At 71.3% G+C, this 55,470-nt stretch carries 53 protein-coding genes and 2 pseudogenes (1 of these 55 only partly in view); 23 read left to right on the top strand and 32 right to left on the bottom strand.

The annotated features are described in order from the left end of the window. Window positions 1-940 precede the first annotated feature (940 nt). The gene (locus tag AB0N81_RS26340) at window positions 941-2,500 is read left to right on the top strand and encodes an alpha/beta hydrolase (RefSeq protein ID WP_365362442.1); all 1,560 of its coding nucleotides are present in this window, start codon (window positions 941-943) and stop codon (window positions 2,498-2,500) included. A gap of 16 nt (window positions 2,501-2,516) precedes the next feature. Here AB0N81_RS26340 and AB0N81_RS26345 read toward each other — a convergent pair whose 3' ends face one another. Then, window positions 2,517-3,431, bottom strand: coding sequence for a helix-turn-helix transcriptional regulator (locus AB0N81_RS26345; protein ID WP_365362443.1), 915 nt, complete (start codon window positions 3,429-3,431; stop codon window positions 2,517-2,519). A gap of 272 nt (window positions 3,432-3,703) precedes the next feature. Here AB0N81_RS26345 and AB0N81_RS26350 point away from each other — a divergent pair, with 272 nt between their 5' ends. After that, window positions 3,704-5,110: an MFS transporter gene (locus AB0N81_RS26350; protein WP_365362445.1), complete on the top strand. Its 1,407-nt coding sequence runs from the start codon at window positions 3,704-3,706 to the stop codon at window positions 5,108-5,110. Between the two features lie 319 nt (window positions 5,111-5,429). After that, on the top strand, window positions 5,430-5,891 hold the full coding sequence (locus AB0N81_RS26355) for a hypothetical protein (RefSeq protein ID WP_365362447.1): 462 nt from the start codon (window positions 5,430-5,432) through the stop codon (window positions 5,889-5,891). On the opposite strand, the gene AB0N81_RS26360 is transcribed toward AB0N81_RS26355, so the two are convergent. Genes AB0N81_RS26360 through AB0N81_RS26370 form a run of 3 tightly spaced genes read right to left on the bottom strand, consistent with a single transcriptional unit; the run spans window position 5,870 to window position 7,924 of the window. Beyond that, window positions 5,870-6,757, bottom strand: a complete 888-nt coding sequence (locus AB0N81_RS26360; protein ID WP_365362449.1) for an aminoglycoside phosphotransferase family protein — start codon at window positions 6,755-6,757, stop codon at window positions 5,870-5,872. The two genes, AB0N81_RS26355 and AB0N81_RS26360, sit on opposite strands and share 22 nt — an antisense overlap. Before the next feature lies 1 nt (window position 6,758). Next, complete coding sequence (locus AB0N81_RS26365; protein WP_365362451.1) at window positions 6,759-7,061, bottom strand: DUF397 domain-containing protein; 303 nt, start codon at window positions 7,059-7,061, stop codon at window positions 6,759-6,761. Next, on the bottom strand, window positions 7,058-7,924 hold the full coding sequence (locus AB0N81_RS26370; protein WP_365362452.1) for a helix-turn-helix transcriptional regulator: 867 nt from the start codon (window positions 7,922-7,924) through the stop codon (window positions 7,058-7,060). The genes AB0N81_RS26365 and AB0N81_RS26370 overlap by 4 nt, the downstream gene beginning before the upstream one ends. Before the next feature lie 138 nt (window positions 7,925-8,062). Between AB0N81_RS26370 and AB0N81_RS26375 the strand changes: the two genes are divergently transcribed. After that, window positions 8,063-8,512 carry an ATP-binding protein gene (locus tag AB0N81_RS26375; RefSeq protein WP_365362454.1) on the top strand — a complete coding sequence of 150 codons (450 nt, stop codon included), beginning with the start codon at window positions 8,063-8,065 and terminating at the stop codon, window positions 8,510-8,512. On the opposite strand, the gene AB0N81_RS26380 is transcribed toward AB0N81_RS26375, so the two are convergent. The 3 genes from AB0N81_RS26380 to AB0N81_RS26390 form a co-directional block, all read right to left on the bottom strand. Further along, a complete protein-coding gene (locus AB0N81_RS26380) occupies window positions 8,499-9,506 on the bottom strand; it encodes a molybdopterin-dependent oxidoreductase (RefSeq protein ID WP_365362456.1) in 1,008 nt (335 codons plus the stop codon). The genes AB0N81_RS26375 and AB0N81_RS26380 overlap by 14 nt on opposite strands. Beyond that, on the bottom strand, window positions 9,503-9,646 hold the full coding sequence (locus AB0N81_RS26385; protein WP_365362458.1) for a hypothetical protein: 144 nt from the start codon (window positions 9,644-9,646) through the stop codon (window positions 9,503-9,505). Before AB0N81_RS26385 ends, AB0N81_RS26380 begins: the two co-directional genes overlap by 4 nt. Before the next feature lie 149 nt (window positions 9,647-9,795). Beyond that, the gene (locus AB0N81_RS26390) at window positions 9,796-11,025 is read right to left on the bottom strand and encodes a lipase family protein (RefSeq protein ID WP_365362460.1); all 1,230 of its coding nucleotides are present in this window, start codon (window positions 11,023-11,025) and stop codon (window positions 9,796-9,798) included. Window positions 11,026-11,212: 187 nt separating this feature from the next. Between AB0N81_RS26390 and AB0N81_RS26395 the strand changes: the two genes are divergently transcribed. Further along, complete coding sequence (locus AB0N81_RS26395; RefSeq protein ID WP_365362462.1) at window positions 11,213-11,710, top strand: hypothetical protein; 498 nt, start codon at window positions 11,213-11,215, stop codon at window positions 11,708-11,710. A gap of 92 nt (window positions 11,711-11,802) precedes the next feature. Then, a complete protein-coding gene (locus AB0N81_RS26400; protein WP_365362464.1) occupies window positions 11,803-14,964 on the top strand; it encodes a tetratricopeptide repeat protein in 3,162 nt (1,053 codons plus the stop codon). A gap of 68 nt (window positions 14,965-15,032) precedes the next feature. On the opposite strand, the pseudogene AB0N81_RS26405 reads toward AB0N81_RS26400, so the two are convergent. Next, window positions 15,033-16,019, bottom strand: a pseudogene (locus tag AB0N81_RS26405) (AraC family transcriptional regulator); the annotation flags it as partial. A gap of 127 nt (window positions 16,020-16,146) precedes the next feature. Between AB0N81_RS26405 and AB0N81_RS26410 the strand changes: the two are divergent. Further along, entirely contained in the window at window positions 16,147-18,099 is a 1,953-nt protein-coding gene (locus AB0N81_RS26410) for a long-chain fatty acid--CoA ligase (RefSeq protein WP_365362466.1), read from the top strand. Here the strand turns inward: AB0N81_RS26410 and AB0N81_RS26415 are convergent. Both AB0N81_RS26415 and AB0N81_RS26420 read right to left on the bottom strand, forming a co-directional pair. Beyond that, window positions 18,065-18,379 carry an AzlD domain-containing protein gene (locus AB0N81_RS26415; RefSeq protein ID WP_365362468.1) on the bottom strand — a complete coding sequence of 105 codons (315 nt, stop codon included), beginning with the start codon at window positions 18,377-18,379 and terminating at the stop codon, window positions 18,065-18,067. The two genes, AB0N81_RS26410 and AB0N81_RS26415, sit on opposite strands and share 35 nt — an antisense overlap. Next, window positions 18,376-19,182, bottom strand: a complete 807-nt coding sequence (locus AB0N81_RS26420) for an AzlC family ABC transporter permease (RefSeq protein WP_365362470.1) — start codon at window positions 19,180-19,182, stop codon at window positions 18,376-18,378. Before AB0N81_RS26420 ends, AB0N81_RS26415 begins: the two co-directional genes overlap by 4 nt. A gap of 95 nt (window positions 19,183-19,277) precedes the next feature. Here AB0N81_RS26420 and AB0N81_RS26425 point away from each other — a divergent pair, with 95 nt between their 5' ends. Continuing rightward, window positions 19,278-19,838, top strand: a complete 561-nt coding sequence (locus AB0N81_RS26425; RefSeq protein WP_365362472.1) for an XRE family transcriptional regulator — start codon at window positions 19,278-19,280, stop codon at window positions 19,836-19,838. Window positions 19,839-21,137: 1,299 nt separating this feature from the next. Here AB0N81_RS26425 and AB0N81_RS26430 read toward each other — a convergent pair. Beyond that, the gene (locus AB0N81_RS26430) at window positions 21,138-21,341 is read right to left on the bottom strand and encodes a cold-shock protein (RefSeq protein WP_006138897.1); all 204 of its coding nucleotides are present in this window, start codon (window positions 21,339-21,341) and stop codon (window positions 21,138-21,140) included. Between the two features lie 356 nt (window positions 21,342-21,697). Between AB0N81_RS26430 and AB0N81_RS26435 the strand changes: the two genes are divergently transcribed. Continuing rightward, window positions 21,698-22,534: a menaquinone biosynthesis protein gene (locus AB0N81_RS26435; RefSeq protein ID WP_365362771.1), complete on the top strand. Its 837-nt coding sequence runs from the start codon at window positions 21,698-21,700 to the stop codon at window positions 22,532-22,534. A gap of 235 nt (window positions 22,535-22,769) precedes the next feature. Further along, window positions 22,770-24,551: pseudogene (locus AB0N81_RS26440) on the top strand (serine/threonine-protein kinase); the annotation flags it as partial. On the opposite strand, the gene AB0N81_RS26445 reads toward AB0N81_RS26440, so the two are convergent. Together AB0N81_RS26445 and AB0N81_RS26450 are read right to left on the bottom strand one after the other, a co-directional pair. After that, entirely contained in the window at window positions 24,523-25,212 is a 690-nt protein-coding gene (locus AB0N81_RS26445; RefSeq protein WP_365362474.1) for a hypothetical protein, read from the bottom strand. The pseudogene AB0N81_RS26440 and the gene AB0N81_RS26445 overlap by 29 nt on opposite strands. A 19-nt stretch (window positions 25,213-25,231) precedes the next feature. Continuing rightward, window positions 25,232-29,998 (bottom strand): FtsK/SpoIIIE domain-containing protein, encoded by a 4,767-nt coding sequence (locus AB0N81_RS26450; protein ID WP_365362476.1) that lies wholly within the window; start codon window positions 29,996-29,998, stop codon window positions 25,232-25,234. Window positions 29,999-30,266: 268 nt separating this feature from the next. Between AB0N81_RS26450 and AB0N81_RS26455 the strand changes: the two genes are divergently transcribed. Continuing rightward, on the top strand, window positions 30,267-30,566 hold the full coding sequence (locus AB0N81_RS26455; RefSeq protein ID WP_365362478.1) for a WXG100 family type VII secretion target: 300 nt from the start codon (window positions 30,267-30,269) through the stop codon (window positions 30,564-30,566). 144 nt (window positions 30,567-30,710) lie between these two features. Here AB0N81_RS26455 and AB0N81_RS26460 read toward each other — a convergent pair whose 3' ends face one another. From AB0N81_RS26460 to AB0N81_RS26530, 15 genes are all read right to left on the bottom strand, one after another. After that, complete coding sequence (locus AB0N81_RS26460; protein WP_365362480.1) at window positions 30,711-31,391, bottom strand: hypothetical protein; 681 nt, start codon at window positions 31,389-31,391, stop codon at window positions 30,711-30,713. 356 nt (window positions 31,392-31,747) lie between these two features. Then, on the bottom strand, window positions 31,748-32,833 hold the full coding sequence (locus tag AB0N81_RS26465; RefSeq protein WP_365362482.1) for a hypothetical protein: 1,086 nt from the start codon (window positions 32,831-32,833) through the stop codon (window positions 31,748-31,750). Further along, window positions 32,830-33,504: a hypothetical protein gene (locus AB0N81_RS26470; protein ID WP_365362484.1), complete on the bottom strand. Its 675-nt coding sequence runs from the start codon at window positions 33,502-33,504 to the stop codon at window positions 32,830-32,832. Before AB0N81_RS26470 ends, AB0N81_RS26465 begins: the two co-directional genes overlap by 4 nt. 140 nt (window positions 33,505-33,644) lie before the next feature. After that, window positions 33,645-34,658 carry a hypothetical protein gene (locus AB0N81_RS26475; RefSeq protein ID WP_365362486.1) on the bottom strand — a complete coding sequence of 338 codons (1,014 nt, stop codon included), beginning with the start codon at window positions 34,656-34,658 and terminating at the stop codon, window positions 33,645-33,647. Further along, window positions 34,655-35,299 carry a hypothetical protein gene (locus AB0N81_RS26480; protein ID WP_365362488.1) on the bottom strand — a complete coding sequence of 215 codons (645 nt, stop codon included), beginning with the start codon at window positions 35,297-35,299 and terminating at the stop codon, window positions 34,655-34,657. The genes AB0N81_RS26475 and AB0N81_RS26480 overlap by 4 nt, the downstream gene beginning before the upstream one ends. 266 nt (window positions 35,300-35,565) lie before the next feature. After that, window positions 35,566-36,183 carry a hypothetical protein gene (locus AB0N81_RS26485; RefSeq protein WP_365362490.1) on the bottom strand — a complete coding sequence of 206 codons (618 nt, stop codon included), beginning with the start codon at window positions 36,181-36,183 and terminating at the stop codon, window positions 35,566-35,568. Then, a complete protein-coding gene (locus AB0N81_RS26490; protein ID WP_365362492.1) occupies window positions 36,180-36,845 on the bottom strand; it encodes a hypothetical protein in 666 nt (221 codons plus the stop codon). The genes AB0N81_RS26485 and AB0N81_RS26490 overlap by 4 nt, the downstream gene beginning before the upstream one ends. Continuing rightward, on the bottom strand, window positions 36,835-37,368 hold the full coding sequence (locus AB0N81_RS26495; RefSeq protein WP_365362494.1) for a hypothetical protein: 534 nt from the start codon (window positions 37,366-37,368) through the stop codon (window positions 36,835-36,837). Before AB0N81_RS26495 ends, AB0N81_RS26490 begins: the two co-directional genes overlap by 11 nt. Window positions 37,369-37,394: 26 nt before the next feature. Then, window positions 37,395-38,759 carry a putative T7SS-secreted protein gene (locus AB0N81_RS26500; RefSeq protein WP_365362496.1) on the bottom strand — a complete coding sequence of 455 codons (1,365 nt, stop codon included), beginning with the start codon at window positions 38,757-38,759 and terminating at the stop codon, window positions 37,395-37,397. 81 nt (window positions 38,760-38,840) lie between these two features. Next, the gene (locus AB0N81_RS26505) at window positions 38,841-39,137 is read right to left on the bottom strand and encodes a hypothetical protein (RefSeq protein ID WP_365362498.1); all 297 of its coding nucleotides are present in this window, start codon (window positions 39,135-39,137) and stop codon (window positions 38,841-38,843) included. A gap of 534 nt (window positions 39,138-39,671) precedes the next feature. Further along, window positions 39,672-40,433 (bottom strand): hypothetical protein, encoded by a 762-nt coding sequence (locus AB0N81_RS26510; protein WP_365362500.1) that lies wholly within the window; start codon window positions 40,431-40,433, stop codon window positions 39,672-39,674. A 137-nt stretch (window positions 40,434-40,570) separates the two neighbouring features. Beyond that, window positions 40,571-41,464, bottom strand: a complete 894-nt coding sequence (locus AB0N81_RS26515) for a hypothetical protein (RefSeq protein WP_365362502.1) — start codon at window positions 41,462-41,464, stop codon at window positions 40,571-40,573. Next, window positions 41,464-42,228 (bottom strand): hypothetical protein, encoded by a 765-nt coding sequence (locus AB0N81_RS26520; protein WP_365362504.1) that lies wholly within the window; start codon window positions 42,226-42,228, stop codon window positions 41,464-41,466. Before AB0N81_RS26520 ends, AB0N81_RS26515 begins: the two co-directional genes overlap by 1 nt. Window positions 42,229-42,239: 11 nt before the next feature. Then, window positions 42,240-43,427: an enoyl-CoA hydratase/isomerase family protein gene (locus AB0N81_RS26525; protein WP_365362506.1), complete on the bottom strand. Its 1,188-nt coding sequence runs from the start codon at window positions 43,425-43,427 to the stop codon at window positions 42,240-42,242. A gap of 1 nt (window position 43,428) precedes the next feature. Continuing rightward, window positions 43,429-43,719 carry a hypothetical protein gene (locus tag AB0N81_RS26530; protein ID WP_365362508.1) on the bottom strand — a complete coding sequence of 97 codons (291 nt, stop codon included), beginning with the start codon at window positions 43,717-43,719 and terminating at the stop codon, window positions 43,429-43,431. Between the two features lie 220 nt (window positions 43,720-43,939). Here AB0N81_RS26530 and AB0N81_RS26535 point away from each other — a divergent pair, with 220 nt between their 5' ends. The 3 genes from AB0N81_RS26535 to AB0N81_RS26545 all read left to right on the top strand — a co-directional run bounded on the left by AB0N81_RS26535 (window position 43,940) and on the right by AB0N81_RS26545 (window position 45,527). Beyond that, entirely contained in the window at window positions 43,940-44,494 is a 555-nt protein-coding gene (locus AB0N81_RS26535; protein WP_365362510.1) for a DinB family protein, read from the top strand. Window positions 44,495-44,575: 81 nt separating this feature from the next. Next, window positions 44,576-45,238: a hypothetical protein gene (locus tag AB0N81_RS26540; protein WP_365362512.1), complete on the top strand. Its 663-nt coding sequence runs from the start codon at window positions 44,576-44,578 to the stop codon at window positions 45,236-45,238. Further along, on the top strand, window positions 45,225-45,527 hold the full coding sequence (locus tag AB0N81_RS26545; RefSeq protein WP_365362514.1) for a hypothetical protein: 303 nt from the start codon (window positions 45,225-45,227) through the stop codon (window positions 45,525-45,527). Before AB0N81_RS26540 ends, AB0N81_RS26545 begins: the two co-directional genes overlap by 14 nt. Window positions 45,528-45,584: 57 nt before the next feature. Here AB0N81_RS26545 and AB0N81_RS26550 read toward each other — a convergent pair whose 3' ends face one another. Together AB0N81_RS26550 and AB0N81_RS26555 are read right to left on the bottom strand one after the other, a co-directional pair. Then, window positions 45,585-46,490, bottom strand: coding sequence for a serine protease (locus tag AB0N81_RS26550; RefSeq protein WP_365362516.1), 906 nt, complete (start codon window positions 46,488-46,490; stop codon window positions 45,585-45,587). A gap of 197 nt (window positions 46,491-46,687) precedes the next feature. After that, window positions 46,688-47,644, bottom strand: coding sequence for a hypothetical protein (locus AB0N81_RS26555; protein WP_365362518.1), 957 nt, complete (start codon window positions 47,642-47,644; stop codon window positions 46,688-46,690). A gap of 495 nt (window positions 47,645-48,139) precedes the next feature. On the opposite strand from AB0N81_RS26555, the gene AB0N81_RS26560 reads away from it, so the two are divergent. The 9 genes from AB0N81_RS26560 to AB0N81_RS26600 all read left to right on the top strand — a co-directional run bounded on the left by AB0N81_RS26560 (window position 48,140) and on the right by AB0N81_RS26600 (window position 54,739). Then, a complete protein-coding gene (locus tag AB0N81_RS26560) occupies window positions 48,140-48,874 on the top strand; it encodes a hypothetical protein (protein ID WP_365362520.1) in 735 nt (244 codons plus the stop codon). Between the two features lie 17 nt (window positions 48,875-48,891). After that, on the top strand, window positions 48,892-49,728 hold the full coding sequence (locus AB0N81_RS26565; RefSeq protein WP_365362522.1) for a hypothetical protein: 837 nt from the start codon (window positions 48,892-48,894) through the stop codon (window positions 49,726-49,728). Then, window positions 49,725-51,035 carry an ATPase, T2SS/T4P/T4SS family gene (locus tag AB0N81_RS26570; RefSeq protein WP_365362524.1) on the top strand — a complete coding sequence of 437 codons (1,311 nt, stop codon included), beginning with the start codon at window positions 49,725-49,727 and terminating at the stop codon, window positions 51,033-51,035. The genes AB0N81_RS26565 and AB0N81_RS26570 overlap by 4 nt, the downstream gene beginning before the upstream one ends. A 7-nt stretch (window positions 51,036-51,042) precedes the next feature. Next, a complete protein-coding gene (locus AB0N81_RS26575) occupies window positions 51,043-52,107 on the top strand; it encodes a type II secretion system F family protein (RefSeq protein ID WP_365362526.1) in 1,065 nt (354 codons plus the stop codon). Next, window positions 52,104-53,033 (top strand): type II secretion system F family protein, encoded by a 930-nt coding sequence (locus AB0N81_RS26580; RefSeq protein WP_365362528.1) that lies wholly within the window; start codon window positions 52,104-52,106, stop codon window positions 53,031-53,033. Before AB0N81_RS26575 ends, AB0N81_RS26580 begins: the two co-directional genes overlap by 4 nt. Window positions 53,034-53,098: 65 nt before the next feature. After that, window positions 53,099-53,344, top strand: a complete 246-nt coding sequence (locus AB0N81_RS26585; protein ID WP_365362530.1) for a hypothetical protein — start codon at window positions 53,099-53,101, stop codon at window positions 53,342-53,344. Window positions 53,345-53,463: 119 nt separating this feature from the next. Then, on the top strand, window positions 53,464-53,841 hold the full coding sequence (locus tag AB0N81_RS26590) for a TadE family protein (RefSeq protein ID WP_223828450.1): 378 nt from the start codon (window positions 53,464-53,466) through the stop codon (window positions 53,839-53,841). Further along, on the top strand, window positions 53,841-54,278 hold the full coding sequence (locus tag AB0N81_RS26595; RefSeq protein WP_365362532.1) for a TadE/TadG family type IV pilus assembly protein: 438 nt from the start codon (window positions 53,841-53,843) through the stop codon (window positions 54,276-54,278). The genes AB0N81_RS26590 and AB0N81_RS26595 overlap by 1 nt, the downstream gene beginning before the upstream one ends. Next, complete coding sequence (locus tag AB0N81_RS26600; RefSeq protein WP_365362534.1) at window positions 54,275-54,739, top strand: pilus assembly protein TadG-related protein; 465 nt, start codon at window positions 54,275-54,277, stop codon at window positions 54,737-54,739. The genes AB0N81_RS26595 and AB0N81_RS26600 overlap by 4 nt, the downstream gene beginning before the upstream one ends. Window positions 54,740-54,749: 10 nt before the next feature. On the opposite strand, the gene AB0N81_RS26605 is transcribed toward AB0N81_RS26600, so the two are convergent. Continuing rightward, window positions 54,750-55,115, bottom strand: coding sequence for a hypothetical protein (locus tag AB0N81_RS26605; RefSeq protein WP_365362536.1), 366 nt, complete (start codon window positions 55,113-55,115; stop codon window positions 54,750-54,752). 15 nt (window positions 55,116-55,130) lie between these two features. Further along, window positions 55,131-55,470 carry the 3' portion of a hypothetical protein gene (locus tag AB0N81_RS26610; protein WP_365362538.1) on the bottom strand. The gene runs 173 nt beyond the window's last position, so only the last 340 of its 513 coding nucleotides appear in the window; its start codon lies beyond the right edge, outside the window — the gene reads right to left on this strand; its stop codon occupies window positions 55,131-55,133.

Below are 55,470 nucleotides of genomic sequence, written 5' to 3' on the forward strand. Positions count from 1 at the left end.
CCGCCCACCCGCCCCTACACCTGCGGGGACGTCGCGGGGTGCACGGGTGGGTGGGTGGGATACATCCGCCGCGAAGCGGCGGGCTTGGCGCTCCTACCCCGGGGGGACGTCGCGGGGGGGGGCACCCCACCCACCCGCCCCTACCCCCGCGGGACGTCGCGGGGCGCACGGGCGGGCGGGTGGGATACATCCGCCGCGGAGCGGCGGGCTTGGTGCCCCAACCCCGGGGGGACGTCGCGGGGGACGCCCCACCCACCCGCCCCGACTCCCGCCGGACGGCGCGCTGTTCGTGTCCGCCACGTCTTCCGCCGCGCATCGCGGAGTTCGCACACCCACGCCCCCGGGCGGACCGCACAGGGCAGCCCCCACCCCCACCCCGCTGGGTCTCGCGGGCCCTCCACCCACCCATCTCGGGTGGACCGCACGGGGGCGCCCCCACCCGCCCCTGCCCCCGCATGGCGTTGCGGGGTGAACGGGTGGGTGGGTGGGAGGTATCCGTCGCGAAGCGGCGGGCTTGTGGGGGGTAAGGGGAACGGGCACGGGCTACGCGCCCAGCGCCGTGTGCACCTCGGTGAGGGGCTTCGTGTTCCTGACCGCTGTGGCGTCCAGGACAACTGCCGTGGGGCGACGGGTGGTTGTGGGGGGTGTCTCCTGTGGTGAGGGGTAGCAACTCGCCTGGGAGCGTGGGGTTTTGCGGGGCCCAGCGGCGCAGCGGGGTTGGTCGGGGCAGGCCCAGGTGGCGGGTGAGGAAGCGGCCGGGCGCCGTGGTGGCGAAGGTCAGGTAGCGGTCGGCCATTGTCCAGCTCCCAGCTCGCTCGTCAATTTACCTGCGAGTAAGGTTACTCAGCAGTCAGGAGTTGGTCGAGGCATACGTCCTGAACGGGCGAGGGCCGAGCGCCGCGCTTAGGGTGAGCCGAGGGGCACACCCTGGGAGGTTGCCGTGCGCGGAGCTTGCGCAGTCGCCGGCGTCACCACGCTGGTCGTCGTGGGAGCGGGCGTGCCGGGTGCCGCCGTCGCCGATGACGGCGGCGGGCGGCCCGACCTGGCGCGTTTCTATACGCAGAAGATCAAGTGGGCCGGTTGTACGGGCGACACCGAAGCCGTGGCGGAGGCCACGGGTGGCGCCAAGGATGTCCGGTGCGGGCACGTGACCGTCCCGATCGACTACGCGAAGCCCGCCGCCGGAACCGTCGACGTCGCCATGATCCGCATGAAGTCCAGCTCGAGCGGCAAGCCGCGCGGCTCCCTGCTGCTGAACTTCGGCGGGCCCGGTGGCCCCGGCGTCTCCGCGCTCGCGGGGGCGCAGAAGGACTTCGGTTTCCTCAGCAAGGACTACGACGTCGTCTCCTTCGACCCGCGCGGCGTCGGCCGGAGCGAGCCGGTCAGCTGCGGCGACGCCGGGGAGGGCGGCGACCCCGCCTCCGGTGACGCGACGGACCCGGCCGCCGTATTGAAGGAGATGCGCAAGGTCGCCAAGGAGTGCGCGGACAAGTCCGGGCCGGTCCTGCCCCACATGGGGACCGTCAATGTCTCCCGCGACATGGACGTCATGCGCCAGGCCCTCGGCGACAAGAAGCTGAACTATCTGGGGTTCTCGTACGGGACGCGGCTCGGTGCCGTCTACGCCGCCCAGTTCCCGAAGAAGGTGGGGCGGATGGCGCTCGACGGCGTCGACACGCTGACCGAGCCCGTCGCCGAACAGTCCCTCGCGACCGCCGAAGGGCGCCAGACCGCCCTCGACAACTTCCTCACCTGGTGCACGGGGAACGCCGGATGCGTCTTCGGCACGGACTCGCGCGGTGCGCGGCAGAGCATGGTCAGGATCATCCAGGAGATGGACCAGATGCCGCTGCGCTCCATGGACGGCGCGGAGTTCACCGGACAGGACGTCGTCAGCGTACTCAGTCAGGCCCTGTACAGCAGGCAGGCCTGGCCCGCGCTGTCGCAGGCCCTGGGGGCGCTGCTCGCGGACGGTGACCCCCGGGCGCTGATACGGATGAGCGGCGGACTCGCCCACGGGGCCGTGCGGGGCGGGGCGCGGGCGATGGGGGAGGACGTGCCCGCCGACAACATGGCCGCCGCTCTCATGGCCGTGAACTGCGCCGATGATCCCGACCGGCCCGATGCCGCGCGGATAGAGAAGGAAGTCGGCAGGCTGCAGAAGGAGTTCGACGAGGCGTCGCCCGTCTTCGGCCGGTCGATGCTGATGCCCGTGCTGCTGTGCTTCGGGCGGCCGGCCGGGACGAGCTACATCCGTGAGGACGTACGCGACGTGAAGACGCCCAAGCTGCTGCTGGTCGGCACGCGCGGCGACCCGGCCACGCCGTACCGGTGGACGGAGGAGACCGCGCGGCGCCTCGGTTCGCAGGCCGTCGTCCTGGACAACAAGGGTGACGGGCACACCGGTTACCTGGGCTCCGAGTGCGTGCAGGACAAGGTGAACGGGTTCCTGCTGTACGGCGAGACCCCCAAGACGGGGAGCTCGTGCGCGGCCGAGTGAGCGTTGGTCGGGCCGGTCAGCGTGGCGGGCTCAGGCGGAGCATGGCCGCCTCGTCCGGAGTGCCCTGCGGGGCCTGGTAGACCACCATCCGCTGGCCGCCCGTCCTCGCCAGCGTCATCACCTCGTACGTGAGCGTCATCGCGCCCACCTTGGGATGCTCGAAGGACTTGGTGCCGCCGCCGCGCTCACTCACGTCGTACCGCTCCCAGATGCGGGCGAAGTCCGGCGACTTCAGCAGGAGTTCGCCGACCAGGTTCGTCAGCTGGGGCGAGTCGGTGTCGGTGCCGCCGATCGCGCGAAGGTGTGACACCGACTTGGCGACCGTCTCCTCCCACGGCCGGTACAGCACGCGGCCCACGGGGTGCAGGAAGAGGTAGCGGAGTACGTTGCGCTGCTCGGCGGGCCACTCCCACAGGCCGGGGAGCAGCGCCTTGCCGGGGGCGTTGGCGGCCAGCATGTAGCTGTGCCTGCTCACCACGTACGCGGGCAGCGGGGCCAGCGCCTCCAGTGTGCGCAGGGTGGAGTCGCGGACCGTGTGGTCGGCCGTCGGGTGCGGTTCCGTCAGGCGGCCCGAGGCGAGTTCGGCCAGGTCGCGCAGGCGGTCGTGGGCCTCGCCCGTCAGGCGCAGGGCGCGGGCCAGGGCGTCGATGACGGCGGGGGAGGGGTTCGACTCGCGGCCGCGCTCCATCCGCGTGTAGTAGTCGACGCTCACCCCGGCGAGGGTGGCGAGCTCCTCGCGGCGCAGGCCCGGCGTGCGGCGGATTCCGGCGCCCGCGGGGAGGCCCGCCTCGGCGGGGGTCACCCGGGCCCGGCGGGCGCGCAGGTACCTGCCCAGTTCGGTGCCGGTTCCGGTGCCGGTCCCGGTGCTGGTGGCTCCCGTTGTGCTGGTGGCTCCCGTTGTGCCGGTGGCGCTCGCTGTGCTGTCCGTCATTCGCTCATTGTCCCTGGTGGGGTCTGAGGGCGGGGTGGGGCGTGGGGGGCCGTGTCAGGGCGAGGAACGCGGGACCCCTGTGAGGTGCGGCCTGCCACGGCGTGGGGCTTCGGCCCAGAGTGGGTGACGTCAGGCGGTTCGGCCGCCGTGGCCCAGGGGGTGCGTGACACCGGGCCGCGGTCGCGGTGGTCCGAGCCGTCTGCGCTTCGCGATGCGCGGAGCTCGAACTCTCCGTCGCGCCGCGACGGAACCGTCTCACCGTAGGAGACCCCATGTCCGCCGCTGTCCTCGCGCCCGGCCCCGTCCAGACCGGCGCCGCCCGGCCCGCACGCTCCGGCCCTGTCGCTCTCGTCGCCGCCCTGCTCGGGTTCGCCGTCATCACCATCGACGTCACCGCGGTGAACATCGCGCTGCCCGACATCCGGGACACTCTGCACGGGGGCATGGCGGGGCTGCAGTGGGTCGTGGACGCGTACACGCTGATGTTCGCGGCGTTGATGCTGTCCGCCGGGGCGCTGGCGGACCGGGCCGGGGCGCGGCGAGCGTACGTATGGGGGGTGGGGCTGTTCACCGTCGCGTCGTTGGCGTGCGCGCTCGCGCCCGGCATCGGGGCGCTGATCGCGGCCCGCGTCGCGCAGGGCGCGGGCGCGGCCGTCGTGATGCCCGCCTCGCTCGCGCTGATCCGGCAGGCGTACGACGATCCGCGTCGCCGGGCCCGCGCCATCGCGCTGTGGACGGTGGGCGGTTCCGCGTCCGTCGCGGTGGGGCCCGTGCTCGGTGGCGTGCTGACGGAGACCGCCGGGTGGCGGTCCGTCTTCCTCCTCAACCTGCCCGTGGGCGCGGTGATCCTCGTCCTTCTCGCCCGCGTCGCCCGCTCTCCGCGCCGTCCGGCGCCGCTCGACCTCGGCGGGCAGGTGACGGCCGTACTCGCCCTGGCGGGGCTCGCGTTCGCGGTCATCGAGGGCGGGCACCTGGGGTGGACGAGCGCGCCCGTGCTCGCCGCCTTCGCCGTGGCTGTCGCCGCCGGATTCGCCTTCCACCGTGCCGAGAAGCGGCACCCCGCGCCCATGGTGCCGCTCGAACTGCTGCGGCGGCGGGCGGTCTCGGTCGCCCTCGCGGTGGGCTTCGCGGTGAACGCCGGGTTCTACGGCGTGACCTTCCTCCTCGGCCTCTACTACCAGCAGCTGCGCGGCATGTCGGGCGTCGAGGCGGGCTTGATGTTCGTGCCGCTCGCCGCGTTCATCACCGGGACGAACCTCGTCTCGCCGCGTGCCGCCGAGCGGCTGGGGCGGCGTACGGTCATCGTGCTCGGGCAGGCGATCCTCGCGCTCGCCATGTTCGCGCTGGTACCGCTGACCGCCGGTACGCCGTTGTGGCTCGTCCTCGTCCTGCTCGTACCCACGGGTCTCGGCGGTGCCTTCGCCGTCCCCGCGCTGACCGCCCAGCTCCTCGACAGCGTCCCCGGCGAACGTGCCGGTACGGCGTCCGGTCTCCTCAACTCCCTTCGCCAGACCGGCGGGGCGATGTCCGTGGCCCTCTTCGGGGCGCTCCTCGCGAACGGTGACGGTGGCGGGGCCTCAGGGTTCTCGCTCTCCGGGATGCACACGGGGCTTGTCGTCGCGGGCCTCACGCTCTGCGCGACGACGGCCCTCGTGGCGTGGCTGCTCCCGCGCGACTGACCCGCTTCCCCGGACCGCACCCGCTCCGCCGGACGGCACGCCAGCTTCGGAGTGCGTGGTGCGTGGTGCGTGGTGTGTGGTGCGTGGCGGTGCTGGTGGATCTGGACACGGCGGACCGTACGGCGAGTCTCGTCGGGGGGCGGTTGATGCGTGAGCGTGCCCACGTGGACGAAAGCCCCGGAGTCCGTTGTTCGGCGCTGCGGTGGCTCGCCTTCGCCGACCCGGGCCGGCCCACCGGGTCGGCTCGGGCACCCCGGCACGTTGGCGATGGCGGCACTCGGGAGCGAGGTGTGGTGACTGATGCCTCACAATCCCCACCGTGGACCTACGACCCGAGCTGCTGCCCCCGCACGTTCCCCCGCGACGCCTGGCCGCGCTGAGCCGTGAGATCGAGCGGGTCGCCGAGCTGGTGCTCGACGGGGCCGGGGACGAGGCCGTCGCGGCGTTCAACGCGGCGACCGGGCACCGTTACGGGCCGCTCGACTTCGTCGAGTACGACGGCCTGCGGAGCCTGGAGGAGTTCGCGCGGGAGGCGGCGCGGCCCGCGTGGCCCCGCGTGCCGGACGTCACGCGGGACGAGCTCGTCGAGATCGTGCGCCGGGTCGCCGCGGACCCGGCGTCCCCCGACTGCGACTATTACCTGCTCCTCCTCGCCGCGAACGTCCCGCACCCCCGCGCCCGCGACCTGGTCCTGGGTTCGGACCTGGGCCCGGAGAGCGGTGCCGACGCGGCGGGGCGGGTTGTCGATGCGCTGCTGAGCTACCGGGCGATCAGTCTCTGAAGCGCCGCCCGGCCCACGCGGCCCCACGTCACCTTGCCGCCCGGCAGACCGCGTTCCCCGTTGCGGCCGATGGCGATGAGAACCAGGGCTTGCAGGACGGCCCGGCCCCGGGCACGCCGGATCGTCGCGTCGTCGGCGCGCGCGTACGCCTCGAAGAAGCGTGGCGCCGCCCCGTTGGGCAGGAGCAGCCACGCCGCCGCGAGGTCGGTGGCCGGGTCGCCCGCGCAGAGTTCGCCGAAGTCGATGACACCGGAGAGGGTGCCGTCCGTTACGACGGCGTTCGCGGGGTGCAGGTCGCCGTGCAGCCAGACCGGCGTCCCCTCCCACGGGGGTGCCGTGACGGCGTCCTCCCAGACGGCGCGGAGGGCCGGCGCCCCGCTGCCCACCTCCGGTGCCAGGTCGCGGAGTTGCTGTTCGAAGACGTGGGTGAGGGTGGGGAGGGGTGCGCCTCGTTCCTGGATGCGGGGTGCGTCCGCCGGGGCCTCCTTGTGCAGCGCGCGCAGGAACTCCGCCAGCGTCTCGGCCCCGTGGTCGGCCTGGCTGACCGGGGTGCGGTCGGCCGGAGAGCCCGGCACCCAGGCAGCGATCGTCCACGGCTGCGGTAAGCGGGACGTCGGCTCGACCAGGTGCACGGGGGTCGGTACGGGGAGGGGGAGCGTGGGCGCGAGCGCCGGGAGCCAGCGGTGTTCTTTGCGGAGGAGTTCCGGGGCGCGTTCGGTACGGGGTAGGCGTGCGGCCAGTTGCGCGCCCAGGCGCCAGAGTTCGTTGTCCCAGCCCCTGACCGGGGAGTGGATCTCCAGCTCCGCGAGGTCTGGGTGCTGCTCCTTGAGGAGGGCGCGGATCAGGGTCTCGGTGACCTCCTCCACGTCAGGCCTTGGCGTACGGGAGGAAGCGGGACCAGGAGGCGGGGGTTATGGAGAGGGTGGGGCCGGTGGGGTTCTTGGAGTCGCGAATGTGGATCGCGTGGGGACAGGACGATAGCTCTACGCATTCGCCGCCCTCACCGGTGCTGTGGCTGGACTTCCGCCAGGGGTACGCGACTTCGAGGCACGTGCCACCCTCGCCGCCGCTGTAGCTGGACTTCCGCCAGTTGTAGGCGACTTCGAGGCAGTCGCCGCCCTCGCCGCTGCTGTAGCTGGACTTGAACCAGTCCAGTTCCTCGGTGCTCATCGCTCTCCCAGCATCTTCTCGATCAGGGCCAGGGACTCTCGCGGGTTGAGAGCCAGTCCGCGCATGCTCCCATAGCGGTCGGCGATCAGCCGTACCTCTTCGGGATCGGTGATCAGACGAGGATGGCCCTGCGCCTCCGTGTAAGCCACCTGCTGTTTGCCCTTGGGGGTCAGCAGGTTGAAGGCGCTGTCCAGGTTCGGGTGTTCCTCGCGATCGGTCGGCAGCACGTACAGCTCTACGTTGCGTTTGCAGCCCATTCGGAGCAAGTGCCTCAACTGGGCCTCGTGCACCGCACGTCCGCCAATCGGACGCTGCAGCGCAACCTCTTCCAATACATAGGTCAGAGCCGGAGAGGGCCAGTGCTCGAAGATCTGCTGGCGGGCCAAGCGGTCGGACACCCGCTTCTCGATGGTGGCGTCGTCGAGGAGGGGACGCCGGTAGGTGAATACGGCACGAGCGTAGTCCTCCGTCTGCAGAAGGCCGTGCACAGTCTGGTTGCAGTAGTGGTGCAGCTCCACCGCCTGCGCCTCCATGCTCGCGTACCCCCGGTACCAATCCGGGTGTCGAGTCCGCGATTTCGCCTGCGCCTCCCGTACGTCATCAGCAGCCGCCGCCAGCGCTCCCCTCGCGTCGAGCGGTCCGTCCACCCGGATCAGGAATTCCGGCTGGGGAGTCCGTACGCCGCGCTCCATGGAGGAGATCAGCGCCTCCCCGCAATGCGCCACCTTGCCCAGTTCCCGCTGGCTCATGCCCGCGTGTTCGCGCAGGGCCTTGATCTGTTTGCCGAGTGCACTGAAGAGGTGGGTCGTGCCGTCCGCCTCGGACGGCCGCTCCGGTCGTTCCTCATGGTCTGTGCTCGCCATGCCCGTACCGTCCTCGCGTGGTCACGGTTGACGCCTCGTACAGCCAGGGTCCCGTACTCGTACATCTACCCGGCGTCATGGCGTCGTACCTGGTCAGCGTAGAACCGACCCGCCACGCTAAGTGACATGAAGACGCAAATGCCCACCCAACGAGTCGAGCTCGAAGGCCCCGCCTTCCGGCAATTGCTCAGCCCCACCCGGCGAGGTGCCCGCCTGGCCCGGCGCCTCGCCACCCACCAGCTGGACCTCTGGGGCATCCCGCACGGGAGCGAGCTCTCCGACGCCGCCGCGCACATCGTCGCCGAGCTCGCGGCGAACGCCGTCACGCACGGACACGTGGCCGGCCGCGACTTCGAGCTGCGGCTCGTCCGGACGGGGCCCGACACGCTCCGTATCGAAGTCGCGGACTGTCGGGGCGACCGTCGGCCGGAGATGCAACAGGCGGGCCCCGACGGCGAGTCGGGGCGAGGGCTGTGCGTCGTCCAGGCGCTGGCCAGCTCCTGGGGCGTGACCGAGCGTGTCGTCGGCAAGACCGTCTGGGCCGAGCTCCGACACGAGGGGCAGGCCGCTGCCGCTAGCCCACCGTGAAGCGGACCTCGTGGACGGAGTTCCGGGCGCCCGGCGGCGGCTGGACGCGGCCGGCCGCGTCCGTCGCGCGGGAGCGGACCGTGTGCGGGCCGGGCCGGAGCGTGCGGCGCAGGGAGAAGCCCTGCCAGGTCGGCTCGGCGCCGAGGGCGTCGAGGGTGGCGGGCTCCCACGGGCCGTCGTCGACGGACAGGTCGAGACGGACGACCTCCGTCGTGCTCCAGGCGCGGCCCCGGAACGCCACGTCACCGTGAGGGAGTTGAGAGCCGACCGCAGGCGTCAGGATCTTGCTGTTGACGTCCAGCGCGCGTACCGGCTGCGGGGTGTCGGAACCCGGCAGCACCCGCGTGTAGAACGTCGTCGTGAACATGTGCTGCGGGCGCTCCTCCGTGAGGACGACGCGGGTCAGCCACTTCACGGAGTTCGTGCCGAACATGCGGGGGACGACCGCCCGGAGAGGGTGGCCGTGCCGGGCGCGCAGGGGCGCGCCGTTCATGCCGTGGGCGAGGAACACGTCACGGCGGGCGGTCTCCAGGGGGAGGTCCTTCACGTACGAGAGTCCGTCCTCGCCCTGGAAGGAACCCGTGTCCGCGCCCTCGAAGCGCACGTGCCGCGCGGCGGGAAGAGGGAGCGCGCGCTCCAGGAGCGCGGCCAGTGGCAGGCCGGTCCATTCGATGTTCGTCACCGCGCGCGTGGGCGTATCGGGACGGAACGGGCTGCCGAAGCACTCGTGGACGGCGGTGAGTTGTTCCCGTGGGAGGGCGAGGAGCGCCGGCAGGTCGAGGCGCAGGGGGTGTGCCACCAGGCCCCCGACCGTCAGCGTCCAGGTCTCGGGGTCGATGTCCGGGACGCCCAGGTGGGTGCGTACGAAGACGTTGTCCACCGGGGTGACGAAGTCGGGGCCCGGCGCGGGGTCCGCCCGCGAGGGGTCCTCCGGTGGCGGCGTGAGAGGCGCCGAGGGAGCGGCGGGCACGGTGGGCGTGGCCGGTGCGGTCATCGGGCGGCTTCCTTTCGGGGGCCCTCCGGATCGCCCGCCGGCTCCGTCGTGGGGCGGTGCGGCATCGTGTCGGACGCCTTCATCGCCAGGACGAGCAGGGCCAGCAGGGCCAGGGACAGGGCCGTGGGCGCGATGAGCATGACGAGAATTCCCCCCGGTTCTCGAAGTCGTGCAAACCTCAAGATCCTATGGGGGGACGTGCCGCGCTGCCCACCGGTTTTCGAACCGGTGTTCCGGGTACGGCCGCCGCTCGGGGACGTACCCGGGAACCTCGATCGCCCTGCTGTGCCTAGCAGTTGCCGCGTACCGGCTTGCCCGCGAACCGGTCCGCCAGCCACGCGCCCGCGAGCGGCGACTGTGTGATCACGCCGCTGACGTGCTCGGCGAGCGGCACGGTGTGCCACTCCACGGTCGCGCCCCGGGCGCACCAGTCCTGCCGGACCTTCCTGCCCACGCTGTACGGGATGAGCTCGTCGGCGAGCGCGTGGTACTGGTACACGGGCGCGTCCGGCCTGGCCGTGCCGACCCGCGACTCGTTCAGGCGCTGTTTCCAGTCGGGCTGGTCGAGGGGGTTCTTCGTGGTCATCGACGAGATCGGCTTGAACGAGCCGAGCACCGTACCGTCCGCGACGCAGGAGTTCTTCAGCGCCGCGATGAGCTTCTCGCCCTTCGCGTTGAGGTAGGAGCCGAGGTTCAGTTCGGGGAAGGCCGCGTTCTGGCCGATCGCCGCCATGAAGATCAGGCCGGAGCCGTACAGACCGTCGTTGAACTCCGCGACCTTCAGGAGGTCGCCGGGGACACCCCCGGTCGCCGTGCCCTTCACATCGAGGTCCGGGGCGTACGAGCCGTGCAGTTCGGCCGCCCACGACGAGGCCTGGCCGCCCTGCGAATAACCCATGATGCCGACCGGCGTGTCCTCGCCGAGGCCCGCCTCGGGGAGGCGGATCGCGGCGCGGGCGGCGTCCAGCACGGCCTGGCCCTCGGCGCGGCCCACCGTGTACGTGTGGTCGCCCGGGGTGCCGAGGCCCTCGTAGTCGGTGACGGCCACCGCCCAGCCGCGCAGGGTCAGCTGCTGGATGAGGTTGGCCTCCAGAGTGGTGCCCTTGGGAAAGCCCGCGCTGGGCGCGCAGTGGTCGCCGAGGCCGACGGTCCCGACGGCGTACGTGATCAGGGGACGGGGGCCCTTGCGGCCGTCCTGGGGCACGATGACCGTGCCGGAGACGGTGTTCGGCTCACCCTTGGCCGTGGTCGAGCGGTAGTGGATCTTCCAGGCCTTGGTGTTCGTCGGCTGGCCGGGCAAGGGGTGGAAGCTGCTCGGCTCGGAGCTCACGACGTCACCGGGGGAGCCGGGGGAGCCGGGTGAGCCGAGGGAGCCGGCTGTACCCGCGGAGCCCTCGGCGTGCGTGGAGCCCTCGGCGTGCGCGGCGTGCGCGGCGTGTGCGGCGGTGAGCGGGGTGACGGCCGACAGACCGAGCGCGGCGGCCACGGCCCACGCTCCGACGCTGGTACGTGTGTGCATGCGGCTCTCCCAACTGTCTTCAGGGGCGGAGGTGTTTAGGCAACGACCGTAGAGACCCGCGGGTAATCCAGGGGCTGACCGGGACGCTCACCTTCGTTGACTTCGGCTCGCAGGTATCCAGGGCGCCGCCACGGCGCTACGTTCACAGAGGGGGAGCCGCGGGCTCTGAACGAGTGGGGGTGTGGCGATGCTCGACGACGCCATGACAGCACTGGCGGCCGAGGGCTCGGACGCCGTCGTACAGGCTGCGGGAACGGAGAGCTGGCCGGGCGTACGGGGGCCGGTGGCCCGGTGGTTCAGCCGGGGCGACCCGGCACGCGAGCGGGCCACGCTGGACCGCCTCGACCGCACGGACGCGCACCTCGCCGGCGTGGAGGGCGACCTGGGGCGGCGGCTGCGGGGCGACGAGCGGATCTCCTGGCGCACCCGCTTCGAGATCGCCCTGGACGATCTGGACGACGGGGTCCGCACCGAACTGGGCAGCGAACTTCGCACGCTCGTACGGGAGTTAAGGAGCGCCATCGGGCGCGGTGGGCCCACGGTCGGACACATGACGGTGTCGGGTCCCGGCGCGCAGGCCGCCGCCGGGCCCGTCGTCAACTACGGCAGCCCGGTCAACATCGACAAGATGTACGGAAACCTGGGGATAGACCACCCTTCCCCGCCGGATCCGGCCGAGGGCTGAGCGGACCGGCGGGTGCACGGCCGCTCACGCGGCGCAGCCCGCACATCGTCGGAGTACTGCCCCAGGAGGCGCACTGTTTCCAGGACCGCGGAGTGGGCCGGCGGCTCGCGCGCGAGATGGCCGACGGCGGCACCGCTGTGCTCGGCCAGGTCCTCGCAGGCACCGGAGGCGTCGGCAAGACCCAGCTGGCCGCCCGGTACGCCCGGGACCTGCTGCGCAGCGGCGAGGTCGACCTGCTCCTGTGGGTGACGGCGGTCAAGCGCGAGGCAGTCGTCGCCGCGTACGCGCAGGCCGCCGAGGACGTGCTCGGCATCTCCCTGGCCGACTCGGAGCAGGCCGCCGCCCGCTTCCTCGCCTGGCTGGAGCCGCGGCCGCCGGGCGCCGACGGCGAGCAGGGACCCGGCTGGATGGTGGTGCTCGACGACCTCGCCGACCCCGTCGACCTGCTCGCCGACCCGGCCGCGCCGCGCATCGCCCTGTGGCCCCCGGCGGGCCCGCACGGCAGGACGCTGGTCACCACGCGGCGCCGCGACGCCGTGCTGACCGGGCACGGGCACAGCTGCATCGACGTCGGCCTGTTCGCCAGGGACGAGTCGGTCGCCTACCTCACGCAGGTCCTCTCGGGGGCGCGCCGGGAGGCGGGCAACGGCGGTGCCGGCCTTCCCGAGCAGTCGCCCGAGTGCATCGCCCTGCTCGCGCGGGACCTCGGGGACCTGCCGCTCGCCCTGTCACAGGCCGCCGCGTACCTCCTGGAGACCGGCCTCGACTGCGACGCGTACCGCAAGCTCCTCGCGGGCCGCACACGCGACCTGGCCCGCCTGGTGCCCGAGCCGGGCTCGCTGCCGGACGCTCAGACCGTCACCCTCGCCGCGACCTGGTCGCTGTCCGTCGACCGCGCGGACCGGATGCGCCCGAGGGGCCTGGCGAGCCCGCTGCTCGTCCTGATCGCCCTGCTCGACCCCAGCGGCATCCCCGCGGCGGTGCTCACGGGCGGCGAGGCCCGCCGCTACCTCGCCCGGCACCGCACCGGACCCGAAGCCCCCGTGGAGCCCGACGACGCCGTCGACGCGCTGCGCGCCCTGCACCGCATGCACCTCGTCGACTACACGCCGGGCGTCCCGCACCAGGCGGTACGCGTCCACCAGCTGGTGCAGCGCAGCATCCGCGAGTCCCTGTCCCGGGAGCGGACCGACGAGGCAGCGGTGGCGGCCGCCGACGCGCTGGTCGAGGCCTGGCCCGATGTGGAGAAGGACGCGGCGCTCGGCGCGGCGCTGCGGGCGAACACCGACGCGCTGCGGCGCGTGGCGGACGGGGCGCTGTGGGTGGGGGAGGCGCACAACGTCGTCTTCATGTCGGCGAGCAGCGTGGCGGCGGCCGGGCACTACACGCACGCGCTTGAGCAGTTCAAGGTCCTTGCGGGGCAGGCCGAGCGGCGCCTGGGCGCCGACCACCGGGACACTCTCCGGGCCCGCCTCAACCGGGCCGAGATGTGGGCGATGTCCGGGTATCCGCAGGTGGCGGTCGGTGAGCTGCGCGGCGTGGCCGACGACACCGAGCGGGTCTGCGGGGCCGACGCCGCCGACACGCTGCGGGCCCGGCACTCCCTCGCCCACTCGCGGGCGCTCGCGGGGGACGTGTCCGGGGCGCTCGTGGCGTTCGAGCAGGTGCTGTGCGACTTCCAGCGCGAGCTGGGGGACGAGGCGCAGGAGACGCTGAGCGCGCGGAGCTTCCTCGCCCTGTGGTGGGGCGAGGCGGGCGACACGGCCGGTGCGATCGCCGCCCTCGAACATCTCATCGCCGACCGTGAGGAGGTGCTCGGCCGCGACCACTCCGAGCTGTTCTGGGCCCGCCACAACCTCGCCGGCTACCGGGGGCGCGCGGGTGACGCCGCCGGTGCCGTGACGGCGTACGAGGAACTGCTCGCCGACCGTGAGCGGGTGCTCGGCCCCGACCACACCGACACCCTCGCAAGCCGCGCCGAACACGCCTACTGGCTGCGCGAGTCGGGCCGCAACACGCGGGCGCTCCTCACCCTGGAGAGGCTCGTCGTCGACATGGAGCGGGTGCTCGGCCCCGGCCACATCGAGTTGATCGGCGTCCTGCGCAGTCTCGCCTTCTGCTGGGAGCAGGCGGGCGACACGGCGGGGGCCGTCCTCGCCTACCGGCAGCAACTCGACGAACTGCGCGGGACGTTCGGCACCGAGCACGCCGAGACGGTGGCCGACGCAGCGAACCTGGCCCGTGCGCTGATCAACCGCGGGCGGGAGCTGAGGGGCGAGAGCAGGACGTCACCATCCGGACCGCCCGCGCCATCCGACTCCGAACGGAGAACCGCCATGCCGGAAGAGACCAGCCAGCCGCGGCCCGCCCGCCTCGACCAGGCGCTCGCCTGCTTCTACGAGGCCCGCGGCCTGACGGACCCCGAGGAGTCGCCGGGTGTCTACGGCATCATCCTGCACGACATCGCCGACACCTACCGCGACGCCCACGAACTCAAGGAAGCCGTCGAGCACTTCCGGCAGGCGGTCTCGTACAAGCAGCAGGCCGACAACCCGGGCGACCTCGCCACCACGATGACCGCGCTCGCCAACACCCTGGTCGCGCTGGGCGAGCGGAGCGAGGCGCGGGACGTCCTGGAGCAGCTCACCGGGGAGGCCCCGAAGATCGCGGACACCGAGCGGCGGGCCGCCGTCCTGCACAACATGGCGCTCACGTACGAGGAGTTGGGCCGGCTGGGCGTCGAGGGCGCCTACGCGGACGGGGTGGCCGCCTGCAAGGCCGTGCTCGCCCTCGTCGACGGCGAGACCGACCCCGGCTGGTACGCCTCAGTCCTCAAGGACATGGGCGACGCCTACGACGCGCAGGACATGGTGGCGCAGGCGCACGCCGCCTACGAGGAGGCCGTGCGGTACACGCGGCGCATCGGGGGCACGCCCACGTCGCTGATCACGGTGCTGATCGCGCTCGGCCGCACCAGCCGGCGGCTCGGCAAGCTGGAGGGCGAGACGGCCGTGACGGGCGACGGCGCGGTGGTCAACGGCGCGGTCTACGACGAGCCGGGCGTTCAGCCGCGCGGGGCGGCGGCCTCCGGGGGCGGACCGGCGGACGGCCCGCCGCCCACGGGCCCTGCGCTGGATGGCCCTGCGCTGGACGGCCCTGCGCTGGACGGCCCTCCGCCCGATGGTCCTTCGGCCGACGACCCTTCGCTCGACGGTCCTTCGGCCGACGGCTCCGGGGACGGGGAGGAGCGGTAGGAGCAGGGGTCGTAGGGGGTTCCCGGGCCGTAGGGGGTGCCCGGGCCGCAGGGCCGTTCCGTCTCCGTCCGGTACGCCCCCGGCGTCGTCCCCGTCCACCGCCGGAACGCCCGGTGGAAGGCCGTGTCCTCGGAGAAGCCGAGCCGCTCCGCGAGCTCCGCGATCGGCTCCCGGCCGTCCACCAGACCGGCGATCGCCGCGTCACGCCGCACCGCGTCCTTCAGCTGTTGGTACGAGGTGGACTCCTCGGCGAGGCGGCGGCGCAGCGTCGCCGGGCTCACCGCGAGCCGGGCCGCGATCTCGCCGAGCGAGGGCAGCCGCGGCGAGGAACGCAGGGCGCGGGCGAGGACGCGGCGCACCTGCTCGGCGACCGTCGTGCCGTACTCGCGCCGGGTGAGCAGCTCGAAGGGGGCCCGGCGCAGCATCTCGTCCAGGGCGTCCTCGTCCCTGATCAGCGGTGCGTCCAGCCAGTGCGGGTCGAAGCCGGCGCCGGTGCGCTCGGCGCCGAACCGTACGGCACAGCCGAAGAGCAGCTCGTACTCGTCCTTGTGCGGGGGCGGCGGATGGCCGAACTCGGCCCAGCGCAGCGGGATGCGGCGGCCGATCAGCCAGCTGCACAGGCGGTGCCAGATGATGACGAGGCACTCGGCGAGGAAGTAGTCCTGTTCGAGGTCGTTGCGGACGCCGAACACCGCCTCGTCGTCGTGGCGTTCCAGGACGAGGTCGGGGCCGCCGGGGAACAGGCCGTAGAAGGTGGTGCCCCGCCGCACGGCGGCGCCGAGGTCGCCGCAGCCCAGCGACGCCTGGCACATCATCGCGAACGTCCCCGGCCTGCTCACGGCGGAGCCGAGACCGAGGAACTCGTCCTGCGTGACGCGGTACAGCTCCCGGAAGAGCCGGGTGAACTGGGGCGCGGTGACCCTGGCCCGGTCATCGCCGAGGAGCAGCGGCGGGATGTGGGCCCCGCGCAGCAGCGGCACGGTGTCCACGCCGCGCCGCTCGGCGCCGCGCAGCACGGCCCGTACATGGTGCACGGTGATCGTCCGCCTGGCCATGTCACGACGTTAGCGCCGGGAACGGCGAGTCAGAACACCGCGTGACGAGCCGGGTGAGCGCTCCGGCCAGTGGTGCTGACGTTTTCCGTCATCCCCGGCGGCGGGCGCGCTGCCTAGCGTCGTACGCATGCAGCAGACGCGGAAGGACCCACCGAAGCCGTCCGAACTGCCCGGCACGCTCGCCCTCCTGTCGGAGTGGGCGGGGGACCGGCACGGGGAGCTGCCCGCCCTGCGCTTCCGGCGCGAGGGGGCGTGGGCCGAGATGTCGTACGCGGGGCTGCGGGACGCGGCCCGGCGGGTGGGCCGGGGCCTGCTCGCGCTCGGTGTCCGCCCGGACGACCGCGTGGCGGTGCTCGCCGAGACCCGCCCCGAGTGGACCTGCACGCACTTCGGCGTGCTCGCGGCGGGTGCCGTCGTGGTGCCGGTCTATCCGACGGCGGGGGACGACGAGGTGGCCTGGGTCGTGGGGGACTCGGGCGCGGTGGTGGTGATCTGCGAGAACCAGGCGCAGGCGGCGAAGATCGAGCGGTTGCGGGGACGCTTGCCGGGGGTGCGGCACGTGATCCTCATGGCTGAGGAGATGACGGAGGAGATGACTGAGGGGGTGACGGGGGAGGTGACGGAGGTGACGGAGGGGATGGCGGAGAGGGGGACTGAGGGGTCGGCCGATCTCGGCGGCGACGGCGAGCTGTTGGCGCGTGCCGCGGCCCGTGAGGGCGGCGACCTGGCCACCGTCATCTACACCTCGGGCACCACAGGACCGCCCAAGGGCTGCCTGCTCACGCACGGCAATCTGCTGGCGGTGCAGGCCGCGACCGTGCCGCTCGTCGACGGCGGCCCCGGCGACACGACGTACCTCTACCTCCCGCTCGCCCATCTCCTCGCCCAGCTCATCGAGTTCACGACGCTCATCGAGGGCGGCACGCTCACCTTCTTCGGCGGGCGCGTAGAGGACGTCGTCGCCGAGCTCGCCGAGGCGCGCCCCACACATCTGCCGTCCGTGCCACGGCTGTTCGAGAAGGTGCGGTCCGTGGTGCTGTCCCTCGCCGAGGCACAGGAGGGCGGGCGCGAGCGGTTCGAGGAGGCGGTCCGCATCGGGGTGCTCGCCGCCGACGGCGTGCTGCCCGCAGAGCTCCGGGAAGCGTACGAGGCCGCCGACAAGGCGCTCTACAGCCTGGTCAGGCAGGCGCTCGGCGGACGCGTCCGGTGGGCGGTGACCGGCGGCGCGCCCATCGCGCCGGACACCCTCGACTTTCTACGGGCCTGCGGCATCGCGGTGTACGAGGGGTACGGGATGACGGAGTCCGCGGGCGTCCTCACCCTCAACCACCCCGGCTCGGTCCGGTACGGAACCGTCGGCCGTCCCGTCGACGGCGTCGAGCTGAAGATCGCCGAGGGCGGGGAGGTCCTCGCCCGGGGCGCCATGGTCTTCCGTGGCTACCACAACAACCCACAGGCCACGCGGGACGCCGTCGACGACGAAGGGTGGCTCCACACCGGCGACCTGGGAGCGCTCGACGAGGACGGATTCCTCACCATCACGGGCCGCAAGAAGGACCTCATCATCACCTCCGGCGGCAAGAACCTCACCCCCTCGCTGAGCGAACTCGCCATCCAGACCTCGCGGTTCGTGTCCCGTGCCGTGATGGTCGGCGACCACCGGCCCTACCCGGTCGCGCTCGTCACGCTCGACGCGGACGAGATCGCCGGGTGGGCCGCGCGCGAGGGCGTGGAGCCGGGCGGGCCGCCGTCCCGTGACCCGCGCGTCCGCGCACTGGTCCAGGAGGCCGTCGACGCGGCCAACGCCACCGTGTCGCGGCCCGCCCGCATCCGCGCGTTCGCCGTCCTCGACGAGGACTTCACGGTGGAGGACGGACTGCTCACGCCGAGCCTGAAGGTGCGCAGGAAGGCCGTGACGGAACGGTACGCGGACGTGGTGGAGGAGCTGTACGAGCGGGGGCGTGTCGCCGGGCCGGGGCGTGTCGCTGAGCCGGGGCGTGCTGCCGAGCCGGGGCGTGCTGCCGGGAGGGGGACGGACCCGGAACCTACTGGACCCCGGCGAGGCGCAGCAGCGCCGTAGTCGCCGCCGCGCCCACCACGACCACGGCGAACGGCGCCCTGCGCCAGGCGAGGAGCCCGCCGGCCAGCACCCCGACGGGCCGCGCCCACCCCGCGAACCCCTGCCCCTCGGTGAGCGCCCCGGTGGCGAGCAGCGCGACGAGCAGGACGGTGGCGCCGACGGTCAGCAACTCCTGTACCCGGGCCGGGAGTTCGACGCGGCCGTGCAGGACGGGTCCGGCGAGGCGGAAGGCGTACGTTCCCGCGGCGAGGACGAGGATGCAGGCGAGCGTGGCGTTCATGAGGCACTTCCGGGCGCGGCGGGGCGGGGGCGGCGGGGTCCGCGGCGCGCCGCGAGCAGACCGAGCAGGGCGAGCAGGACCGGCACGCCCGAGGGCAGCAGCGGCGCCGCGGCGACCGCGATGACGGCGCCGGCCGCCGAGGCCCGCCGTGCCGCGCTGTCGCCGCGCAGCGCGGGCAGCACCAGCGCGAGCAGCACCGCGGGGAACGCGGCGTCGAGCCCGAACCGGTCGGTGTCGCCGAGCGCGGACCCGGCGAGGGCGCCCGCGAGCACGCTGAGGTTCCAGGCGGCGAACAGGCCGATGCCGGAGATCCAGAAGGCCGCCTTGCGCTGGGCGCGGCCCTTCTGGGCGAGGACGAACGCGGCGGTCTCGTCCGTGACGAGGTGCGCGCCGATCAGCCGCGCCGTCCAGGAGCGCCCGAGGTCGTCGGCGAGGGCCAGGCTGAACGCGGCCGTACGGGAGTTGAGCAGCAGGCCGGTCGCCGCGGCGGCGACGGGCCCGCCGCCCGCGGTGAGGATGCCGACCGCGCTGAACTGGGCGGAGCCCGCGTACACGAGCAGGGACATGAGCACCGGCACCCACAGGGGAAGCCCGCCCCCGACGGCGATGGCGCCGAAGGAGACGCCGACGACGGCGTCGGCGAGCCAGACGAGGGCGATGTCGCGGAGGACGCCGGGGGGAAGATCGGAGAAGCGGACAGCCCCTGTGTTCCTGGCTGCCTTGGCTGCCCCGACCGTCTCACTCGCACCGGCACCCGCACTCGTTCGGTCAGATGGATCGTCTGTTCGGTGTGGCGAACGCATGCGTCGTAGGATGGGTGGTGCGGTCCACGTTCGTCAAGGCGAACGTTCGGTCCGCCACACCGAACGAACGGGGACAGGACTCAGGAGTGGCAGAGATGACCGATGGCTCCCGCATGCCGCGCGAGTGGGTCGCCGCGGCCCTGCGCCGCGAGCGCACCAGGGCCGGGCTCTCCCTCTCCGAGCTGGCCAAACGCGCGGGCATCGCGAAGTCCACGCTGTCCCAGCTGGAGGCGGCCACCGGCAATCCCGGCATCGAGACGCTCTGGGCGCTGGCCGTCGCGCTCGGCGTGCCCTTCAGCGTGCTCGTGGAGTCGCCCGCCCCCGCGGTGACGGTGATCCGCGCGGGCGAGGGCCCGACCATGCACGCGGAGAACTCGTCGTACGCGGGCACGCTGCTCTCCGCCGGGCCCACCGGCGTGCGGCGCGACATCTACCACGGCGCCCTGGAACCGGGCGCCGCCCGCGAGTCCGACCCGCACATCCCGGGCTCGGTGGAGCACCTGGTCATCAGTACGGGGCGGCTGCTCGCGGGGCCGTGCGGGGAGACGGTGGAGCTGGGGGTGGGGGACTACATGTCGTACCGCGGCGATGTCCCCCACGCGTACGAGGCGCTGGAGCCGGGCACGACATTCGTAATGATCATGCAACACACGTAGCCCTCGCGGGGCCCGACGCTGCGTGCACCCACAGTTCCCCACGCCCCAGGGCGCCCCGGCCCCCGCTGTGCCCCCGGGGGACGGCGCCTCGTCCTGCCGGGCGGTGGTGGCTGCTCGCGCAGTTCCCCGCGCCCCTGGGGGAGTCCGGCCGACGGCCTCGCGCTTGTCCTGGTGGGCCGTGGCTGCCGTGCCGGGCGGGTGGCTTCGTGTGTCTGCGGGCCCGTGGTGGCTGATCGCGCAGTTCCCCGCGCCCCTGGGTAATCCGGCCGATGGCCCCCGCTGTCTCCTGGCGGCCGTGCCTTGCCCTGCCGGGCGGGTGACTTCGTATGTCTGCCGACTGGCGGTGGCTGCTCGCGCAGTTCCCCGCGCCCCTGGGTGACCCGGCCGATCGCCCCCGCTGTGTCCTGGGGGCCGTGCCTTGCCCTGCCGGGCGGGTGGCTTCGTGTGTCTGCCGGCTGGCGGTGGCTGGTCGCGCAGTTCCCCGCACCCCTGGGTAGACCGGCCGATCGCCCCCGCCGAGGAACGCAGCCCAGAGCCCCGCAAGGAGCAGAGCATCACCGAACTCGCAACACCCTGGGGCAATCCCCCCGCAGGGTTTTAAGGCCCCCCGCAGGACCCCATGCCCCGTAGGGCCCCATGCCCCCGCAGGGTCCCCATGCCCCGCAGGACTCCACGCCCCCGCAGGTCCCATGCCCCGCAGGACCCCATGCCCCCGCAGGACCCCATGCCCCCGCAGGGCCCCTATGCCCCCGCAGGGGTCCTGAACCCCGCAGGACCCCAGGCCCCGCAAGGGTGGAGCCCAGCAGAGCCGGCCCGCACTCCGCGCCCCCGCAGGGGGGCAGAGCCCCGCAGGACCCGGGCCCCGCAAGGGTGGAGCCCAGCAGAGCCGGCCCGCACTCCGCGCCCCCGCAGGGGGGCAGAGCCCCGCAGGACCCGGGCCCCGCAAGGGCAGAGCCCAGCAGTACCCGCGCCCCCGCAAGGGGCGGACCCCGGAGTGCCCGTGCCGCCCCGCGCCCCGCAGGGGGGCAGAGCCCAGCAGTGCCCGTGCCGCCCCGCGCCCCCGCAAGGGGCGGACCCCGGAGTGCCCGTGCCGCCCCGCGCCCCGCAGGGGGCAGAGCCCGCAGTGCCCGGGCCGCCCCGCACGGGGCAGAGGTTCGTTCAAGGCCCAGGGGCCAGGAAAAGGCAGGAGCCCCGCCTCCCCCGCCGAAGCGGAGGAGCAGGGCTCCTTGGGTACTGCTATCCATCTCCGGATCTGGTCACCGGAGCAATCAACACGCCCCACTTGCGCGGGGCGCCCGATTACATGGGGGTGACGTTTTCCGCCTGCGGACCCTTCGGGCCCTGCGTCACGTCGAAGGAAACGGCCTGGTTCTCCTCGAGGGAGCGGAAGCCGTTCGCGTTGATCGCGGAGTAGTGGACGAAGACGTCCGGGCCGCCGCCTTCCTGGGCAATGAAGCCAAAGCCCTTTTCAGCGTTGAACCACTTCACGGTTCCGGTAGCCATAAGCCCTCCTTGGGCCAAAGGGTTGCCCTGCTCCAGAACCAGCGATTGTTTAAACAACTGCATAAGTCTGAAAACGACGAGAGCCTGCGGGGTCACATGCTCCGCAGGCTCTGTACTGCAAGGGAAACCAAACTGCAACTTGCGGCGAGCTTAGCACGCAGACACCGGAATGCAATAGGGGGCAAGATCACGTCACCCGGAGGTTTGACGAGGCTCCCGACGGGGTTGACGGAGGGCCTCAGGAGCCCCCGGCGCCCGGACCGTCCCACACGAGGGCTAGCCTCGCCGATGTGGACAATTCTCCCCTGAACGCCTTCGCGGGGGCAGGCGCCGAACAGGCGCACGACTCCCGCCGCATTCCCCGGCCCCGCGTCGGTCACATCCAGTTCCTGAACTGCCTCCCCCTGTACTGGGGGCTCGCGCGGACCGGCACGCTCCTCGACTTCGAGCTGACCAAGGACACCCCCGAGAAGCTCAGCGAGCAGCTGGTCAGGGGCGAACTCGACATCGCGCCCGTCACGCTCGTCGAGTTCCTGAAGAACGCCGACGACCTGGTCGCCTTCCCCGACCTCGCGGTCGGCTGCGACGGTCCCGTCATGTCCTGCGTGATCGTCTCGCAGGTGCCGCTCGACCAGCTGGACGGCGCCCGCGTCGCGCTCGGCTCGACCTCCCGCACCTCCGTCCGGCTCGCCCAGCTGCTGCTCACCGAGCGGCACGGCGTGCGGCCCGACTACTACACGTGCCCGCCCGACCTGGGGCTGATGATGCAGGAGGCGGATGCCGCCGTTCTCATCGGCGACGCGGCGCTGCGCGCGAACCTCATCGACGGGCCGCGGCTCGGCCTGGACGTGTACGACCTCGGGCAGCTGTGGAAGGAGTGGACGGGCCTGCCGTTCGTCTTCGCCGTCTGGGCGGCCAGGAAGGACTACGCCGAGCGCGAGCCGGACGTGGTGCGCGCGGTGCACAAGGCCTTCCTCTCCTCCCGTGACCTCTCCCTGGAGGAGGTCACGAAGGTCGCCGAGCAGGCCGCGCGCTGGGAGTCCTTCGACGCCCGGGTGCTGGAGCAGTACTTCACGACGCTCGACTTCCGCTTCGGCCCCGCGCAGCTGGAGGGCGTCACCGAGTTCGCCCGCAGGGTCGGCCCGACGACGGGCTTCCCCGCGGACGTACACGTAGAGCTGCTGAAGCCCTGAATTCCCGCGGCTATTCCGGACTGCCCCGAATATCACCACCGTCGCAATAGTTCTTTGCGTCCGTATTGAGCAAGGGCATCATCACGGTGAACGGGAGTGGACGGGAGTGAACGGGAGTGAACGGGAGTGGACGGGAGGGGGCGGGGGCCTCTTGCCTTTCCCGTATCGCCGTCGGTCCCGGAATTGACCGGATACGGGATAGCGGGTCCGCTCCCGCGCCCGCTTCCCCACCCGCTTCCGCACTACGCTGATCAGAGTGCCGAGGCGCGCGAGGTGTCCGACGGCACGCCTGGGGGAGGCCGAGGTCATGCAACCGCTCGAAGCCGGCGAACCGGCCGTCATCGGGCCCTACCGGCTGCTCGGCCGGCTCGGCTCGGGCGGCATGGGCCGGGTCTATCTGGGGCGCAGCGCGGGCGGCCGCACGGTGGCGGTCAAGGTCGTGCACCCGCACTTCGCGCTCGACGAGGAGTTCCGTGCCCGTTTCCGCCGCGAGGTCGAGGCGGCGCGGCGGGTCGGCGGCGACTGGACGGCGCCGGTCCTGGACGCGGACCCGGACGCGTCGGTCCCGTGGGTCGCCACGGGGTACGCGGCCGGGCCCTCGCTGACGGAGGCGGTGCGCGAGGGCGGGCCGCTCCCCGAGCACTCCGTACGCGTCCTGGGCGCGGGCCTCGCCGAGGCGCTGGCCCACGTGCACGGCCTGGGCCTCGTCCACCGTGACGTGAAGCCGTCGAACGTCCTGCTCACGCTGGACGGCCCGCGCCTCATCGACTTCGGCATCGCGCGCGCCACGGACGGTACGGCCTCGCTCACCTCCACCGGCGTCTCCATCGGCTCGCCGGGCTACATGTCGCCCGAACAGATCCTCGGCAAAGGCGTCACGGGAGCGGCCGACGTCTTCTCGCTGGGTGCCGTCCTGGTCTACGCGGCGCGGGGCGAGTCACCCTTTCCCGGCGACTCGTCGGCCGCGCTGCTCTACAAGGTCGTCCACGAGGAGCCCGAACTGGGCGCCCTGACCGGCGACCTGCGAGCACTCGCCGCCGCCTGCCTGGCCAAGGACGCGGCGGCCCGGCCCGCCCCCGAGGAGCTCGCCCACCGCCTCGCCCCGGGCGGCGCGGCGGGGCTTGTCGCGGCGGGCTGGCTGCCGGGTCCCGTCGTGGAGCGGGTGAGCCGGAGCGCGGTGCGGCTGCTCGACCTCGACACGGGGGCGGGGGCGGGGGCCGAGGTGGGGGCGGGGGGCGAGGCGGGGGTGGCTTCCGTGGACCCTCCCTCTGGGCCCGTCCCGTTCCACACCCCTTCCGTGGACGGTTCCTTCGGGCCACCGGACCCGTCGTACGGAGCAGCCGGAGCCCCCCGGGCCTTCGGAGCGCCCGCAGCACCCGCAGAGCCCGCCGCACCCCCGGCGTCAGCCGCGGACACCCGTCCTCCCGGCAAGCTCTCCGTCTCCGTGGCCGCCACCTCCGTACCCGAGGGGCCGAACGGCCGCGGGCGGAAGGTCAGTTGTACGGTCGCGCTCGCCGTGGCCGGAGCGCTGGCCGCCGTCACGGTCGGCTCGGTGTTCGTCTTCGGGATGCTGCCGGACGACGAGGACGCCGCGGACGACGGGGGCGCACAGCCCCCGGCCGCCACCGCCCCGCCCAGCACCCCCGGTGACACCTCGGACTCGGCGAGGGTCCCCGAGGCCTACCTCGGCACGTGGCGCGGCAAGGCCGACGCGAGCGGCGGCACGATCCCGCTCGGCACGTTCACGGTCACCCTGCGCCAGGCGAAGCCGGGCGAACGCCTCGGCACGGTCCTGCAGCGCGACCCGATCGGCAACACCTGCACGGACGTGCTCACCCTCAAGTCGGCCTCGGAGAAGCGGCTCGTCGCGACCGGCAAGGGCGCGAAGGGCAACGGCAGTCAGTGCGCGCAGACGTCCCACACGGTCTACCTCCGCCTCGACGGGAAGATCCTCGCCTACACGTCGGACGATCCGGACGCGGGCGATCCTAAGGCGCGGCTGTCCCGGGCGGAGTGAGGGTCGGGGGAGTGGGGGCCGGCGGAGTGGGGGCCGCGCGACGCCTCTTGACGTACACGTGGAAGAGCCAGCCGCCGGCCGCCAGGGAGAGCACCGCCGCCGCGATTCCCGGCAGCCACAGGTAGGGGTACTGCTCGTGGACCCAGCAGGGCTCGCCTTGGGAGTAGCAACTCGGGCCCCGGCGCCGGCGCTTGGGCCTGGCCGCGCTGAGGGAGGTCAGAACGAGCAGGCACGTCAGTGCCACGCCCGGGAGCGCGGCGGCCGTCCAGGCGAGCGAGCGGGCCTTCTCCTTCTTCCAGTCCGCCCGCATGAGCGGCGCCACGATCGCGGCGACGGCGGGCGGCACGAGCAGCCCGACGGTGATCGCGAAGCCGTAGCCGCCGCCGGGCCAGGCCGGGGCGAGCTCCCCCCACAGCGTCTCGCCCCAGGCCATGTCCGCGAGGACGAAGAGGACGACCACGGCGAGCACGAGGAGCGTCATCAGGACACCGAAGAGCCGCTCGCCCCACGTGCCCTTCTCCCCCCGGTTCTCCGCCCGCCCCTTCACCCGGCCTTTCGCGCGCTCCTTCGACCCGGGTGAGGGCCTCGCCCCCGGCACGTGCGCGTACCGCAGCGCGGGCCCGGCCGCGCGCCGCCGGGTCTTCCTCGTCGAACCGCCCATGATCTCCGGCTCCGCTCCTCTACAACGGCGTGGTCAGCGTGGCGAGTTCGCCGTTGCCGAGGTGCAGCATGCCCTTGCCTGGCGTCACGGGGCCGCCGACCACGCTGCGCGAGATCCTGAGCCCGATCAGGTCGCCGCTGGAGCTGTCCTGCGGTGAGAGGAGGATGCCGCGGCGGCCCTTCTTCGCGTCGACCTGCCAGCCGGAGAAGCCGCTGCAGACGTCCTCCTCGTCACCGGCGAGGACCATCGCGAGGCCCTGGTCCGCGCCGCGCTGGATGATCCGCTTGAACTGGCTCGCCGCGTCGGCGTCCTCCAGGATCTCGGCGTCGTCGATGAGTACGACGACGGGCTCCTCCGGCGACGCGTCCGCCTCGTCGATGAGCTCCTCGAACTCGTCCTCGTCGATGTCGTCACCGGTGAACACCTTCAACACGCCCTCGGTGCCCTCCAGTTCGCGCAGCGGCGACTGGCGGGGGGCGGCGACGACGAGACGTACACCCTGCGCGCGGAACGAACGCGCCATGTTCATCAGGACCGTCGAACGCCCCGACTTGGCCGGGCCCGCGATGACGAACGCGGGCACGCCCTGCGCGAGGTCGGGGCCGTACCCCATGACCTCGTCGCCGCCGATGCCCACCAGCGCCCACAGCTTGGAGCGCGAGGCGTCCGGGTCGCGCAGCTCCCACGCCTCCTCGAAGGAGATGCGGCTCGGCAGCGTGTCGACGCGGAACGGGCGGCGGTGGCGCGGCACTTCGGTGTCGCGGGCCGCGGCCCGCTCGCCGATGGCGGCGATCGCCGCGGCCTGCCCCTGACCGGTGGAGTCCTCGGAGAGCAGCGCGAACTGCGTCTCCGTACCGCTCTCGTTCCGGAAGGCGCGGCCCGGCGCGATCTCCTCGGGGACCTTGCGGGCCGGGATGCCGAGCATCGAGAAGTCGGAGCGGTCCGCGAGGCGCAGGCCGTACTTGTCCTCGGTGAGGGAGGAGATGCGGCCCACCAGGAGCTGGCGGTCACCCGTCATCACCATGTGTATGCCGACGCTCGCGCCCTCCCGCATGATCGTGGTGATCTCGTCGGTGAGCGAGCCGTGGTCGATCTCGCCGAGCGTGGGCAGCCAGCCCTCCCACCGGTCGAGCAGTACGACGAGGTGCGGAAGCCGCTCGTCCTCGGCGGCGTCGGCCCGCTGCTCGCCGATGTCCGCGTACCCCTTGTCGGCGAGGAGGTCCTGGCGGCGGGTGAGTTCGCCCTTGAGCCGGTTGATGAGGCGGACGACGCGCTCGGTCTGGTTGCGGCCGACGACGGCGCCGCAGTGCGGAAGGCGGGTCAGCGCGTTCAGCGCGCCGTTGCCGCAGTCGATGCCGTAAAGGTGGACGTCGGCGCAGGAGTGCGTGCGCGCCAGGGAGCCCGCGATCGTACGGAGCACCTGCGAGCGGCCGGAGCGCGGGGCGCCGCCGATCATCAGATGGCCGAAGCTCGCGAAGTCCACGACGACCGGGCGGCGCGCCTGGTCGGCGGGCAGGTCCTCGACGCCGTACGGGGCGGGCGTGAGCGAGCCGGGTGCCGTGCGGGGCGCGGGGGCCGGGATCTCGTCGAGCAGCACGGTCTCGCCGAGCGCGGGCAGCCACGGGCTGTGCTGGGCGGGGATGCCCATGGTCCGGTTGGCCTCGATGATCTCGTCGACCAGGACCTTCAGGTCGGTGATCTCCTCCTCCTCGCGGGCCTGCGCCTTCGGCTTCACCAGCGAGGCGCGGCCGAGCGCCGACCAGTCCAGGGCGTCGACCCAGGGCGCGAGCAGCGTCGGGTCGGCGGCGCCGGGCCTGCGGCCACCGACGCGCCCCGACTGGAAGGGCACGAGCGAGGCGTGCCCCAGCCGGACGTACGCGCGGCCGGGCGTGTTCTTGCTGATGTGCCCGGCCTCGGGGGAGTCGATGACGTCGCTGGACTCGCCGCCGTCCGTCACGCGCAGCGCGATGCGGAGGTTGGTGTTGGCGCGGATCTCGGGGGACACGACGCCGGAGGGCCGCTGCGTGGCGAGCAGCAGATGAATGCCGAGCGAACGGCCTCGCTGAGCGATGTTGACGAGTCCCGTCACGAAGTCGGGCAGGTCACGCACCATGGAGGCGAACTCGTCGATGACGATGAGGAGCCGGGGCACGGGCGCGTGCGACGGATCGCGCCGCACGAGGTCCTGGTAGTCCTCGATGTCCTTCGCGTCGGCGTCGGCGAGGATGTGCTCGCGCCGCTTCAGCTCGGCGCCCAGCGACTCCAGGGCGCGCTCGACGAGGTGCGCGTCGAGGTCGGTCACCATGCCGACGGTGTGCGGCAGCTTCACACAGTCCTTGAAGGCCGAGCCGCCCTTGTAGTCGACGAGCACGAACGTCATGTTCTCGGGCGTATTGGCGACGGCGAGCGCGGCCACGATGGTCTGGAGCAGTTCCGACTTACCGGAACCGGTCGTACCCGCGATGAGGCCGTGCGGGCCGTCCTTGCGCATGTCGATGCCGAACGGACCGTCGTACGACTCACCGATGACGGCCATGGTCGACTGCCCGCCCGCCTGCCAGCGGGCCGTGATCGCCCCTGCGGTCGGTGGCTCCAGCTGGAGCACGTCGAGGAGCCGGCTGGAGCCCGGCAGCGCGGAGTCCTCGGTCTCGCCGCTGATGTCGCGCAGCGGCGACACGGACCGCGCGAGGCGCAGACACCAGGCGGGGGTGACGAAGTCGGGCCGTACGTCACGCAGCCGCTCGGCACCGCTCATCTCCACGCGCAGTCTCAACTCCCGTGGGGCGTCGGCCTGCTGGGCGTCGGGCGCGGTGGTGTGCCAAGCCTGGAAGGAGGGGAAGCCGCCGGGGGCGTGCTGGGGCATCGTGGGACTGTTGGGCGCGCTCTGCGGGACAGCTCCGCTCCCGTACGCGTACGCATTCGGGCCCGTGCCCGGGTCCGGCTTCGGCTCGGCGACCACGAAGGCCTGGCACTCGCCGGGCAGGAACCGTTCCTCGGTGTCGAGGCAGAGCGCGTACATGTGCACGGCGGGGCCTTCGCGCAGCAGCCGCACCACACCCGGCAGGGACCGCAGCCGCCGCGACCCGTCCCACACCACGACGATGTCCGGGTCGGAGAAGTTCGCGCCCTGGCTCTTGTTCTCCTCCGCCGCTTTGACGCGCGCGTCGAGGATCTGCGTCAGCTCGCCGATGCGGGCGCCGACGGTCTCGGCGTCCGTCCCGATGAGTACGTTGATGTCCTGGCCGCCCGACGGCCTGGCGTGCGGCAGCCACCGCACCCAGTCCCAGCTCTCCTTCGACGTGGTCTCGGTCAGCACGTAGAACTGCACGTCCATCGGGCTGTGCAGCGTCGCGGTCTGCGCGACGGCCCAGCGCCCGAGCGCGGTGGCGGAGTCGTCGGGCCCCGCGATGCCGATGACACCGAGGCCCTTCAGCGGCAGCGCGACGGGCGCGTCCTCGATCTTCCACGTCACCTGCCGCCGGTGGTCGTCCTTCTCCGGGTCGTCGAGCACGACCTCGGACGGCAACTGCCCGGTGCCGAAGCGCACCAGCAGGTGGTCGGCGTCGGTCCGCCGCCGCTCCCACAGCCGCGTCCGGGGCCCGGTGGCGAGGGCGAGCACGGCGGCGGGGTCAGGAACGGCGTTGCGCCGGTCGAGCCGCTCGGCGACGAGGGCGTCCTGCGCGTCCTTCTCGATCCGCGCCTTGGTCTCCTTGTACTCCTTGACCTGCTTCGCATGGGACTTGCGTCCGTGCTTCTTGTCCATGAAGTAGTTGCCGAACAGCATGATGGGACTGAGTCCCGCCATGATCAGGTAGTACCAGCGATCGAAGATCATCGCGGCGACGACGGCACCGACCAGCGGGAACAGCGCCATCAGCCACGGCAGGGGCCGCGCCTCGTACTCCCGGGGCGGGGTGGGCAGCCGGAAACTGGTCTGCCGCTCGGGCGGCCGCAGTCGCGGGGGCCGGTTGTAGTCGAGCCCGGCACCGTCCTCCGACCACTTGAGGGCGGCGTTCGGAGGGGTGTACCGGACGAGTTCGAGGAGGGTGTTGCCGAGGGCGATCTGCGCACCGAGCGGCCACGCGACCGTACTGGCCCGCCCCTTGGCCCGCGCCTTGGCCCGGGCGTCGCGCTGCTCCTTCCACTCCTTGCGCTCTTCCTTCTCCCGCTTCTCCCGGGCCTTCCGGTCCTTCTTCGTCTCCCCCTCGGGCGGGGTCGCCCCCGCCGGCTCGGGCTCTTCCTTCTCCACACCGAAGGGCTCCCCGTCGAGGGTGACGCCCTCCTTGTCCTTCTCGTCCCCGTGCAGGGTGGCTTGGCACGTTCCGTCGGTCGCGACTGACAACGTGAGGGCGCGGGCCGGCATCTCCGGGTCGTCTATCCGGATGTACGAGGCGGGCCCGCTGCCAATGTCGTAGCGGCCGATGCCGAGCCGGTGGACGGCGCCGGCGGCGGTCCCGCTCGCGACGCGCAGCTCGACGAGTCCGGAGGGCTCGCCCGGCAGACATCCGGCCGGATCGTTGAGACTGACGATGGCGCCCTCGCGCAGCGGCGAGGTGACGACGGTGGCGGAGGGATCGACGGCGTACCCGTCGACGTAGATCATCGGGGCGCCTCCGCCGGGAGCCTGCTGCCCCTGCCCGATCGGGATGATCTGCGCACCGCTGTGGCCGACCTGCCGGGCCAGTTCCACCGCGATGTCCTGCACGGTGGACTCGGGATCGGCGTCGAGAACCACGTCGGCGGAGCCACCGCCGAACGGATCGACGACGGTCAGAGTCAGGCGCACGATCGTCCTCCCCGGAGCTGAACAATGCGCCTGACGATATCCGCTCCCCCCTTCCCACAGGCAACGGCCCGTACCCGGCCCGCGCCCGGCCCCCTTCCGGAACCACACGCGCCACTTCGCACTTGCTCATAGCAGAGCTGTGACTGAACCGGGCTGCGTTCTCATCAGCCCCACCCGTAAGCTGCTGGCGCAAGAGCGGAAGATCGCACCATCCGCAAAGAGGAGCCACGGGGGTTGGCCCTGCGGCGAGTTGATAGGAGAGAGCCTCATGGCCAAGGACCTTGATGTCACATATCAGGACATGCGCGACGCGGCGAAGCACGTCGTCAAGGAGAAGGACAAGCTCAACGAGAAGCTGGACGGCCTGAAGAAGTACATCAAGAACCTCGTCGAGACGGGCTTCGTCACGAAGAGCGCCTCGAAGGCGTTCGACGACAACTTCGACGATTTCGTCGAGGGCGCGAAGAAGACCCTCGAGGGCCTGGACGGCATGGGCGACTACCTGACGAACGCCGCCGAGAAGTACGAGCAGATCGATGATGAGCTGGGGCGGGCCGCGAAGAAGTAGCCGGCCGGCGTCACGCCGACGGGGAGTGGGGTGTCGGAGGCCACCTCGGACACCCTGCCCCGTGTCCCGAAGGTCCCGTCAGCTGCGACTGAAGCAACGGCGCCGCACCACGGGAGCAGCGTGAGAACTGCACGGCGCACGCGCTCAGTGGTGGGTCCGGCGCTGTTGAATCGTGTGCTGTCGGATGGTGTGCATATGGAGTTCGCTGCGGAACTCCTCTGTCGTGAGCCGGATCCAGGACGCGTCACGGAACTTCAGGAGCAGCAACTGGGTCCGGAACTCACCGTGGAACGGGTCGACGAGCTCGGCAGAGCCTGCGGGCAGGCGGGCGACGATCCCCATGTGCTTCTCCCGCCCCACCGAGACGCGGCGCGGCGGGGCAGCCAGGACGATCTCGTCCTGAGTCGCGACGACGAAACGCTGATGGTGAGAGGAATGCCTGTACCAGCGCAGCAGAAACTGCCCTGCCTCACCGCTCCAGTTGCCGTCGAAAACACGGTCGAGCCCCTGCTTGTCGACGAGTATCTTGAGCCGCGCCTCGTCCTCACGCGCTCGCCGATTCTCGTCTCCGTTGTTCTCGAACAAGAACTCCCGGAGACGGTCCAGCAGGGACAGCAGGGTCACGAACGGCAGGAGAGGTACGGCCAGCGCCGTGCCGAGCATGCCCAACGGAGGCATGGCCGCCGGGCGCAGCCGCGGCTCACCGGCCGCGCGAAGCGCCTCGGCCGGAGGGTCGGGGATCTTGTCGATCGTGCACCATCCCGCGGCTTCGGCCCGGACGCCGAGGCGTTCGGTGATCATGCGCTGGTTGCCCCTGGATGTCACGTCAGGACTCTCCTCGTCGGCACGGAACAGGCTTGCTGCAACCGAGAGGGTATACGGGTGCCGGATGGCACCCGGGAGGAAGAAATCGGCTGGCGCGACCCCCGTTGTCAACGGATCTCGCCGCCGTAAAGAAGTGCTCGCGGGGCCTGGGAAAGATTCACAGCGTTCACTTCTACGGCTGCCAAGACGTACGACAAGATCGATCACGAGTTGGCCGAGGCGGTACGGAGGAAGTGGCCGAACTCGGCCGCAAGCGCCGCAAGTTCCGCAAGATGGCCGACGTGATCGATGAGCAGTTCCGGGTCATGAGGAAGTCCGACCTCCACGTCCGACTGCCGGGTGAAGCGAGGCGCTGGTCAACGGTTGATCGACTGGACTTCCTCGACGGTGATCTCCTGTACGGCCTCGATCTTGCCGTCGGGCATGCCCACCGGGGTGTTCTGGCCCGTGCCCGTCCAGCTGATCTCCCAGGTGAGGGAGGCCTTCAGGGGGAACGTGGCGCCGGCGGACGAGCGGCCGTAGACGATGCCGCAGGGCGGGGTCTCCTTGGCCTTGCCCTGTGCGTAGGGCTCGCCGATCCTGTCGCCGACGATGGGGCATTCGCCGTCGGCGGGGAGAGTGGTCGCTTCCTCGGTGCCGGGGTCCAGGGTGAGGGACTTGGGGGCCGCGGTCGTCGTCGCGGAGATGTTGAAGCCGGGGACGTCGATGGACGCGGTCGCCTCGACCTCGTCGAACTCCGCCTTGTCGAGCCACGCCCACGTGGGCAGCTTGACCTTGGTGGTGCCGTCGGGCGCGAGGGTGACCTTGGTCTTCGGGAGCTCCATGTGCTGGTAGGCGAGGGCCGCGAGGATCTCCGGGGAGATGGCTTCCTCGTACTGGGGCGGCGGGGCCTCGCCGTTCTCCACCCAGAAGGGGATGTCGCTGCACGAGGAGCGCTTCAGGATGTCCGGCTCGGTGGGGTTCTCGACCGCCGCCCAGAACATGCCCTCGCCGTCCTTGTCGACGTTGTAGTCCTTGTAGCCGGGGGTGTCAGTCCAGCCGTAGTCGTCCTCGTAGTGGCGCTGGAGCTCATTGATCGCCGCGCCCGCGTGCCCGGTCATCCCGGGCGTATTCGCGGCGTCCTTGAGCTCCTTGGACATCTTCTTCTTGAATTCCTTGGCGCCGTACATCGGGGCGTACCAGCACGGTGGGGGATTCCAAGTGACGTCTGAGGAAGCGACGTTGCCTCGACCGTTGCCTTTGGCGACGGCTCCGGAGTACTTGACTTGGGCGGCGGCGTAGATGCCGGTGCCGGCTTTGTCGGTGCCGCCCTGTTGTTCCGCGTCGGCCCCCTTGCCTGACCCCACCGGCTTCCCGGCATACGCGGCTTCGGTGAGAACGAGAGCGCTGAGCGCGAGCGTCAGCGCTGCGGTGGTGACGGCTGCGCGCCGTGATCTGTTCACTGACACTTCTCCGCCTTCGTCTCGACGAACACCTTGGACGCCTGCCAAAGGCCCCCGCCCGTGGGGTACTTGACCATCACGATTTTGTAGTGGTCGAAGTCCTTGATGCTCTTCTCGGTTTTGAGGATCTTTCCGGTCTTGATCTCTTTGCCGTAGAAATTGCTGGCGTCCGCGCAGAACGCGACCTCGACCGACTTGCCGTTCGGTGTGGACCGGGTGGTCGCCTGGTAATGGCGCAGGGTGCCGTCTGCCGTCCAGCCGCCGTCGATCCAGCTGTTGATCTGGGTCTTCGCGTAGTGGAGTCCGCCGCCGGTGGCGTAGGCGGTCACGGCTGCTTCCTTGTCCGTGCGCTTGTCGACACCTCGATAGATGGCACGGAAGAAGTTCGCGGCGTCATTCATCGCCGCTGCCTCGTCCTTGTCCTTCGGCTTGGCCCAGTCGAAGACGAGATTCATGCTCTTCGGCAGCGATACGTCGACGCCGTCCGGCTTGTCGGCGGCCGGAGCGCCGGACGGGTCCGCCGACTTCTTCGGCTTCGCCGAGCCGTCGTCGGCTCCGGCGATCTTGTCCTTGTCCTTAGAGCCACCGTCGTCCCCGCTGCCGCAGCCCGTCAGGAGCAGGGCGGCGGTAGCGGCGAGCGCGGCGGTGACGGGCAGGGTGCGGCGGTTCACGGTCGGCTCCCGGTGGGGCGAGGGGTGTCTCCAGCGAGCCGACGTTAGCTGTGAGGTCGCGGAATCCGCCAGGGTCGATAGCGGGGCAAGACACCGCATCCTGGCCGACTGTCACCGTGTCGTGACGCGGAGGCAGACGCTCACCGGTTGACCGACTGGACCTCCTTGACCGTGACGTCCTGCTCGAAGGTGGACAACCCGTCGGGCAGCGCCGGTTGGCGGGCGGGGCCGTCGGGGTCCGCGGAGTCGGTCCAGGTCACCTTCCAGCTGACCTGGGCCTGCAGCGGATAGGAACCGTCACCCGAGGACTTCTTGAAGGCGATGTTGCAGCCGGCCCGCGAGGTGTCCACCTGGTAACCGGACTTGGTCTTGGTCAGGTCGTAGTCGCAGGTCTTGGGGTCGGCGAACTCCGTGCCCGCGTCGACGCGGAGGGCGACGGGCGTCGCGACCGTGGTGGCGGCGAGGTCGACGCCGAGGTGGTTGAAGCGGGCCGTCACCCAGACCCGGTCGAGAGGCGCGTCGAACTTGACGTGCGTCGGCAGGTTCACGATCTGGTTGTCGGCGGCGGGGCGGACCGTGACCGGTGGGGCGGGGAGTTTTGTTTCGGCGTAGGCGAGGCCGGCGAGTGCGAGCGGGGATATGGCGTCCTGCGGAGCGTCTCCCTCCTCGACCCACTGCACGCCTTTGATGGTCGTGCACTTCTCCATGTCCCCGGGGGCAACACTTCCCGACTTGAGCTGGCTCACGGCGTAGGTCCGGTACCACCAGGCACCCTTGTCGCCCTCGTGGAAGTCCTTCCCGTCGTTCCAACCGGGAAGGGCCTTTCCGGTATTGGGGTCGATGGGCGCGGTCTTCTTCTGCTCTTCCTTGTACTGCTTGGCGGTGAATTTCGGCTGGGTCCAGCACAAGGGGGGCTTCCACGGGCCTTCGCTCGGGGCTATCTGGCTTGCCCCTTTCGTGCCCTTGAAATTGGTCTTGTACTGGACCTGTGCCCCGATGGAACCGCTGCCGGACGAACCCTCACCGCTGCCTTCGCCGGCAGGGGGCTTTCCTGAACTCCCGGAGCCGTCACCGGCGCTCGCTGTCCCCACGTACCCGAGGGTCAGCAGCGCGGCCATTCCCAAGGCCGACGCGATGCGGGTCATGCTCTTCACCGGCACTCCTGCGCCGAGGTCTTGCCGCGGAAGGACTGGACCAGCCAGGTGTCGTGCTGGGTCTTCCTGAGCGTTGCTGTGTTGCGGATGAAGTCCTCCGGCGTCGGTTCCGTCTTCCGCGTCTTTCCTGACTTGATGTCCTTGGCGTACGCCTTGGAACGGTCCTCGCAGTAGGAGACGATGGCGAGGTCGTCGGTGCTCTTCTCGATCTTCCGGTCGTAGTATCGGTAGGTTCCGGTGATGGTGCGGCCTTCCGACTTCGCCTTCTTGATTTCCGAGACGTAGAAGTCGCGGGCCTCGTCGGCGTAATACCGCGTCAGGTAGCGGGAATTCGGGTCCAGGTCCACGAAGAGCCGCTGCCGGGCCATGAGCCCCTCAGCTTGTTCCTTGAGGATCTGGTCCTTCGCTTTGTCGCCGGTCTTGTTCGACTCGATCTCAACCTTGATGTCATCAGGGAGACCGAAGTCGGCGACCTCGGCCGAGGCGGACGGTGAGGGTTTTGAGCTCGACGAATGGGAGCTCTTCCCCTGGTCTGCTCCCTTGATCTTGTCATCGGGCTCGGAGTCGCTGCTGCAGCCTGTCAGGAACAGCGCCGCCGTGGCTGCGAGCGCGGCGGTGACGGGCAGGGTGCGGCGGTTCACGGTCGGCTCCCGGTGGGGCGAAGGGGCATGTCCAAGGGAGTGACGTTACCCAGGGGGCCCCTGGTTCTGCAGGGGCACCATCCGGGCAAGTCATTACATTTCGGTGGGATGTGATCGTGTTGTGACGCAAAGGCTGGGCAGTGCGACGGGTTCGAAGCCCTACAAATCACCGGGTGCTTGAGGGGCCGCCGGGGTTCGCTGCTGCTATTGGTGCGAGGAGGGGAGAGGGGGGGTGGGGAGAGGGGGGGCTGGGCGGGGCGCCCCGCTCACGGCGCCCAGACCCCCAACGTCCTCGCCAGCGCCTCCAGGTCCTCCGCCGCCCGCATGACATGCGCGATGTCTTCGGACGCCGTCCAGATGACGACGTCCGCCCCGTGTTCCTCGACCTGCCACGCGTAGCGCACGCAGGCCAGCAGGTGGGGAGAGTCCTCCTGGGGGACGTAGCGGAAGGTGGTCATGCCCTTGCCGAGTCTGTCGGACTTGAAGGGCTTGACGACCGGGGGTTCGACGGCTGTCGGGTCGTCCGCCTCCGTGAGGGCTCGGAGGGTTTCCTCGCGGGGGCCCGACGCGGGGCCTATCGCCGCGATGACCGGGAGCGGCGCATCGGCGGGGTGGTCGACGTGGAGGAAGACCCAGTGGTCCGAGCCGGGCGGCGCGAAGGCCTCGGCGCTGCGCTCCAGGGTGCTGGCGACGAAGTCGACGCCGTTGGGGCCGGGGTCGAGGTCGCTGTCCGTCCACAGGTCCTCGGCGACTTCGCGGGCCCACGCGCCGATGTCGTCCCACTCGGGGAAGGGCGCCGCGCGTCCGGTCCGCGGCGGGACCATGACCCAGGCGTCGTCGTCGACGTCCTCGATGTCGAGGATCAGCCAGAACAGCTCACTCATGCCCGGCTCCAGCGGAAGTTGGCCATCACGGCGTCGAACCATTCGACGAGGGCCTCGGCCAGCTCGTCCCGGGGGTCCCCGCCGCCGACCGTCGAGAGCGCGGCCACGAACCAGCGGTCCGGGTCGCCCGGCACGGACAGGATGTACTCAACGCGCCGCGAGGCGAGCTCGGCGCCCTTGCCCGGAGCGGCGTCGGCGACGTGTTCACGGCGTACCGCCAACGCACCGTCGATCTCGCCCGAGCTCAGATCGGCGTCCTCGACGCCGTCGCGGGACAGCAACTGCACGGCCACATCCGTCGGTTCGGCCGCGGCCTCGCGCTGTCCCGGGCGCCGGGGCACGACCGACTCCGACACGAGGATCGAGGCGCCGACGGTGAAGTCGCCCATCGGCTTCACCGGCAGGTACAGGTCCAGGGCCTTGCTCTGCTGGGCCTCGGCGACGGACGCGCGGAACCGGCGTTCCAGTTCGCGCTTGTACGGGCCGATCCTGTCGCGCGGGGCGTCGGCGGGTATGCGGGCGTACGCCTCGTCCAGGATGCGGCGGACGGCGTCCTCCGTGCCGTGGCGCAGAGGGACCTGGGCCCATTCGGAGGGCAGGAGGATGCGGTAGCCGGTGGCCGGTGTCTCCGGGGCGGACGACTCGGTCTGGTCAGGCAGCACGTGCTTGTTCCTTGTGGTTGAGATGCCACATCCAGGCCAGACCGGCGAGGGACGTGGCGACGGCGATCCAGAGAACCGCGTGGCCCATGCCGATGGCTCCCAGGAGGGCGTAGAAGAGATACAGGACGAGCGCCCACTTGATGAGGCTGTGGTCCTCCCGCAGGTTCCGCCAGTCGTCGGGACGCCGCGAGACGTAGATCAGGAGTACGGGTACGAGTGCGCACAGCACCCAGTCCCACGTCGGCCAGGGCACCAGCTGCTCGTCGAAGAAGTCCTCGGTCGCCGGCGCCGCGAACATGCGCAGCATGGAGAGGAGGAAGACCCACCGGAAGACGCCGAGCCGCAGCGCCACCCGCCGTTCGGCCCCGCGGGCACGGTCGGCCCCGCGGGCACGTTCGGTGCGGTCGGTGCGGTTGGCGCCGTCCGCGCGGCCGGTACCGTCTGCGCGGCCCGCACCGTCTGCACCGTCTGCACCGTCGGAACCCCGCGAGTCGTCCGCCCCGGCGGATCGTTTCTTGGCCATCGACCTGCCGTCTTCCTCGCCCTTCCTCACCACCGCGAGCCCAGCGGCTGCGTCATACGGTCCTTCATCCTGCTGTACTCGCCGTCCGAGACCGCGTCGCCGCTCTTGTCGGCGGCGTCGAGACCGGTGCCGACCGCCCACGACCCCCGGAGCACGTCCTTCTGGCGCGCGGCCTCGCGGGCGTTGTCCGCCAGCTTGGTGTTGTCCGGGTAGGTGTCACGCCACTTGTTGATGTCCTTCATCTGCTGGCCGAGCTTCGCGTCGCCCAGGACACCGGCCTTCTCCTGCGCGGTGATCTGCGGCATCTCGGCCTCGCGCACCTCTTCGCCCGCCTTCTTGCCGGCCGTGCGGTTCTTCTGCTCCATCTTGAGGCGGCGGGCCCGGTTCCGCTGGCGGTCGCCGCCCGACCTGCCACCGCCCTTCTTCTCGCCCTTGGCCGCGTTCTTCATGGCGTTCTTGCGGGTCGCGGCCGCGCTGGACTCGGCGCCCTCCTTGGCCACTCCCGCGGCGGTCTTGCGGGAGCTCTGCTGCAACGCCTTGATGGCCTTGGCGGCCTTCACGCCGTTGCGCGCCATCTTGAGCGCGCCGATGTCCATGACGACGTCGAACCATGAACCGTTGCCTGTCGCCGCCTGCACCAGGTGGGCGACGGCCACGATGGCCGTCAGGGCGAGCGCGATCACACCAAGCGCCGGGAAGAACATGGCGGCGATACCGACGACCGTGGCGAGCCAGCTGAGCTTGTCCGCCCAGTCACCGATCCAGTCGGCGTCGGCGACCCAGGCCTTGAAGTCGTTCCACCAACTGTCCTTCATGTCGTCGTCGATGGACTTGCGTATCTTGCCGGCGTAGTGGCCCGCACGCTCGTCGTAGTCCCCGGCCGCGGAGTTGAGGCGCCCCCGGGCGTCCGCCAGATCCTCCTTGGCCTTCTTCAGGGCCGGGTCCTCGGTGTCGGAACCCTTGTCGCCCTTCTTGTCCTTGCCGTCGTTGTCGCCGTTGTCGCCGGCCTTGTCCTTCTTGTCGGCGTCGGGCTTGTTCTCGTGGGTGTCGATGATGCGCTGGGCGTCCTTGGCGTCGCCGAGCGCCTTGTCCGCCCGCTTCTGGAACCCTTCGAGATCCTCGGCCCAGCCGGAAAGATGGCCCTTGACCTCGCGATAGCGGTCCTCGGCCTCGTCGAGCTTGCGGCCGAGCGCGCGGGAGTCCTCACCGAGCTTCTCCGCGTACTTGCCCTTGAGGTTGTCCGCGTCCGCCATGGCGTTGAGCGCCTCGGCCTGCGTGCGCAGGTACTCGGCGATCTTCTTCATGTGCTTGACCTGCTCGCGCACCGCCACGGGGTCACCCGGCACGGGGTCGCTCTCGCGCAGCGGCTGCCAGTCCTTGGGTCGTGCCATTTCTCTCTCCCCCGATTTTTTCTGGCTCTTCTGGCTCTTCTGGCTTTTCCGGCTGTTTCGAGTGTCCGTGAGCCGCTGCGGCTACTTCTCTTTCTTCTTGCCGGTCTTCGACAACTGGTCTTCCAGCTTCTTGAACGCGTCCCGCGTGTTGTCGACCATCTTCCCGACCTCTTCGAGGGATTCGAGAAGGCGTTTGCGGTTCTTGTCCCAGTTGTCGACGAAGTCGCCCATCGCATCCTTGATGTCTGATGCGCCGACCGCGGACTTGATGTCGTCCTTCCATTCCCCGAGGTTCTTGAACTCGGTCTGGATGGCGCTCAGTTGGCTGGACGACTTGTTGAGCAGCTGAAAGTCGACGACCAGGTCGGATCCGGACATGTCTCCCCGTTCTTACTGTCCTGCCGTACTTGCCGCGCTTGCCGGATTTGTGTCGCATCTCGGCCCCGTTGGCGCGATCCATACGGTACTCAAGCCGGGTGCCGCATTGCGCGGGGCACTACTTTGCCATGATCACGTGCCCGTTCCGGGGCCCGTTCTCTGGATGTTCTGGGGAAGTATCGGGGCCAGGAGATCGTCGCCTGGGACTGACCTTCGGCGCTTTCGCCGACCGCGTCGGGTGGGTGACGCGGCTGGGGCTCGGGGAGCCTGGTCAGCGATGCGCGGTCCGGGCGACGGCGTACGGCGCCGCCCGCGAGCGGCACCACGGCGGAGGCCGAGCGGCCGCGGCGCGACTGGGGACCGATCGGCTGACCGAGGTCCGGCCGGGGCCGGCGGACCCGCTCCTCCCGTGTCCGAAAGCCCGCGCCTGCTCCCAGCCGCGCCCCGCGAGATCCAGCCGCGCCGCCCCACCCGGGTGGAAGGAGCCGGGTGGAAGGAGCCGGGTGGAAGGAGCCGGCGGAAGGAGCTGAAGGGCTACGGCAGCTTCGCGCTCTGCGTCTTCACCACGGCCCGGCCGATCTCCGCGTTGCCGGGGCGCGCCTGGGTGAAGGCCATGCCGTCCACCGCGTAGTAGACCGCGATGGTGTCGCCGTGGCGGGCCGCCTGGGCGCGCATGGTGTGGGTGACGCCCTTGTACTTCGTCGTGACCCTGAAGGCGAGCGACTCGTCGGCGCCGCTCGGCGTGGGGGCGTTCTCGGCGGTGACGGAGGAGTACGAGCCCGAGTTGCCGTTCGCCTTGGCCGAGAAGCCCGTACCGCAGGAGCGGACCGCCTTGGAGAGGTCGGCCAGGGTCGTCTTCGCCTCGCCGCTCGCGTAGGTGGCGAGCGTGACGTACGTGAAGTCGGCGGGCCCCTTCGCTCCCGTGGCGAGGCGGATCAGGTCGGCCTTCGGGGTGCCGAGGGGAAGCTGGTTCGTCGCGTAGGCGAGCGGGGCGCAGACGGCCTTGTCGAGCTTGACCTGGTCCTGTGCCGTGGCGAACGCGTACTTCGTGTCGGGCTTCTTGACCGTGTACCCCTCGACCTCGTTCTTGGTGAGGGCGGCACGGCTGAGCGTGGCGGCCGGGTCGGCGGTCTTCTCCGAAGACCCCGGGGACTTCGCGGACCCCTTCGAGTCGGACCTCGAGTCCGAGGAATCCGAGGAGGACGAATCCGAGTCGGAGTCCCCGCACCCGCTGAGGGCCATCGTGGCGACGAGGACGAGAGCGGGCGCGGCCAGGGCAGTTCGGGTCCGCTTCATGAGGGCTGAGGCTCCTGTCGGTGGACGGACGTCGGGCGTCGGCGTGCGTCCGCGGCACTTTACTGTGCGGGCGGCAGGGGCGGCAGGGGCGGCAGGGGCGGCAGAGGTGACAGAGGTGGCAGGGGCGGACGAGGTGCTCACAGATCGCCGGGCGCCGGCACCGCGGGCTCTCCCGCGTCGTCCATCACGATCGAGTGCGTATCGAAGAGGCCCGTCCCCGCCTTCACCGGAACCCGGGTCTCGACCAGCGTGACGCCGCTGCCCAGGCGGCTGTACGTCGGCGGGTGCGCCGTCTTGGGAAGGTCGGCCATGAAGCGTGTCACCCGTTCCCACTGCCCCTCGGACAGCTCGCTCTCCGTGAGCAGGTGGACAGAGCCGTCGAGGACCTGGCCGAGCCGCTCGGCGTCGTCCGGATTGCCGACGGCCAGCCGTACCCATGAACCGTCGGCGAACGTGACGCGCACATCCGCGCCGAGCTCGCTGAACCGCATGCGGCGCACCCCCGTGACGGACCCGCGCGTGAACTCGCCGAGTACGTCGGCCTTCAGGCTGCCCCTGCGGGTCGCGAGGAAGAGGAGGCGGCGGTCCGTCAGGACCAGGTCGGTCGCGCAGCCCTCCGGGCGCCGTCCGGGGTCCAGCTGCCAGGGGACGGTCCTGGCGAGGGTGCCGGGCGCGGCCCACATGACGGGGAAGTCGTCCACCTCGTTCCCGGGCTCCTCGGGCCTGCCCCGGCCCGGCACCTCTCCCAGGGGAGTGCCCGCGGCTCCGCCGAGGTTCGCGATCAGGTTGGCGATCAGCGGGATGCCCACCAGCAGGGCGCGGCCGGTACGGCGGGCCGCCTTGTCACCCGCGGAACGCAGCTCGTACGTGGGGCCCGCGGGCCACCCCGCCGATTCCAACGCGGCCTGGATGTCCGCCCGCTCCGAGTCCCGGAACCACCGCGAGCCGGATACCGCGGGCGCCAGCCCCGTGGCGAACCTGGCCGAGGTGCGCAGGAGCAGCTGTTCATCGGCGTTCGGATACCAGTCCATCAGCGCACCGTTTCTTTCCGCGGGTCCCCGGCACCATTCAGCCCACCGTCACCGGAGACGCCACCGTGGGAGATGCCATCGTGGGAGATGCCATCGTGGGAGATGCCGCCGTCGGAGATGCCACCGTCGGAAACTGCGGGAAACGCCACGGTCCCCACGATGCCCGCGACGGCATGGGTGAATTCCTCCCACTGTTCCATGGACGCCGTATCCAGCGTGAATACCGCGGTGTAAGGGCCGTTCCCAAAGGGGATGTGCACCTGGAACTGGCCCATCACGAGTTCCTCGTCCGTCCCGCTCCGCGTGAATCGGCCGTCGATGACGAGGCGCCGCAGGGAGATCGCCGAAACGGCGGGCCCGCAGGGAAGGTCGAGCCAGGTCACGTCGTTCAGGGGCTCGGTGCCGAGCGTGGCCCGGATGCCCTGGGCCACCACCTCCTGGTCGACGGAGCCGGATTCGAATACCGACAGGGTGAGGGAGCAGTGCGCGACGCCGCCGCCCTCGATCTCGTACAACCCGATGCCGAAGAAGGCGACGCCACCGGCCAGCATTCCCTCCGCCGTCTCGGCGTACAACGCGTTCAAGGCCTCCCGGAGCGGTTCTTCGCCCTGCGGATAGACGTCGCGCACGAATTGCCGTACGACTTCAGCGCGTTCTTCGGCGTCGGCAGAGATCTCGATGGCGTGCATGCCTTCGGGGAGATCGAAGGTCATGGGCGGCAGCGAGGCCATGTCCACGGTGAGGGGCGGTGCGGTGGCGTTCATGGAACCGGCCCTCAGTTTCCGTAATCGGTGTGCGCGATGGTGTAGCCCTTGTATCCCGTCAGGCCGGACTTGATGGCGGCGTCCAGGGCGCGGCCGCCGTTGCTCATCGGGGCGAGCAGCTCATCGCTCTTCACGAACGGCAGCTTGGAGCCGATCGTGTTGAGCGTCTTGGTGCCCGCCAGTTGCCCGCCCCTGAAGTTCTGCAGTCCGCTCTCCGCGGCGAGCCGCAGGCGGCTGCCGCCCTCGCCGAGCTTGACGACGGGTGTGGCCTTCAGCGGCCCGAAGAGCTTGTACGCCTTGCCGACGCTCGTCACGCCGCGGTAGCCGGCGCCGAGCCGGGAGGCCCGTGCGGCGGCGCTGGTCCCCTTGGCGAGCGCGGCCCCTCCGGTGAGCCCCTTCACGCCGGGCAGGACGCCGAGAGCGTCGAAGGTCATGGACGTCCAACTCACGTCCGCACCAGCCGCCTTGGCCGTCAGATGGGTCAGCAGTGCCGCGCCGCTGGTCGCCATGGCGCCGACGGCGAAGATGGCGCCGAGGGGCTCGAAGGGGGCCGTGATGATGGCCAGGACGCCCAGGGCGTTGCTGATCAGGCTCAGTACGTCGCCGATCTCCTTGATCAGGTCAGCGTGGTCCTCGAACCAGTCGCCGGTGGCGTCCCACGCGTCCGCGATGCCCTTGCCCAGCCTGTCCCAGAAGCCGGGCTCGTTCGGGGCGATGTCGCCCGCCTTGTCGAGCTCCTTGCTGATCGCCCCGGCGGCCTTGGCATAGCGGTCCTCGAGGTCGTGGACGTCGCCGATGACTCCGTCGACGTCGCCCGACGCCTTGGCGGACTCCTCGCTGTCGGGCTTCGCCTCGGAGCGGGCGTCCAGCTTGTCGCCGGCCTTCTTCTCCAGGCGGTCGGCCTCGTCCTGGAAGTCCGCAAGCTCCTTGGCCCACCGGTGCAGCGCCCGGGAGGCCTTGTCGAAGGACTCGTGGCTCTTGCGGATGAGAGGGGTGACGTCCTCGCCGATGTACGAGGTGAAGGCGAGGGCCGCCTTGCCCTTCCAGGCGCCGCACTCGATCCGCTCCAGGTCCCGTACCGCGGTGCCGAGTTCGGAGGCGAGTCCGCCCAGCTTCTTGGCCAGTGCCCGCGTGTCCTCGACGTCACCCGGCGTGGGGTCCCAGCCTATGTGGGGGAAGTCGGGTCGCCTGGTACCCACGCTACTTGCTCTTCTTCCGGGTCGACTTGAGCGATTCGGCGAGGGCCCGGTCCAGCTTGCTGAACTCGTCGTCGATCTTGTTGATCATCTTGACGGCGCCCTGGGTGTGCTTGCCGAGCTGCTTGATGCCGTAGCCCCACTCGTCGGCGAACTCGTGCACGTCCTCGACGAGCTTGCCCGCGCCGACGGTGCCCCTGAGCGTGCGCCGGGCGGCGTCCATCCGGTCGCTGACCGAGCTGAACGTCCTCTTCAGATCCTCGAAGACCGTTCCGTCGAGCCGCAGGTCACTCATGTGTCGGACCGGTTCCCCTGTGTGATGGGCGAGTACGAGGCCGGTGCCGCCGGTGGCACGGGCGCACGTGGGACCCGTCGATCGTCGACCGTCGGCCTCCCTTGATCCAAGTCGAGGGAGGGGACTTGGCGAGAACTTTGGGCCCATTAACGTGTAGCATGCATCCTCTTTGCCGGGACTTGACGGAGTGGGCCCGGAAGTCGTCCGGCATGATGGCCCGATGCCCGACGAGACCCTTGCTCCCACTGGGACCGCCCCCTCCGGCACCGAGGCCCCGCCGAGGACCGAGCCCCCGTACGCCCCCGCCGGCGAACGCGCCTCGCTCACCGCGTTCCTCCAGTACCAGCGCGAGACCCTCGCGATGAAGTGCGCGGGGCTGACCACCGAGCAGCTGAAGGAGCGGGCCGTCCCGCCGTCGGACATGTCGCTGCTTGGACTGGTGCGCCACCTCGCGGAGGTCGAGCGCAGCTGGTTCCGCAACGTGCTGAACGGCGAGGCGCTCAGGTCCAACTGGCAGGGCCGTCTCCCCGGCGAGCACGCCGACTTCGAGGTGGCGGACGCCGACCCCGACGAGGCGTTCGAGGTCTGGCACGCGGAGTGCGCCCGCTCCCGCGCGCTCGTGGACGCCCTGGACTCCCTCGACGTCACCGTCGACTTCCGCGGCGACACGTACTCGGCGCGCTACATCCTCACGCACATGATCGAGGAGTACGCCCGCCACAACGGCCACGCGGACCTGCTCAGGGAGCGGATCGACGGAACCACCGGCGAGTAGCACCCGGGGTCCGGCCCCTTAGGCTGGCGGCCCAGGAACAGCCGGACCGGGAACGGACCGGGGACGGAGAGGGTGCCGGCCATGGCCCGCTACACAGCACCGCAGACCATCGCCCGCGGCGGATTCAGCATCAAGGTGCCGGAGACGTGGTGGGAGTTCGACGTGCGGCCCGAGTCGCGCGACGCCGCCATCCGGCAGATGATCAACGACCGCGTCCGCGCCCGCCCCGAACTGGCCCCGCACCGGGAGACCTTCGAGGCGTTCCTGCGCAAGGCGTCGAAGGACGCCTGGCAGTCCGGCGCGCTGTACTGCGGCTGCATGGCGGAGAGCTTCGGCGGCGACACCCCGGTCACCGGCTCCGTCACCGTCTCCCTGGTCGGCGCCCGCACCCCGGACGGCGATGTGCTCCCCACCGACCCGGACCGCATCGTCGCCCAGCTCGGCGTGCGCGAGGCCAGGCGGGAGGGCGACGCGTGGCGGAAGGTCACGACGGTCGACATCCCGGGCGTCGGCCGCGCCGCCCGGACACACGGCGTCGAGGACATCTCAGTACCCGGCGACGAGCGCACGATCCGCGTCGTCCTGATGCAGACGTTCATCCCGGTCCCGGGCCAGGAGGGCAAGGTCGCCCTCGTCTCGGGCAGCAGCCAGGTGCTCGACCTCGCGGACTCCTTCTTCGACATCTTCGACGCGGTGACGTCGACGTTCCGCTTCGCCGAGGAATCCCCTGGTGCAGCCGGCTGACCTGCGGACCCTGTACGACCGGCTGGCCGCCGGGCCCGGCACATCGGGCTACGAGGTCACCTGGCAGGGCGCGGCCCCCGGCCGGGCCAAGCAGGGCGCGTCCCTCGGCGTCGACGGTCCGGAGCGGCTAGCCGAACTGACGGTGTGGAACTCCGGCGAAGCGCAGCTGCAGTTCGGAGACCTGGCCGACGGGCGCGTCACCGACGAGCATCTGCGGCCGGCCGACGCGGCACAACTCGCCGCGGTCGTCGACCGGATGGTCGCGTGGGTGACGGGGGAGCGCGGCTGAGCGCACGGCCCGGGGCGGCGTGGCCGCGCGCCCCGGGCCGGCGTGGTCACCTCACCGTCAGCGGCGGTTCAGCGCCCGCTTGATCTTCTTGCCCGACGGCGACTCGTCCAGCGTCTTCCAGAGCTTCGCCGAGCTCAGGGACGTGTAGACGCCGGGGGCACCCTGCGCTCCGCAGCCGTCGCCGTAGGAGACGACGCCGATCAGGATGGGCGCCTCGCGGCCGGGGACCTTGCGGAAGACGGGGCCGCCGCTGTCGCCCTGGCAGGAGTCCTTCGTCTCGACGCCCGCGCAGAAGTTGACCTTCGCGTCGTACTCCTTGTAGCTCGTCCCGCACTCCGCGTGGGAGAGGATCGGGACCCTCACCTGGCGCAGGCGGTCCGGCGTGTGGGTCAGCTCCGTGTCCGTGTTGCCCCAGCCCGCGACCGTCGCCTTCTGGCCCGGGCGGATCAGCGCGTCGGTGCCCTGCGTGGGGAGTGCCACCGCGGAGATGCCGCGGACGGGCTTCTCCAGCTGGAGGAAGGCCACGTCGTACGCCTCCTTGCCCTTGAGGTAGCGCGGGTGCACGGCCACGCCGTCCTTGGCGATGTTGCGTATCTGCCCCTGCTTGGAGGACAGCACCGTGCGGCCCACCGCCACCTGGAGGGACTTCGGCTTGACCGGCTTGCCCGCGTCGTCGACCAGGCAGTGCGCCGCCGTCACGACCATGTCCGGCGCGACCAGGCTGGCCCCGCAGAACTGGCGGTCGAGCGCGCTGCCCGCGCCCTTCTCCAGGACCGCCGTCATGAACGGGTAGGCGTCGTTGGGGACCTCGGTGCCGCCGATGATCGCGTGCGCGGAGGGGGCGGACGTGGCGATCATCGCCAGGGCCGCGCCGGTCGCGGCGAGACCGGCGGCGACGGAGGACTTGCGGGGGAGGGCCCTCGTGCGAGTTCCCTGGAAAGTGGTTCTTGTGGGGGTATTCATGGGGGGTGCTTCTCTTTCGTGCGAACCGTGTGACAGGTATTGCGGATTTCACTCCGCACGCGCGAAAGGTCCGTACCAAATGGCGTCAACCGCGTGTGCCGGTACGGCAATTGCTTAGCCGTTCAACCACCTCGGCCGGTGCCCCTCGCGCCGAAAGGTGAGAGGGGGAATGGAAGGGGCGGGTTCATCGCGCGGGCTCATTCCCTGGATTCGCCCGATTCCTCGGCCAGCAACTTCGCAAGGACCGGTGAGAGTTCCGGGACGCGCGCCCCTGCCGCCTGCGCCGCCGCCAGCGCCCGTACGTAGGCCACCGCCTCCTCGCGCAGCCGCCGCTTCTCCCGGCCCTGGCGGCTGCCCGCCAGCCACGTCACGATCGCCAGTGGAACGAGAAGGCCCGCCAGATAGCCGACCGGCGCCTCCTGCGTGTAGCCCCAGGCGACGCCGATCCCGCCCGCGAACAGGAGCATCCAGCCCGCCTCGTCGTGCCAGCCGCCTTCGTCGGCCCGCGCCTCATATTCCGTGACAGCGTGCGTTTTGGCCGGTATGGCGACATTCGCGGCGGAAGGGGCGGGGTGGGCGTAGGGGGCAGATGTCTGGTGTGAGGCGCCTGTCCCCTCGTGCGAGGGGTGCGCGGCGCCCACTCCCTCGTACGAAGGGATCGGCGCCGATCCCTTCCCGCTCCCGTTGTCCGAGCGGCCCACCAGCCAGTCCGGGATGTGTGTCACCGGCGCCCCGTGCGCCTGCGCGAGCCCGATCACCTCGCGGTAGCCGGTCAGGAGCGGATGCAGCAACTCCCGCTTCCAGCGCCGCCATACGAGCACCCAGAGCCAGGTCCCGAGGACGAGCAGGAGGGCCGCCGGGCCGAACAGGACGCCCCGGGGCCTGTCCGCCAGGGCGGGGACCGCGGGGGCGAAGAACGGCCAGCAGACGCCCGCGACGATCGCCAGCGCGCCCAGCCAGCCCGGCGCGCTGTTCCCGGCCCCGCGCACGGCCTTCCGGCGCTCGCTCAGGAGGGCCGCCGTCGCCGCGTCGTCCGTGTAGTCGAAGCCGCGCCGGGCGCCGACGTCCCGTACGGCTGCCAGAAGTCTCGGGTCCGCGGCCAGGGTTGCGTGGGTTATGGGGAGGAGTGGGGGGTGTTCGGTGGGGGTGCCCATGGTGGAGCCGAGTCCCTTCGCGAGTGAGGCGGCAGGTGATGCCGGAGAGGCGGGCGGTGTGGGGAGGTCCGCCTTCCGGGGCGGGAACCGGGCCCGGCCTCCGGGGCGTCACCCTTGAGGCTGACGGATCATGGCACGGGCTTCGCGGGGATCTCGCGAGGGCCTCGCGCGGACCGTGTGCGGTCCTCATCGCCGGGGCGTCCGCGGCCTGTTGTGCGCGAGATCCGACTTCGCGTACGCACACATATGTCCGTCTCCCGGGACCCGGGAGCGGCAGGGGAACCAGGGAGTGCGGATTGCGCGTGCATAACGATGAGAGCTGTGAGGTTCGCGATCTTTAACGCGCCTTGAGGGGCTTATGTGCTGCTGATACGGTGCGATGACTTGACACTGGGCCTGGACTGAACAGTCACTCCACGGCGCGGCGGGAAAGCCGCGAGTGTCATGAATGACGGAAATTGACCGAATCTTCTTGGGTGTGCGGGGAGCAGTTGCGTGAAGATCCAGGAGCGTGCGGGGGCGGGCAACAACCGTTCTGCCGCACCGGTTCAGCCGGGCGTCGGTGAGCGCCTTCCCGCGCCGCCTCGCGAGCGCAAGCCGGCACTGGCCGCGCTGGCCGTCCTCCTCATCCTCCTCGGCGCGCTCGGCGCCACCGTGCTCGTGCTGCGCGCGGGCGACCGGATCGAGGTCGTGAAGGTGACCAAGCCCATCCAGGCCGGGGAATCCGCCAAGGAGAACGTGAACATCACCGGCGTGATGGTCGCCGAGGACGACTCCATCAATTACGTCCCGTGGGAGCAGCGGGGCGCGCTCACCAAGCTCAAGGCCAAGAGCACCATCCCCGGCGGCGTCGTCGCGGTCGGCGAGATGTTCGGCGCCAAGAGCGGCCTGCCCGCGGGCAAGGCATCCGTGGGCCTCTCCCTGAAGGAGGGCCAGTACCCCTCCGACATCAAGAGCGGCGACACCGTCGCCGTCTTCCCGGTCCTCTCCGGCACCTCCACCGGCAAGGGGTCGAGCAGCGGCAGCAGCGGCAGCAGCGGCTCGGCGAGTGGCACGCCCCTCGTCGCCGACGCCAAGGTGAACAACGTCGCGGCCAGGAGCGACGCCACCGTGAGCACCGGCAACCTCAACATCACCCTCGTCGTCCCGCAGGAGGAGGCCGCGGCTCTGGCGAGCGCGGCGTCCGAGGGCAAGGCCGTCGTCGCCCGCATCTCCGACGACAACAACTAGAGGCGAGTAAAAGAGACATGGCGCTCATCGCTCTCGCCGCGGACAAGGGTTCCCCCGGCGTCACCACCGCCGCGGTCGCGCTCGCCGCCGTCTGGCCGCGCCGCGTGCTCGTGGCGGAGACCGACCCCGCGGGCGGCGACCTGGTCTACCGCAGCGCCGCCGCGCACGGCGGCCCGCTCAACCCCAACACCGGCATGCTCTCCATCGCGGCCACCGCCCGCCGCGGCCTCGTCCCCGACCAACTCTGGGACCACACCCAGCCGTTGAGCGGCGGCCTGGAAGTGCTCGTCGGGCTCGGCATCGCCGAGCAGGCGGCCGGTCTCGCCGGGCTCTGGCCCACCCTCGGCCGCGCCTTCTCCCAGCTCGCCGACTCCCCGCACGCGCCCGCCGACGTGATAGCGGACTGCGGCCGGATCAGTGGCGACGGGCCCGCCGTCGAGCTGTTCCCGCACGCGGCGCTCGTGCTGCTCGTCTCGCGCACCGAGCCCGAGGCGATCGCCCGCGTCCGCGACCGCGCGGCGGCCCTCGCCACCAAGCTGCACGGCGGCCCGCGCGGTGCGGCCTCCCTGGCGCAGCCCCTCATCGGCGTACTCCTGATCGCCGATCCGTCGGCCTCGGCCAAGCTCGTCCACCAGGTCAACGACATGCTGATGGCCGCGCAGACCGGCGCGCGCGTCGTGGGCACGCTCGCCGACGACCCGGCGGGCGCCGACCAGCTGGCCGGACGCCGCCGCGGGCGGCTCGACAAGTCGCTGCTCATCCGCTCCGCGCGCAAGGTGACCGTCGACCTGTACCAGCAGTACGGCGCCGCCTGGACCAACCCCGTGGCGCAGACGCCGGGGACGGGCCGATGAGCGCACCCGTCGATCACCAGCTCGTCAAGCGGTTCCGGCAGGACGCCGGTGACCGCATCGCCGAGCAGCGCCGTCTCGACCAGGTGTCCGGCGTCACCCCGATGTCGGGCGAGGACGAGCGGCACTACGCCCGCGCCGTCATCGCGCAGATCCTGGAGGAGTACGCGCGCGCGGAGATCAACGCCGGGCGCACCCCCCTCGACGCGGAGACCGAGGAGCAGTACGCCGCCGCCGTGCACGCCGCGCTCTTCGGCGTCGGCCGGCTCCAGCCGCTGCTCGACGACCCCGAGGTCGAGAACATCGACATCAACGGCTGCGACCAGGTCTTCGTCGGATACGCCGACGGCCGCGAGGCGAAGGCCGACCCGGTCGCCGAGACCGACGAGGAGCTCGTCGAGCTCATCCAGGTCCTCGGCGCGTACTCGGGTCTGTCGTCCCGCCCCTTCGACTCCGCCAACCCGCAGCTCGACCTGCGCCTGCCCGACGGCTCCCGTCTGTCGGCCGTCATGGACGTCACGCGCCGTCCCGCGCTCTCCATCCGCCGCGCCCGCATGGGCAAGGTCTTCATGTCGGACCTCGTGGGCAACGGCACGCTGACGCCGGAGATCGGTCACTTCCTGGCCTGCGCCGTCCGGGCCCGCAAGAACATCATGATCGCGGGCGCGACCAACGCAGGAAAGACGACGCTGCTGCGCGCCCTCGCCAACGAGATCCCGCCGCACGAGCGCCTCGTGACCGTCGAGCGGGCCCTGGAGCTCGGCCTCGACCAGTTCGCCGACCTGCACCCGAACGTCGTCGCCTTCGAGGAGCGCCTGCCCAACTCCGAGGGCCAGGGCGAGATCTCGATGGCCGAGCTGGTCCGCCGTTCCCTCCGCATGAACCCCTCCCGCGTCATCGTCGGTGAGGTCCTCGGCGACGAGATCGTGACCATGCTGAACGCGATGTCGCAGGGCAACGACGGCTCGCTCTCCACGATCCACGCCAACAGCTCAAGCGAGGTCTTCAACCGCATCTCGACGTACGCGCTCCAGGCGTCCGAGCGGCTCCCCATCGAGGCGAGCCAGATGCTCGTCGCGGGAGCGGTCAACTTCGTCGTCTTCATCCAGCGGCGCAACAACTACCAGACCGGCGGCAAGCTCCAGCGCATGGTGACCTCGGTCCGCGAGGTCAACGGCGTCGACGGCCGCGTCCTGTCCAGCGAGGTCTTCGCGGAGGCCCCCGACGGCCGGGTCGTCGCGCACGCGCCGATCGCCTGCATGGACGACCTGGCCGCGTTCGGCTACCGCCCCGCCGGGCAGTGGGGGTGAGCACGACATGAACCAGCACGACACGACCACACTCGCCGCTCTCGACGGGTTGGGCTCCATGGGCGGAGTCTTCTCGCTGCCCGTCCTGTACGCACTCGGCTGCGGAGTCGCCGCCGGCGGCGGCCTCGCGCTGCTCGCCGTCGCCGTCCGCGGCCTGCCGCCCAAGCCCGAGCACGAGAAGCACCGGGCCAGTGAGCGCGCGAGCGAACTCGTCCGCTTCGTGGGCCGGCGCGGCTCGGCGGCGATCGGCGTGGGCCTGGTCGTCCTGCTCCTCACCCGCTGGGCGGTGGCGGGCATCGCGTCCGGCATCCTCGTCTTCTTCTGGGACAAGCTGTTCGGCGGCGCCGCCGAGGAACGCGCCCAGATGAAGCGCGTCGAGGCCCTCGCCGCCTGGACCGAATCGCTGCGCGACACCATCGCGGGAGCGGTCGGCCTGGAGCAGGCGATCCCCGCGTCCGCGCGGGCCGCCGCCCCCGTGCTCCGCCCCCACCTGGACGCCCTCGTGGACCGCCTCCGTGCGCGCACCCCGCTCCCCGAGGCCCTGCAGATACTGGCCGACGAGATCGACGACGCCTCGGCGGACATCATCGTCGCCGCGCTCATCCTCAACGCCAAGCTGCGCGGCCCCGGCCTGCGCCAGGTCCTCGGCGCGCTCGCCAAGTCGGCGCGCGAAGAGGTCGACATGCGCCAGCGCGTCATGGCGCAGCGCGCCTCGACCCGCCGCTCGGTGCAGATCGTCGTCGCCGTCTCCATCGCCTTCGTCCTCGGCCTGTCCATCTTCAACCGCGAGTTCGTCGAGCCGTACGGCACACCCGTCGGCCAGCTCGTCCTCGCCATGGTCTGCGCCCTGTTCGCACTCGGCTTCTGGTGGCTGCGGAAGCTGTCGACGGTGGAGACGCCGGACCGCTTCCTCGTCAAGGACGAGCCGGGCGTGCAGTTCGTACGCCCCCGGGGACCCGGCGGCACACCCGTGCCCGGCGGCCCCGAGCAGGCCCCGCAGTTCGGCCGTCCTGGCGCGGCCCAGCAGGTCGTGCCCGGCTACACCAACCCGTCCGAGGGGGTACGTCGATGAGCCTGACGATGCCGGTGGTGATCGGCGCGACCCTCGGTCTCGGCGTCTTCGCCCTCATACGCGCCCTGATGCCGTCCAAGCGCAGCGCCGTCGCGACGGTCGCCCGGATCGACGCGATGCGGGCGCGCGGCGCGGCGTACGAGTCGCACCGGGCCACGTCCGACACGGAGAGCCCCGGCCGCTTCGGCACGATGCGCGGCCGCGTGGGCCAGCGGGTCGCCGACTTCTACCTCCAGCAGGGCTGGGAACAGCGCTCGCTCCGGGCCGACCTCGCGGTCCTTGACCGCAGCTGGGAGAAGTTCCTGGCGACGAAGGTGCTGCTGGCCGCGGCCGGTGTGTTCTTCGGCCCGTTCCTCTTCGCGGTGATCTACACGCTCAACGTCGGCCGCAGCCCGATCATCCCGGTGTGGCTCGCGCTGATGTTCGGAGCGCTCTTCTTCTTCCTGCCGGACCTGGAGGTACGCAGGGACGCGGCGGACAAGCGGCGCGACCTGCGCCGCGTCATCGGCGCCTATCTGGACCTGGTGTCGATGAGCCTCGCGGGCGGCCGCGGCCTCCCCGAGGCGCTCATGGCGGCGGCGGAGGTCTCCGACGGATGGGCGACGCAACGTATCCGAAGCGCGCTGGCCGACGCCCGCATCACCGGCGTCAGCCAGTGGCAGGCCCTCGGCTCGCTCGGCGAGGAACTGGGCGTGGAAGAGCTGAAGGACCTGTCGGCGTCCCTGGCGCTGGTGGCGGACGACGGCGCGAAGGTGCGCGAGTCGCTCGCCTCCCGCGCGGAGACGATGCGGCACCGCGAACTGGCCGAGATCGAGGGCAGTGCGGGCGAGAAGTCCCAGTCGATGCTGGTCGCGCAGCTGCTCCTGTGCGCGGGCTTCCTGGTCTTCCTCATCTTCCCTGCGGCGATGCGCGTGTTCCAGGTCTAGATGGCGCCGGCGACAACGGGGGCCGGCGCTCCTTCCCCCCACCAACTCTGAGAGGACAACTCATCATGAACGGACGGAACTTCAGTCACCCGGCTGTCGACTTCCTCGTGACCTTCCTGAAGACCCGCGTCCAGCGCGCCCGCTCCGGGGAGCTGGACCGGGGCGCGTCGGCCGTGGAGTGGGTCATCATCTCGGCGGTCGTCGTGGCGATCGTCGGAGTGGTGGCCGCGGTCATCAACGCCGCGCTGAAGGGCGGCGCCGACAAGGTGAGCGACTGCATCGAGGGCGCGGACGCCGGCAGCACCTGCTGACCGGCCGTTCACGGCATCACATCGTGGAAGACGACGGGGTTCGAGTGCGGAGATCGCGGGGACTGCGTGGATTCGTACGCCGCAGGGTGGAGGCCGCCTCCACCCGCGGCGAATCCGGCATGACCGCGATCGAGTTCGTGCTGCTCACCCCCGTGCTCTTCTTCATGATCTTCGCGACGGTGCAGTTCGCGCTGTACTTCTTCGCCGACCACGTCGCGCAGGCGGCGGCCCAGGCGGGTGCCCGCAAGGCGCGCGCCACGGCCGACGAGAACGCGGGCGGCTGGCGGGGCGAGGCACGCGACGTGGCCGACGCCTACATCCGCCAGCTCGGCCCGAAGCTGGTGCTCGGCCCCGACGTGAAGACCATCCAGCCGGAACAGAACACGGTCGGCGTGGAGATCACGGCCCGGGTCCCCACGGTCTTCCCCGGCCTCGACCTGGACGTGCACGCGCGGTCGGCGGGTCCCGTGGAGCGGTTCGTGGAGGACAACGGCTGATGCGGAAATCCCGCCCGGGGGAGGCCGCGTGCCGCCTCCGTGACGACCGGGGGCTCTCCACCGTCGAGGTGGTGATCCTCGCCCCGGTGATGATCCTCTTCATCCTGGTCCTGGTGGCCTTCGGCCAGCTCGTCGACGGCCGCGGAGCCATCGACGGGGCGGCCCGCGACGCCGCACGCGCGGGATCGATCCAGAAGGAACACGGCACGGCGCTCGCGGAGGCCCGCAAGGCGGCGCGGGCGGACCTGGCCGACGTCTGCTCGGGCCCGGTCTCCGTCGTCCAGAAGAGCACGGGGTTCGACGAGAAGGTCGACCCGTTCTTCACCGTCGAAGTCAGCTGCGAGGTCAGGGGACTCGCCATGCTCGGCCTCGACATCCCGACGACGCTGGAGGCCACCTTCAGCTCCCCGCTCGACCCGTACCGGAGGCAGGCGTGACGCGTCGCGCTGTCGTACGCGACTGGATCGCGTCCCGTCGCACACGCCTCGACGACCGGGGCTCGGGCGCCGGTGCCGTCATCATCTTCGCGCTCGTCTTCCTCGCGCTCGCGGCGTTCGTCATCGACGGCGGCCTCTCCATCTCCAAGCGGGAACGCGCCGCGGACATCGCCGAGCAGGCCGCCCGCTACGCCGCGCAGGACCTCCAGCTGGAGGACATCTACGAGGGCGCGAAGGGCGCGCCCATCAACTTCGAGAACTGCGACGCCCGGGTCGCGGCGTATGTGCAGGAGGCGGGCCTCAAGGGCGCGGACGTGGCGAACACCCACTGCGTGACGGCGAACACGCAGCAGGTCGAGGTCGAGGTGCAGATGACGTACAGCCCCGTGTTCACCGGGATGTTCTACGGCGGGGACGTGACGGTGAAGGGCCGGGCGGTCGCGGAGAACGAGGTGGGCTGAGCCCGCCCCTTCACCCCTTCCCCTCCTCCTTCGCCCCCTTCTTCCCCTCCCCTTTCTTCCCCTCGGCCTTCTCCTTCACCGCGTCGTTGATCTTCTTGGTCAGGTCGGCCTCGAGCTTCTTGAACTCGCGGACCACCGCGTCGGACAGGTCGGCGAGCTGGTCCAGCTGCTGGCCGATGTCCTCGCGGCCGTCCTCCCAGTTCGACTCGAAGTCCTCCAGGGAGTCGTAGACGCCGCCGTCGCCGATGTCGTCCTTGTAGGACTCGAACGTCTTCTTCGTGCGGTTCATGCGGGTCTTGATGGACCGCAGCCTGCTGCCGTAGTCCTCCAGGTCGGTGAGGGGGATCGAGAGGTCGCTCTTGCCCTTGGCACCCATGTTTCCGTCCCTTCCTCAGGCGTCGCCCCAGAGCGTCACTTCGATGTCGGCGGACTGGTCGCCGGTCTCCTCCAGATCCACCTGGAGCACGTAGTCCAGAGACTCCGTGACGGCCACGAAGCCGTTTCCGTCCGCCACGGCGAGCGGCTCCGCACAATCGGCGACCCACTGCGGGTCCGCGCTCGCGATGCCCATCGTGCGGTAGTCGCCGAAGAGGACCAGGAGGCGGGGCACCCGGGCCTTCGCCGGACCCGGCGCCGGTACCCGAGAGGGGGCCGGGGTGCCCGCCCGGTAGGTCCAGGTCCTGAGGCCGGTGTCCCGGGGGCGGAACGTCAGCTGGTCGCCGGGCGGCAGG

Origin of the sequence: Streptomyces sp. NPDC093510 (assembly GCF_040683555.1) — a bacterium.
Classification (GTDB): Bacteria; Actinomycetota; Actinomycetes; order Streptomycetales; family Streptomycetaceae; genus Streptomyces.

Coding starts and splice junctions, on each gene's coding strand:
- AB0N81_RS26345 (WP_365362443.1), bottom strand. CDS start 3,431: ATGACGGACAGCACAGCGAGCGCCACCGGCACAACGGGAGCCACCAGC.
- AB0N81_RS26350 (WP_365362445.1), top strand. CDS start 3,704: ATGTCCGCCGCTGTCCTCGCGCCCGGCCCCGTCCAGACCGGCGCCGCC.
- AB0N81_RS26365 (WP_365362451.1), bottom strand. CDS start 7,061: ATGAGCACCGAGGAACTGGACTGGTTCAAGTCCAGCTACAGCAGCGGC.
- AB0N81_RS26370 (WP_365362452.1), bottom strand. CDS start 7,924: ATGGCGAGCACAGACCATGAGGAACGACCGGAGCGGCCGTCCGAGGCG.
- AB0N81_RS26375 (WP_365362454.1), top strand. CDS start 8,063: ATGCCCACCCAACGAGTCGAGCTCGAAGGCCCCGCCTTCCGGCAATTG.
- AB0N81_RS26380 (WP_365362456.1), bottom strand. CDS start 9,506: ATGACCGCACCGGCCACGCCCACCGTGCCCGCCGCTCCCTCGGCGCCT.
- AB0N81_RS26385 (WP_365362458.1), bottom strand. CDS start 9,646: ATGCTCATCGCGCCCACGGCCCTGTCCCTGGCCCTGCTGGCCCTGCTC.
- AB0N81_RS26390 (WP_365362460.1), bottom strand. CDS start 11,025: ATGCACACACGTACCAGCGTCGGAGCGTGGGCCGTGGCCGCCGCGCTC.
- AB0N81_RS26395 (WP_365362462.1), top strand. CDS start 11,213: ATGCTCGACGACGCCATGACAGCACTGGCGGCCGAGGGCTCGGACGCC.
- AB0N81_RS26410 (WP_365362466.1), top strand. CDS start 16,147: ATGCAGCAGACGCGGAAGGACCCACCGAAGCCGTCCGAACTGCCCGGC.
- AB0N81_RS26415 (WP_365362468.1), bottom strand. CDS start 18,379: ATGAACGCCACGCTCGCCTGCATCCTCGTCCTCGCCGCGGGAACGTAC.
- AB0N81_RS26420 (WP_365362470.1), bottom strand. CDS start 19,182: ATGCGTTCGCCACACCGAACAGACGATCCATCTGACCGAACGAGTGCG.
- AB0N81_RS26425 (WP_365362472.1), top strand. CDS start 19,278: ATGACCGATGGCTCCCGCATGCCGCGCGAGTGGGTCGCCGCGGCCCTG.
- AB0N81_RS26430 (WP_006138897.1), bottom strand. CDS start 21,341: ATGGCTACCGGAACCGTGAAGTGGTTCAACGCTGAAAAGGGCTTTGGC.
- AB0N81_RS26445 (WP_365362474.1), bottom strand. CDS start 25,212: ATGGGCGGTTCGACGAGGAAGACCCGGCGGCGCGCGGCCGGGCCCGCG.
- AB0N81_RS26455 (WP_365362478.1), top strand. CDS start 30,267: ATGGCCAAGGACCTTGATGTCACATATCAGGACATGCGCGACGCGGCG.
- AB0N81_RS26485 (WP_365362490.1), bottom strand. CDS start 36,183: ATGAGTGAGCTGTTCTGGCTGATCCTCGACATCGAGGACGTCGACGAC.
- AB0N81_RS26495 (WP_365362494.1), bottom strand. CDS start 37,368: ATGGCCAAGAAACGATCCGCCGGGGCGGACGACTCGCGGGGTTCCGAC.
- AB0N81_RS26500 (WP_365362496.1), bottom strand. CDS start 38,759: ATGGCACGACCCAAGGACTGGCAGCCGCTGCGCGAGAGCGACCCCGTG.
- AB0N81_RS26505 (WP_365362498.1), bottom strand. CDS start 39,137: ATGTCCGGATCCGACCTGGTCGTCGACTTTCAGCTGCTCAACAAGTCG.
- AB0N81_RS26510 (WP_365362500.1), bottom strand. CDS start 40,433: ATGAAGCGGACCCGAACTGCCCTGGCCGCGCCCGCTCTCGTCCTCGTC.
- AB0N81_RS26515 (WP_365362502.1), bottom strand. CDS start 41,464: ATGGACTGGTATCCGAACGCCGATGAACAGCTGCTCCTGCGCACCTCG.
- AB0N81_RS26520 (WP_365362504.1), bottom strand. CDS start 42,228: ATGAACGCCACCGCACCGCCCCTCACCGTGGACATGGCCTCGCTGCCG.
- AB0N81_RS26530 (WP_365362508.1), bottom strand. CDS start 43,719: ATGAGTGACCTGCGGCTCGACGGAACGGTCTTCGAGGATCTGAAGAGG.
- AB0N81_RS26535 (WP_365362510.1), top strand. CDS start 43,940: ATGCCCGACGAGACCCTTGCTCCCACTGGGACCGCCCCCTCCGGCACC.
- AB0N81_RS26540 (WP_365362512.1), top strand. CDS start 44,576: ATGGCCCGCTACACAGCACCGCAGACCATCGCCCGCGGCGGATTCAGC.
- AB0N81_RS26550 (WP_365362516.1), bottom strand. CDS start 46,490: ATGAATACCCCCACAAGAACCACTTTCCAGGGAACTCGCACGAGGGCC.
- AB0N81_RS26555 (WP_365362518.1), bottom strand. CDS start 47,644: ATGGGCACCCCCACCGAACACCCCCCACTCCTCCCCATAACCCACGCA.
- AB0N81_RS26565 (WP_365362522.1), top strand. CDS start 48,892: ATGGCGCTCATCGCTCTCGCCGCGGACAAGGGTTCCCCCGGCGTCACC.
- AB0N81_RS26570 (WP_365362524.1), top strand. CDS start 49,725: ATGAGCGCACCCGTCGATCACCAGCTCGTCAAGCGGTTCCGGCAGGAC.
- AB0N81_RS26575 (WP_365362526.1), top strand. CDS start 51,043: ATGAACCAGCACGACACGACCACACTCGCCGCTCTCGACGGGTTGGGC.
- AB0N81_RS26580 (WP_365362528.1), top strand. CDS start 52,104: ATGAGCCTGACGATGCCGGTGGTGATCGGCGCGACCCTCGGTCTCGGC.
- AB0N81_RS26585 (WP_365362530.1), top strand. CDS start 53,099: ATGAACGGACGGAACTTCAGTCACCCGGCTGTCGACTTCCTCGTGACC.
- AB0N81_RS26590 (WP_223828450.1), top strand. CDS start 53,464: ATGACCGCGATCGAGTTCGTGCTGCTCACCCCCGTGCTCTTCTTCATG.
- AB0N81_RS26595 (WP_365362532.1), top strand. CDS start 53,841: ATGCGGAAATCCCGCCCGGGGGAGGCCGCGTGCCGCCTCCGTGACGAC.
- AB0N81_RS26605 (WP_365362536.1), bottom strand. CDS start 55,115: ATGGGTGCCAAGGGCAAGAGCGACCTCTCGATCCCCCTCACCGACCTG.